Source organism: Stenotrophomonas sp. 05N423, assembly GCF_056397145.1.
In genome coordinates this window covers 1-56064 of the sequence record NZ_JBFTMV010000012.1, presented here as the reverse complement: position 1 = coordinate 56064, position 56064 = coordinate 1, and the positions used below count along the sequence as shown (strand labels likewise).

Annotated in this window: 51 protein-coding genes and 1 pseudogene (1 of these 52 only partly in view); 20 read left to right on the top strand and 32 right to left on the bottom strand. The window is 66.7% G+C overall.

All coding sequences use genetic code 11. The features are described from left to right. The 15 genes from fliD to AC1DGW_RS15800 all read right to left on the bottom strand — a co-directional run. On the bottom strand, nucleotides 1-761 hold the 5' portion of the coding sequence (gene fliD, locus AC1DGW_RS15870; protein WP_478024840.1) for a flagellar filament capping protein FliD. 601 nt of this gene lie to the left of the window's left edge; 761 of the gene's 1362 nt are visible here — the first part of the coding sequence; the start codon lies at nucleotides 759-761; its stop codon lies off the left edge, out of view. A gap of 230 nt (nucleotides 762-991) precedes the next feature. Then, nucleotides 992-2215, bottom strand: a complete 1224-nt coding sequence (locus AC1DGW_RS15865) for a flagellin (protein ID WP_478024838.1) — start codon at nucleotides 2213-2215, stop codon at nucleotides 992-994. Between the two features lie 336 nt (nucleotides 2216-2551). Then, a complete protein-coding gene (locus tag AC1DGW_RS15860; RefSeq protein WP_478024836.1) occupies nucleotides 2552-3769 on the bottom strand; it encodes a flagellin in 1218 nt (405 codons plus the stop codon). Nucleotides 3770-3836: 67 nt separating this feature from the next. Further along, complete coding sequence (gene flgL / locus AC1DGW_RS15855) at nucleotides 3837-5039, bottom strand: flagellar hook-associated protein FlgL (RefSeq protein ID WP_478024834.1); 1203 nt, start codon at nucleotides 5037-5039, stop codon at nucleotides 3837-3839. Beyond that, on the bottom strand, nucleotides 5039-6922 hold the full coding sequence (gene flgK / locus AC1DGW_RS15850; RefSeq protein ID WP_478024832.1) for a flagellar hook-associated protein FlgK: 1884 nt from the start codon (nucleotides 6920-6922) through the stop codon (nucleotides 5039-5041). The genes flgL and flgK overlap by 1 nt, the downstream gene beginning before the upstream one ends. 11 nt (nucleotides 6923-6933) lie before the next feature. Then, nucleotides 6934-8118, bottom strand: coding sequence for a flagellar assembly peptidoglycan hydrolase FlgJ (gene flgJ / locus AC1DGW_RS15845; protein WP_478024830.1), 1185 nt, complete (start codon nucleotides 8116-8118; stop codon nucleotides 6934-6936). A gap of 2 nt (nucleotides 8119-8120) precedes the next feature. Beyond that, nucleotides 8121-9236, bottom strand: coding sequence for a flagellar basal body P-ring protein FlgI (locus AC1DGW_RS15840; RefSeq protein WP_478024828.1), 1116 nt, complete (start codon nucleotides 9234-9236; stop codon nucleotides 8121-8123). A gap of 8 nt (nucleotides 9237-9244) precedes the next feature. Further along, nucleotides 9245-9937: a flagellar basal body L-ring protein FlgH gene (gene flgH / locus AC1DGW_RS15835; protein ID WP_478024826.1), complete on the bottom strand. Its 693-nt coding sequence runs from the start codon at nucleotides 9935-9937 to the stop codon at nucleotides 9245-9247. Nucleotides 9938-9960: 23 nt separating this feature from the next. After that, on the bottom strand, nucleotides 9961-10746 hold the full coding sequence (gene flgG, locus AC1DGW_RS15830; RefSeq protein WP_055769066.1) for a flagellar basal-body rod protein FlgG: 786 nt from the start codon (nucleotides 10744-10746) through the stop codon (nucleotides 9961-9963). A 100-nt stretch (nucleotides 10747-10846) separates the two neighbouring features. After that, nucleotides 10847-11596, bottom strand: a complete 750-nt coding sequence (locus AC1DGW_RS15825; RefSeq protein WP_478024824.1) for a flagellar basal body rod protein FlgF — start codon at nucleotides 11594-11596, stop codon at nucleotides 10847-10849. A 123-nt stretch (nucleotides 11597-11719) separates the two neighbouring features. Then, nucleotides 11720-12997, bottom strand: coding sequence for a flagellar hook protein FlgE (flgE, locus tag AC1DGW_RS15820; RefSeq protein WP_478024822.1), 1278 nt, complete (start codon nucleotides 12995-12997; stop codon nucleotides 11720-11722). A gap of 34 nt (nucleotides 12998-13031) precedes the next feature. After that, nucleotides 13032-13706, bottom strand: a complete 675-nt coding sequence (locus AC1DGW_RS15815; protein WP_478024820.1) for a flagellar hook capping FlgD N-terminal domain-containing protein — start codon at nucleotides 13704-13706, stop codon at nucleotides 13032-13034. A gap of 23 nt (nucleotides 13707-13729) precedes the next feature. Beyond that, entirely contained in the window at nucleotides 13730-14137 is a 408-nt protein-coding gene (flgC, locus tag AC1DGW_RS15810; protein WP_478024818.1) for a flagellar basal body rod protein FlgC, read from the bottom strand. An 11-nt stretch (nucleotides 14138-14148) separates the two neighbouring features. Next, entirely contained in the window at nucleotides 14149-14547 is a 399-nt protein-coding gene (gene flgB, locus AC1DGW_RS15805; RefSeq protein ID WP_478024816.1) for a flagellar basal body rod protein FlgB, read from the bottom strand. A 292-nt stretch (nucleotides 14548-14839) separates the two neighbouring features. After that, entirely contained in the window at nucleotides 14840-15784 is a 945-nt protein-coding gene (locus AC1DGW_RS15800; protein WP_478024814.1) for a chemotaxis protein, read from the bottom strand. 276 nt (nucleotides 15785-16060) lie between these two features. On the opposite strand from AC1DGW_RS15800, the gene flgA reads away from it, so the two are divergent. From flgA to AC1DGW_RS15780, 4 genes are all read left to right on the top strand, one after another. Further along, a complete protein-coding gene (gene flgA, locus AC1DGW_RS15795) occupies nucleotides 16061-16705 on the top strand; it encodes a flagellar basal body P-ring formation chaperone FlgA (protein WP_478024812.1) in 645 nt (214 codons plus the stop codon). 65 nt (nucleotides 16706-16770) lie between these two features. Continuing rightward, entirely contained in the window at nucleotides 16771-17073 is a 303-nt protein-coding gene (gene flgM, locus AC1DGW_RS15790) for a flagellar biosynthesis anti-sigma factor FlgM (RefSeq protein ID WP_478024810.1), read from the top strand. Nucleotides 17074-17075: 2 nt separating this feature from the next. Beyond that, nucleotides 17076-17408, top strand: coding sequence for a flagellar protein FlgN (locus tag AC1DGW_RS15785; RefSeq protein ID WP_478024952.1), 333 nt, complete (start codon nucleotides 17076-17078; stop codon nucleotides 17406-17408). Between the two features lie 132 nt (nucleotides 17409-17540). Beyond that, the gene (locus AC1DGW_RS15780; protein ID WP_478024808.1) at nucleotides 17541-18716 is read left to right on the top strand and encodes an ATP-binding protein; all 1176 of its coding nucleotides are present in this window, start codon (nucleotides 17541-17543) and stop codon (nucleotides 18714-18716) included. 10 nt (nucleotides 18717-18726) lie between these two features. On the opposite strand, the gene AC1DGW_RS15775 is transcribed toward AC1DGW_RS15780, so the two are convergent. Next, on the bottom strand, nucleotides 18727-20454 hold the full coding sequence (locus AC1DGW_RS15775) for an EAL domain-containing protein (RefSeq protein WP_478024950.1): 1728 nt from the start codon (nucleotides 20452-20454) through the stop codon (nucleotides 18727-18729). Between the two features lie 2 nt (nucleotides 20455-20456). Continuing rightward, nucleotides 20457-21188 (bottom strand): annotated as a pseudogene (locus AC1DGW_RS15770) (sensor histidine kinase); the annotation flags it as partial. A 390-nt stretch (nucleotides 21189-21578) separates the two neighbouring features. Between AC1DGW_RS15770 and AC1DGW_RS15765 the strand changes: the two are divergent. Continuing rightward, nucleotides 21579-24377 (top strand): bifunctional diguanylate cyclase/phosphodiesterase, encoded by a 2799-nt coding sequence (locus AC1DGW_RS15765; RefSeq protein WP_478024806.1) that lies wholly within the window; start codon nucleotides 21579-21581, stop codon nucleotides 24375-24377. 881 nt (nucleotides 24378-25258) lie between these two features. On the opposite strand, the gene AC1DGW_RS15760 is transcribed toward AC1DGW_RS15765, so the two are convergent. Genes AC1DGW_RS15760 through AC1DGW_RS15740 form a run of 5 tightly spaced genes read right to left on the bottom strand, consistent with a single transcriptional unit; the run spans nucleotide 25259 to nucleotide 29168 of the window. Beyond that, on the bottom strand, nucleotides 25259-26449 hold the full coding sequence (locus AC1DGW_RS15760) for a methyl-accepting chemotaxis protein (protein WP_478024804.1): 1191 nt from the start codon (nucleotides 26447-26449) through the stop codon (nucleotides 25259-25261). Between the two features lie 52 nt (nucleotides 26450-26501). Continuing rightward, nucleotides 26502-27125, bottom strand: coding sequence for a high frequency lysogenization protein HflD (hflD, locus tag AC1DGW_RS15755; protein ID WP_478024802.1), 624 nt, complete (start codon nucleotides 27123-27125; stop codon nucleotides 26502-26504). Then, complete coding sequence (gene mnmA / locus AC1DGW_RS15750) at nucleotides 27122-28255, bottom strand: tRNA 2-thiouridine(34) synthase MnmA (protein WP_478024800.1); 1134 nt, start codon at nucleotides 28253-28255, stop codon at nucleotides 27122-27124. Before mnmA ends, hflD begins: the two co-directional genes overlap by 4 nt. After that, complete coding sequence (locus tag AC1DGW_RS15745; RefSeq protein ID WP_478024798.1) at nucleotides 28252-28713, bottom strand: NUDIX hydrolase; 462 nt, start codon at nucleotides 28711-28713, stop codon at nucleotides 28252-28254. The genes mnmA and AC1DGW_RS15745 overlap by 4 nt, the downstream gene beginning before the upstream one ends. A 2-nt stretch (nucleotides 28714-28715) precedes the next feature. Next, nucleotides 28716-29168, bottom strand: coding sequence for a hypothetical protein (locus AC1DGW_RS15740; protein WP_478024948.1), 453 nt, complete (start codon nucleotides 29166-29168; stop codon nucleotides 28716-28718). A gap of 129 nt (nucleotides 29169-29297) precedes the next feature. Here AC1DGW_RS15740 and clpS point away from each other — a divergent pair, with 129 nt between their 5' ends. Then, entirely contained in the window at nucleotides 29298-29618 is a 321-nt protein-coding gene (clpS, locus tag AC1DGW_RS15735; RefSeq protein WP_478024796.1) for an ATP-dependent Clp protease adapter ClpS, read from the top strand. A 294-nt stretch (nucleotides 29619-29912) separates the two neighbouring features. After that, a complete protein-coding gene (gene clpA, locus AC1DGW_RS15730) occupies nucleotides 29913-32192 on the top strand; it encodes an ATP-dependent Clp protease ATP-binding subunit ClpA (protein WP_478024794.1) in 2280 nt (759 codons plus the stop codon). Nucleotides 32193-32324: 132 nt separating this feature from the next. On the opposite strand, the gene infA is transcribed toward clpA, so the two are convergent. The 5 genes from infA to trxB all read right to left on the bottom strand — a co-directional run bounded on the left by infA (nucleotide 32325) and on the right by trxB (nucleotide 36485). After that, nucleotides 32325-32543, bottom strand: coding sequence for a translation initiation factor IF-1 (gene infA, locus AC1DGW_RS15725; RefSeq protein WP_005409596.1), 219 nt, complete (start codon nucleotides 32541-32543; stop codon nucleotides 32325-32327). 87 nt (nucleotides 32544-32630) lie between these two features. Beyond that, entirely contained in the window at nucleotides 32631-33383 is a 753-nt protein-coding gene (gene aat, locus AC1DGW_RS15720; protein WP_478024792.1) for a leucyl/phenylalanyl-tRNA--protein transferase, read from the bottom strand. A gap of 82 nt (nucleotides 33384-33465) precedes the next feature. Further along, nucleotides 33466-34593, bottom strand: coding sequence for a GNAT family N-acetyltransferase (locus AC1DGW_RS15715; RefSeq protein ID WP_478024790.1), 1128 nt, complete (start codon nucleotides 34591-34593; stop codon nucleotides 33466-33468). After that, a complete protein-coding gene (locus AC1DGW_RS15710; protein ID WP_478024788.1) occupies nucleotides 34590-35483 on the bottom strand; it encodes a metallophosphoesterase in 894 nt (297 codons plus the stop codon). Before AC1DGW_RS15710 ends, AC1DGW_RS15715 begins: the two co-directional genes overlap by 4 nt. A gap of 24 nt (nucleotides 35484-35507) precedes the next feature. Then, nucleotides 35508-36485 (bottom strand): thioredoxin-disulfide reductase, encoded by a 978-nt coding sequence (gene trxB, locus AC1DGW_RS15705; protein WP_478024785.1) that lies wholly within the window; start codon nucleotides 36483-36485, stop codon nucleotides 35508-35510. A gap of 289 nt (nucleotides 36486-36774) precedes the next feature. Between trxB and AC1DGW_RS15700 the strand changes: the two genes are divergently transcribed. The 7 genes from AC1DGW_RS15700 to AC1DGW_RS15670 all read left to right on the top strand — a co-directional run bounded on the left by AC1DGW_RS15700 (nucleotide 36775) and on the right by AC1DGW_RS15670 (nucleotide 44624). After that, nucleotides 36775-39132: a DNA translocase FtsK gene (locus AC1DGW_RS15700; protein ID WP_478024783.1), complete on the top strand. Its 2358-nt coding sequence runs from the start codon at nucleotides 36775-36777 to the stop codon at nucleotides 39130-39132. A gap of 91 nt (nucleotides 39133-39223) precedes the next feature. Beyond that, nucleotides 39224-39862, top strand: a complete 639-nt coding sequence (lolA, locus tag AC1DGW_RS15695; RefSeq protein WP_478024781.1) for an outer membrane lipoprotein periplasmic chaperone LolA — start codon at nucleotides 39224-39226, stop codon at nucleotides 39860-39862. A gap of 171 nt (nucleotides 39863-40033) precedes the next feature. Next, entirely contained in the window at nucleotides 40034-41338 is a 1305-nt protein-coding gene (locus tag AC1DGW_RS15690; protein ID WP_478024946.1) for a replication-associated recombination protein A, read from the top strand. Nucleotides 41339-41402: 64 nt separating this feature from the next. Next, nucleotides 41403-41789 carry a fluoride efflux transporter CrcB gene (crcB, locus tag AC1DGW_RS15685; protein ID WP_055769149.1) on the top strand — a complete coding sequence of 129 codons (387 nt, stop codon included), beginning with the start codon at nucleotides 41403-41405 and terminating at the stop codon, nucleotides 41787-41789. Nucleotides 41790-41863: 74 nt separating this feature from the next. Beyond that, complete coding sequence (locus AC1DGW_RS15680) at nucleotides 41864-42892, top strand: glucokinase (RefSeq protein ID WP_478024779.1); 1029 nt, start codon at nucleotides 41864-41866, stop codon at nucleotides 42890-42892. After that, nucleotides 42889-43893, top strand: coding sequence for a glycosylasparaginase (locus AC1DGW_RS15675; RefSeq protein WP_478024777.1), 1005 nt, complete (start codon nucleotides 42889-42891; stop codon nucleotides 43891-43893). The genes AC1DGW_RS15680 and AC1DGW_RS15675 overlap by 4 nt, the downstream gene beginning before the upstream one ends. Then, on the top strand, nucleotides 43890-44624 hold the full coding sequence (locus AC1DGW_RS15670) for a copper homeostasis protein CutC (RefSeq protein WP_478024775.1): 735 nt from the start codon (nucleotides 43890-43892) through the stop codon (nucleotides 44622-44624). Before AC1DGW_RS15675 ends, AC1DGW_RS15670 begins: the two co-directional genes overlap by 4 nt. 458 nt (nucleotides 44625-45082) lie before the next feature. Here the strand turns inward: AC1DGW_RS15670 and AC1DGW_RS15665 are convergent, their stop codons facing one another. Together AC1DGW_RS15665 and AC1DGW_RS15660 are read right to left on the bottom strand one after the other, a co-directional pair. Further along, complete coding sequence (locus AC1DGW_RS15665) at nucleotides 45083-45562, bottom strand: DUF4124 domain-containing protein (protein WP_478024773.1); 480 nt, start codon at nucleotides 45560-45562, stop codon at nucleotides 45083-45085. A 38-nt stretch (nucleotides 45563-45600) separates the two neighbouring features. After that, nucleotides 45601-45771 carry a TraX family protein gene (locus tag AC1DGW_RS15660; protein WP_478024771.1) on the bottom strand — a complete coding sequence of 57 codons (171 nt, stop codon included), beginning with the start codon at nucleotides 45769-45771 and terminating at the stop codon, nucleotides 45601-45603. Here AC1DGW_RS15660 and AC1DGW_RS15655 point away from each other — a divergent pair. Together AC1DGW_RS15655 and AC1DGW_RS15650 are read left to right on the top strand one after the other, a co-directional pair. Next, nucleotides 45771-46970: a PQQ-binding-like beta-propeller repeat protein gene (locus AC1DGW_RS15655; RefSeq protein ID WP_478024769.1), complete on the top strand. Its 1200-nt coding sequence runs from the start codon at nucleotides 45771-45773 to the stop codon at nucleotides 46968-46970. The two genes, AC1DGW_RS15660 and AC1DGW_RS15655, sit on opposite strands and share 1 nt — an antisense overlap. Before the next feature lie 106 nt (nucleotides 46971-47076). Beyond that, complete coding sequence (locus AC1DGW_RS15650) at nucleotides 47077-48342, top strand: carbohydrate porin (protein ID WP_478024767.1); 1266 nt, start codon at nucleotides 47077-47079, stop codon at nucleotides 48340-48342. Nucleotides 48343-48897: 555 nt separating this feature from the next. Here AC1DGW_RS15650 and AC1DGW_RS15645 read toward each other — a convergent pair. Then, complete coding sequence (locus AC1DGW_RS15645; protein WP_478024765.1) at nucleotides 48898-49476, bottom strand: hypothetical protein; 579 nt, start codon at nucleotides 49474-49476, stop codon at nucleotides 48898-48900. Between the two features lie 258 nt (nucleotides 49477-49734). Between AC1DGW_RS15645 and AC1DGW_RS15640 the strand changes: the two genes are divergently transcribed. Together AC1DGW_RS15640 and AC1DGW_RS15635 are read left to right on the top strand one after the other, a co-directional pair. Then, nucleotides 49735-50925 (top strand): hypothetical protein, encoded by a 1191-nt coding sequence (locus AC1DGW_RS15640; RefSeq protein ID WP_478024763.1) that lies wholly within the window; start codon nucleotides 49735-49737, stop codon nucleotides 50923-50925. 57 nt (nucleotides 50926-50982) lie between these two features. Then, nucleotides 50983-52041, top strand: coding sequence for a hypothetical protein (locus AC1DGW_RS15635; protein WP_478024761.1), 1059 nt, complete (start codon nucleotides 50983-50985; stop codon nucleotides 52039-52041). Nucleotides 52042-52163: 122 nt separating this feature from the next. Here AC1DGW_RS15635 and AC1DGW_RS15630 read toward each other — a convergent pair whose 3' ends face one another. Then, a complete protein-coding gene (locus AC1DGW_RS15630) occupies nucleotides 52164-52832 on the bottom strand; it encodes a transposase (protein WP_478024759.1) in 669 nt (222 codons plus the stop codon). 109 nt (nucleotides 52833-52941) lie between these two features. On the opposite strand from AC1DGW_RS15630, the gene AC1DGW_RS15625 reads away from it, so the two are divergent. Continuing rightward, a complete protein-coding gene (locus AC1DGW_RS15625; RefSeq protein ID WP_478024757.1) occupies nucleotides 52942-53406 on the top strand; it encodes a hypothetical protein in 465 nt (154 codons plus the stop codon). Beyond that, nucleotides 53406-53828 (top strand): hypothetical protein, encoded by a 423-nt coding sequence (locus AC1DGW_RS15620; RefSeq protein ID WP_478024755.1) that lies wholly within the window; start codon nucleotides 53406-53408, stop codon nucleotides 53826-53828. The genes AC1DGW_RS15625 and AC1DGW_RS15620 overlap by 1 nt, the downstream gene beginning before the upstream one ends. Nucleotides 53829-54163: 335 nt before the next feature. On the opposite strand, the gene AC1DGW_RS15615 is transcribed toward AC1DGW_RS15620, so the two are convergent. Next, complete coding sequence (locus AC1DGW_RS15615) at nucleotides 54164-55219, bottom strand: NAD(P)-dependent alcohol dehydrogenase (RefSeq protein ID WP_478024753.1); 1056 nt, start codon at nucleotides 55217-55219, stop codon at nucleotides 54164-54166. Nucleotides 55220-56064 lie beyond the last annotated feature (845 nt).

The following is a 56064-nucleotide window of genomic DNA, read 5'->3' as shown; positions in this document are numbered from 1 at the left end:
GTCAGGTTGAGGGTGATGCCCGGGATCAGGTCGCTGATGCTGTTGCTGCTGGATTCGCGCTCGAACCCGTCCACACGCACGCGCGCGTTGGTGGCGGCCACGGTCTGGCTCAGGCCGCCGCTGCTGCCGTCCCAGGTCAGCGCGGACAGGCCGCCGTCGCCACCGTTGGCCGAAACGGTCAGGGCGCCCTTGGTGCCGGCGTCGACCGCGTTGAGCACCAGGTGCTGGCCATCGTTGGCGGTGATGACGGTGGCATTGACGCCCTTGCCGTTGGCCGCCTTGTTTATGGCCGCGGCGATATCGGACAGCGTGCTGCCCGGTTTGATCTCGACATCGAGGGACTTGTCGTCCCAGGCGATCTTCAGCGTCCCATCGCCGACCGCGGCATCGGCGGCGAACGCCCCCGAGGTAAGCTTCTGCGGTTGCGCCAGGCTGACCACTTCGACGTTGTAGGTGCCCGCCGCGGCCAGCGTCTGGCCGGTAGCGGGATCGGTCACCACGGTCGCGCCAAACCCGCTGCCTTCCGGCACCGTGGTCTTGTAGGCCAGGGTGCTGGCTCCCTTGATCAGGGCATCGAGCGAGGACTGCAGGCTGCTGAGCGAGCTCTTGATGCTGCCCAGCGCCGAAAGTTTGGCGGTGGCCGCCGATCCCTGGGTATTGATCCGGTCAGCGGCCGGCTTGCGCTCGTTGGCCACCAGCTGCGAAACGAGGGTGGGGATGTCCAGGCCGGAGCCGACGACGGAAAGGGAGGACGTGGCCATTTGGATTCCTTTGCGCAAAGGGACACCCTTGCAGGCATCCGGGATATCGGCACGCATCCCGGCTTCTTTAGCCCAGGGACCGCGCGCATTCCCCCCCGGGGTTGCAAGACCCGTGCCGGCCCCTTATCCGCAAAGCCCCGTTTTCTCCGGGAGCCCCCGGATAGACGAAGCCCCCGCCATCGCTGGCGGGGGCCTCGTTGCGGCTTGCCTTGGCGGCGACGCCGACGGGATCAGCGCAGCAGGCTGAGCACGTTCTGCGTGGCGCTGTTGGCCTGGGCCAGCATGGCGGTACCGGCCTGCTGCAGGATCTGCGTGCGGGTCAGTTCGGCCGTTTCCTTGGCATAGTCGGTGTCACGGATGCGACCGCGCGAAGCCGACAGGTTCTCCGAGGTGGTGGCCAGGTTGGAGATGGTGGAGCTGAAGCGGTTCTGGATCGCACCCATGTCGGCACGCGAGCTGTTCACCGAGGTCAGGGCGCGGTCCACGATTTCCAGAGCCTGCTGCGCACCCTTGAAGGACGAGATGTTCAGCTTGCCGGCGACCTGCGAGTCGTTGACGCTGGCAGCGGTCTGGGCGGTGAAGCCGGCGGCGCTGGTGGTGACGCCGGTGCTGGCGGTCGGGGTGCCGGCGGTGAAGCCGCTGATGAACTGGTCGCCCTTCACCGACTGGAAGGTCAGGGCGCCGGTGGAAGCGTCCACCTTGGCATAGACGCCGGTCTGGTCCATCTTGTCGTTGATCGCCGCGGCGACCTTCTTGTTGATGGCCAGCGCATCGTCGCCGCTGTTGTACTTGACGTCGTCGATGGTGACGGTCTTCGCGGTCGCGCCGGCGGCGGTGCTGGTGACGCTGACGGTCATGCCGGCCACCACACCTGCGGCGGTCGCGCCCGAAGCGGCCGTGGCGACGGCGCCGACGGCGGCATCGGCGGCGAAGTTCATCTTGCCCAGCGTATCGACATTGGCGTCGACGATGCTGTTGATGCCGATGGTCTGGCCGGAGTCGGCGCCGACCTGGAACAGCGCGCCGGAGAAGCTGCCGTCCAGCAGCTTGGTGCCGTTGAAGCTGGTCTGGTTGGCAACGCGGTCGATTTCCTTCAGCAGCTGGTTGACTTCCGAGTTCAGCGCGTCGCGGTCGCTCTGCGAGTTGGTGGCGTTGGACGACTGCACGGCCAGCTCACGGATACGCTGCAGGTTGTTGCCGATCTCGACCATCGCGCCTTCGGCGGTCTGGGCCAGCGAGATGCCGTCGTTGGCGTTGCGGGTGGCAACGTCCAGGCCGCGGATCTGGGTGGTGAAACGCTCGGAGATCGCCAGGCCGGCCGCGTCGTCCTTGGCGCTGTTGATGCGCATGCCCGAGGACAGGCGCTGGATGCTGGTCGCCAGGCTGGCACCGCTGGTATTCAGGTTGCGCTGGGCGTTCAGCGACATGATGTTGGTATTGATGACTTGTGCCATGATTCGGATTCCTGTTTGGCGTTTGATCCGGCAGCTCAACCTGACCGGTACTGAGTGCAGTGGAGGTGGCGTAGGGCGCCGCAGTACCGCTGCTGATACCAATAACGGCAGCATCCCCGGCAGCTTTAGGGCTTGCCCGGAAAAACGGATCGCAGGGTCCCGGGATGCCTCCGGAAGCGGTACGTCATGAGGAAACGGCGCTGGAACCCTTGGTTCCAGCGCCGTTTGTTTTTCCGCCCGTGGAAACTGCAGGCTGCATTCCGCCAGTGCGCATCTCTCAAAGCCGAAGCCCCGGACATGCCGGGGCTTCGATCTCTTCCGCCGCTGGCGCCGCTCTTACTTGAGCAGGTTGAGCACGTTCTGCGGGACCTGGTTGGCCTGGGCCAGCATGGCGGTGCCGGCCTGCTGCAGGATCTGCGTGCGGGTCAACTCGGCCGTTTCCTTGGCGTAATCGGCGTCGCGGATGCGGCTGCGCGAGGCGGACAGGTTTTCCGAGGTGGTGGACAGGTTGGCGATGGTGGAGGTGAAGCGGTTCTGGATGGCGCCCATTTCCGCGCGCGAGCCGCTCACCGCGGTCAATGCCTTGTCCACCACTTCCAGCGCCTGCTGGGAGCCGACGAAGGAGGAGATGTCCAGGGTGCCGGCCACCTTCTGCTGGTTGACGTTGGCGATGGTCTGGTCGGCCAGCGCGGTGCCCTCGATACCGACGCCGGTGGCGGCGGTGGCGGTGCCCTTGACGAAGCCGGTGGTGAACTGGTCGGCCTTGATCGCCTTGAGGGTGATGCCGCCGGTGGCGTTGTCCAGTTCCGCGTAGACGCCGGACTGGTCCATCTTGTCGTTGATGGCGGCGGCGACCTTGCGGTTGATCGTCAGCGCATCGTCGCCGCTGCTGTACTGGACGGGGTCGATGTTGATCGTCCTGGCGGTGGCACCGGCCGCGGTGCTGTTCACGTCGAACTTGATGCCGCTGACCGAGCCGGCGGCGATGGCGGCGCCGGAGGCGATGGTGGTGGGGCCGCTGGCCGCGGCGAAGTTCATCGTGCCGAGCGTATCGATGTTGGTGTCGACGATGCTGTTGATGCCGATGGTCTGGCCGGCATCGGCGCCGACCTGGAACAGCGCGCCGGCGAAGCTGCCGTCCAGCAGCTTGGTGCCGTTGAAGCTGGTCTGGTTGGAGACGCGGTCGATCTCCTTCAGCAGCTGGTTCACTTCCGCGTTCAGCGCCTGGCGGTCGCTCGGGGAGTTGGTGGCGTTGGACGACTGCACGGCCAGTTCGCGGATGCGCTGCAGGTTGTTGCTGATCTCGACCATCGCGCCTTCGGCGGTCTGCGCCAGCGAGATGCCGTCGTTGGCATTGCGCACCGCCACGTCCAGGCCGCGGATCTGGGTGGTGAAGCGCTCGGAGATCGCCAGGCCGGCGGCGTCGTCCTTGGCGCTGTTGATGCGCAGGCCCGAGGACAGACGCTGGATGCTGGTCGCCAGGCTGCTGCCGGTGGTGTTCAGGTTGCGCTGAGCATTCAGCGACATGATGTTGGTGTTGATGACTTGTGCCATGGGACTTCTCCGTTGTGCTCGGGTCTTGCGTGATATGGGAAGGCGATGTTTCTGCGATTCGTCTGGATCAGCGGATCATGTTGAACAGCGACATGGACTGCATTTGCGTGAAGATGGTCTGTGCGGCCTGCAGGGCGGCACCTTCGAGCTTGTACTGGCCGATGGCCTCGGCGTAGTCGAGGTCGCGCAGCTGCGAAAGCGAGTCCTTCAGGGTGATGGCATTGGCCTCGCGCAGCGAGGCGGCGTTGTCGATGGCGCTGAGCTGCGCGCCGCCGGATGCGCGGGAATCGATCATCTTTTCCGAAGCGCGGGCCACATCGCGCAGGCTGGATTGCAGCAGGTTCTGCTGCGCGGTCCGGCCGGCGAGGGTGGAGGTATCCATCTCCAGCGCCTTGGACAGGCGGTCGATGGTGGAGAACACGTCGCGGTTGCCGGCCTGCCCGACGGTGAACTCGTCACCGGCCGCCGGCACGCCGCTCATGCGCAGGCGCAGGCCCTGGAAGACGATGTCGTCGCCTTCGGCGTAGGTGCCGCTGCCGATCGGGTTGCCGCCGCTGTCGAGGATGTCGTAGGCGCCCGGGCCGGTGAACTGCACGGTGTAGCTGTCGCCGGTCCAGGTCGCGGTGCCATCGCGGCTGGCGCCGGTCAGTACCGCCTGGCCGTTGTTGCCGGCGGCGGCGCTGCCGTCGACGGTGCCGTCGCCGGTGCGGATGCGCATGAAGATCTCGCTGCCCGGCAGGGCGTCCTGCACGAAGCTGCCCGGTGCCACCTCGACCTGGCGCTGGGTCTGGTCGCCGTTGTAGGTGACCGTACCGTTGCCCGCCAGGAACGGAGCTACGCCATCGGAGGTGCCGCCGAACAGGAAGCGCCCGTTGCCGTCGGTGCTGTTGGCCAGCGACAGCAGCGATTCGCGGATCGAGCGCAGTTCGGCGGACACGCTCTTGCGGTCCTCGGCCGACAATGCGGCGCTGTTGGCCTGGATGGTCAGTTCGGATACCCGCGTCAGCAGTTCGCCGGCCTGGGCCAACGCGTTTTCCTGCAGGCCGAGGCGGTTCTGCGCGGTCGCGGCGTTCGACCCCAGCTGGTCGAGCTCGGCCAGGATGCGGTCCATGCCCACGGCGGTGCCGGAAGCGACCGGGTCGTCCTTGGCGGTGACCATCTTCTGCCCGGTCGCCAACTGGCGTTCCAGGTGGTTGAGCTTGCTCTGCTTGGAGAGCATGAGGAACACCGACTGGTCGTACATCATGCTGCTGGAGATACGGTTGTTCATCAGCCCACCGCCCGCAGGATCGACTGGAACATGGTGTCGGCCGTGGAAATCAGCTGGGAGGCGGCCTGGTAGGCCTGCTGCAGGCGGAGCATGTCCGCCGCTTCCTCGTCCAGGTTCACGCCGGAGATCGAATCGCGCGTGGCCTGCGCGTTCTCGTTGATGACCTGCTGCGCCTGCAGCGAATAGTCGGCCGCACGCGCGGCCGCGCCGATCTGCGTGGTCAGCCCGCCCAGCGCGCCATTGAGCGTGACGGTGCCGCCATTGAAGGCCTTGGCATCCTCGACCTTGGCCATGCGCGAGGCGTTGCCGTTGTCGCTGGAGCCTGCCGGCGTGCGCGACACGGTGAAGGTGTCGCCCGCGGCGGGCTTGCCGTCCAGCACCAGGCTCCAGCCGTTGGCGCTGATGGTCTGGCCGGGCGTGTAGGGAAGGGGGGCGCCGCCGTTGATGGTGTAGTGGTCGGCGTCGATGAAGTCGATGCTGACCGGATCGAGCAGGGCGCCGTTGCCAGCGTCGGTGACGTCGAGCTTGCCGGCCACGCCGGTGCCGACGTTGCCGAGGTCGGCCTTGGCCCGCACCGGATTGGCGGCGGCGATGCGCGACGGGTCGGTGATCGCCACCGCCAGGCCGCCGGGAGCCGCCGCGGTGGGCTGCACCAGGAAGCGGTCGTTCAGGGCCGGCGTGCCACCGACCACCAGCTCGACGCCGTTGACCACGAACGGATCGGCGGCGGTGCCACTGCCGGTCATCGGCACCGGGGCGCCGGTGTCGGTACGCGTGGCCACCCAGTTGCTGCCGTCGAAGCGCAGCTGCAGGTTCTGGCCGTCGAGCGCGGCGACATCGCCGTAGCTGGCGGTGATGCTGGCCGTGCTGGCGCTGCTGTTGCCGCTGTGCGCGGCGACCTTCGGCGGGGCCAGGGTGAAGAAATCCACGCCCATGTCGCCGTACAGGTCCATGCCTTCGCGATGGCTTTCGTTGAACGCCTGCGCCAGGCCGACCGCGATGCGGCCGAGTTCGGCCTGCGCCGGGGTCAGCACGGTGTCGCGGAATTCCAGCAGGCCGCCGATGCTGCCGCCCAGCGCCTTGCCGTCCAGGACGATGGTCTGGCCCTGGGTCTTGAGCGCCAGTTGCAGGCGCTCGGGCTGGTACGGATCGGCCACGGTGGTGACCTGCGACGCGGTACCGCCGACCACCAATGCCTGGCCGCCGGCCGAGTACACGTTCATGATGCCGCCGTCCTGGATGACGGCATTGCCACCGGTGTAGCCCACCAGCTGCGCGACCAGCTGGTCGCGGCGGTCGAGCAGGTCCGGCGCGGCGCGGGTGATGTCGCCGCCGATGGTGCTGTTGATCTGCGCGATCTCTTTGGCCAGGCGGTTGATCTCGCCGGTGCCGGCGATCAGGCCGTTGTTGACCTCGTGGCCCAGGGAATCCAAGCTGCCGTTCAACTGCTTGAAGCGGTTGACCAGGTCGTTGGCATTGTCGAGCATGCTGCGCCGGTCGGCGGCGCCGGCGGCGTTGGCCGACAGGCCGCTGACCGAATCGAAGAAGTTGGACCAGATGCCGTTGAGGTTGGTCGCGCTGTCGGAGAACAGCGCATCCACGCGGTCGGCCAGCCCGGAGAGCTGTTTCAGGCGGGCCAGTTCGCCACTGCTGTCGAGCAGGCGCGAGATCGCCAGCTGGTCGGCCACGCGGCGGATGTCGGTGATTTTCGTACCGTTGCCGACATCGCCATAGCCCATGTCGGTGGGATTGCGCGTGGCGAAATCGACCTTCTGCCGGCTGTAGCCGTCGGTCTTGATGTTGGCCACGTTGTGGCTGACGGTCGCCAGCGCCCGCTGGAAGGCGATGAGGGCGCTGCTACCGGTGGAGAGGACGCTGGACATCGTGTTCTATCTCAACGGCGGGTGATGCCGGACAGGCCGGCGGCTTGGGCGAAGGTCTGGCCGAGACGGGCGCCGGCCTGGCCGATGGCGGCCACGGCGCGGTCGATGGTCGGACCGGCGGCAATGGCGGCGATCTTTGCGGCGTAGCCCGGATCGGTGGCGTAACCGGCACGTTGCAAGCCCTGTGCAAAACCGCGCACGTCGCTGCCGGCCTTGAGCGCGGCCTGGTAGCGCGGGCTGTTCTTGAGCATGCGCACGTAGTCGCCGAAGCTCTCGGCCGGCGAGCCGTAGGCGCGGAAGCGCGCGGTCTGGCTCTGGCGCTGCCCGTCGACGAATTCATGGGTCGCTGCGGTGGCGCTCTCGCCCTTCCAGCCACTGGCCTTGATGCCGAACAGGTTGTGGCTGCTGGCGCCGTTGTCGCGCTTGATGTGGCGACGCCCCCAGCCGGTCTCCAGCGCCGCCTGCGCGACCAGGGCGCGCGGATCGACGCCGAGTTCGCGCGCGGCCTTCTCGGCATGCGGCCAGATGCTGGCGACGAAGCCTTCCGGCGTGTGCTTGCCGAGCTGGTCGGCGGCGGCATTGGCCGTGGCCACTTCCACGGTGCCGTTGCCGGCGCTGGCCGGACCGACGCCGCTCCAGCGGTCGTTGCCCACGGCCCAGTCGGCCGCCGGCACCGATGCAGGCTCCGGGCGCGCGCCACGGCCGCCGATCGCCGCATGCAGGCTGCCGCTGTCGCGGCCGGCGATCAGGTCCAGCATCTGCTCTTCCGGCATGGCCGGCGCGTCGCCGCTCAAGGACTGCAGCGGATCGGCACTCATCGCCGCCGCCGGCATTGCCGACGGCGCCGGAGCAGGAGCCACCAGCCGATAGGCCTGCGCAGCCTTCGCCGCGGGCTGCAACGAGGTGTCCACCTGTGGCTGGACGGCTTTCTCGCCGCCGCCCAGTTGGCGCGCGATCATCGCCGACAGGCCCAGACCGCGCCCCTTGGTCATCGCCTCGGCGATGCGCTGGTCGTACATCTCGCGGAACATCTGGTTCTCGCCGGGAAACAGCGAGTCGCCGAAGCTGGCCGCACGCATGCTCTTGATCAGCATTTGCGCGAACTGGCCTTCAAGCTGGCGCGAGACCTTGTCGATCTTCGCCGGGTCGTTGGCGACGACCGGGTTCAGCTCCAGCGACGGGGCGGCGATGCGCATGATCAGATCACCTCCAGCTCGGCGCTCAGCGCGCCGGCCTGCTTGAGGGCTTCCAGGATCGCGATCAGGTCGCCGGGCGCGGCGCCGACCTCGTTCACCGCCCGCACGATCTCGTCCAGCGTGGTGCCGCCGTCGAAACGGAACATGCGGCTGCCTTCGTTGGTGGCGGTGATGGTGGACTGCGGCGCGGCCACGGTCTGGCCCCCGCCGAAGGCATTGGGCTGGCTGATCTGGGTCGCCTCGCTGACGGTCACCGTCAGCGAACCATGCGCGATCGCGGCCGGGCTGACCCGCACCTGCGAACCGATCACCACGGTGCCGGTGCGCGAATTGACCACCACCCGCGCCGGCGCGGTGCCGGGCGACAGCTCGATGTTCTCCAGGCGCGCCAGCAGGCCGATGCGCGCGCCCTGGTCGCTCGGCGCCTGCACCGCCACGGTGACGCCGTCGACCGCGCGCGCGGCGCCCTCGCCGAAGGCGTTGTTCACCGCCGCGACCATGCGCGCGACGGTGGTGAAATCGTTCTGGTGCAGGTTCAGGGTGATCTCGCCGCCGGCACCGAACACGTCGGGCAGGGCGCGCTCGACCGTGGCGCCGCCGGGAATGCGGCCGACGCTGGGCACGTTCACCGATACCCGCGAACCGTCCTTGCCCTGCGCGCCGAAACCGCCGACCACCAGGTTGCCCTGGGCGAGGGCGTAGACCTGCCCGTCGGCGCCCTTGAGCGGCGCCATCAGCAGCGAGCCGCCACGCAGCGAGATCGCATTGCCGATGGAGGAGACGGTGATGTCGATGGTCTGGCCGGGCTTGGCGAACGGCGGCAGTTCGGCATGGATCGCCACCGCAGCCACGTTCTTGAGCTGCGGGTTGACGTTCGGCGGAACATTGACCCCCAGTTCGCCGAGCATGTTCTTCAGGCTCTGCACGGTGAACGGCGCCTGGCTGGTGCGGTCGCCGCTGCCGTCCAGGCCGACGACAAGGCCGTAGCCCACCAGGGCGTTGCCGCGCACGCCGCCGACCTGGGCCAGGTCCTTGATGCGCTCGGCATGCGCCGGCAGGGCGCAGGCGGCCACCAGCAGCAGGGCGGCGGAGTGGCGCAGGAATGCGGGAATCGTCATGGCCATGCTCAGAACGGCGCCAGCGCCGAGTTGAAGAAGCGTCCCAGCCAGCCCATCGCGTTGGACTGCGCCACCGCACCGCGGCCGCCGTAGGCGATGCGCGCGTCGGCGACCTTGCTGGAGGGGATGGTGTTGTCGGTGGCGATGTCGGCCGAGCGCACGACGCCCTGGATCTGCACCAGTTCGTCGCCCTGGTTCAGACGCAGGTCCTTCTGGCCCTGCACCACCAGGTTGCCGTTGGGCAGGCGCTGGATCACGGTGACGGTCACGCTGCCCTGCAGGCGGTTGCTCTGCGCGCTGCTGCCCTTGCCATTGAAGTCGCGTTCGCCGCTGGCGCTGGCGGCCAGCACGTCCTTGCCGCCCAGGGTCACCGGCGCGCCGAACAGGCTCGGCGAGCCGATGTTCATGCTCGACTTCTTGCCGATGGCGGTATTGGCGCTGGTGGTGGCCGAGGTGCTTTCGACCAGGGTGATGGTCAGCAGGTCGCCGACATCGCGGGCGCGGCGGTCGCCATAGAGATTCAGGCCCGGGCCGGCGGCGTAGATCGCGCCGGCGGTGGGTTCGGCCGAAGGCGCGACCACCGGCACCACCGGCGCCATGGCCGGATAGGGGCGTACGTCGCCGGCGACCACGCAGCCGGCCAGAAGCACCAGGCTGCCGGCGGCGCAGGAAAGACGGAGGGCGTTGGACAGGCGGGCCATGGCAGGTTCCGTAAGCGACACGATCAGACGTTGTTGTTGAGGTAGCCGAGCATCGAGTCGGTGGTGGAGATCGCCTTGGCGTTCATCTCGTAGGCGCGCTGGGTTTCGATCATCGACACCAGCTCCTCCACCACGTTGACGTTGCTGCCTTCCAGCGCGCCCTGCACGATGCCGCCGAGGCCGTTGAGGCCGGGGGTGCCGTTCTGCGCAGGACCGGAGGCCGTGGTCTCCAGGTACAGGTTCTCGCCCTTGGCCTGCAGGCCGGCGGGATTGATGAAGTCGGTCAGCGTCAGCGAGCCGATCTCGACCGACGCGGCATCGCCGGCCATCTTCACGCTGACCGTGCCGTCCGCGCCGATGGTCAGCGACTGCGCGCCTTCCGGGATCTGGATGCCTGGCTGCACCGGGTAGCCGCTGTTGGTGACCAGTTCGCCCTGCGGGCTCATCTGGAAGCTGCCGTCGCGGGTATAGGCCGAGCTGCCATCGGGCAGCATCACTTCGAAGAAGCCGCGGCCGTTGACCATCACGTCCAGGGCGCGGCCGGTCTGCTGCTGGCCGCCCTGCTGGAAGTTCTTGGACGTCGCCACCACGCGCACGCCGGTGCCCAGCTGCAGGCCGGTCGGCAACTGCGTCTGCGCCGAGGACGAACCGCCGGGCTGGCGCACCTGCTGGTACAGCAGGTCCTCGAAACTGGCGCGATCCTGTTTGAAGCCGGTGGTGTTGGTGTTGGCCAGGTTGTTGGAGACAACGGACATGCGCGTCTGCTGCGCATCCAGGCCGGTCTTGGCGACCCACAGTGCCTGATTCATGAGCGGTTCCTCTGCTGCTGGTGCCGGCCCTCAGGGCCTTTGCAGGATGTAATGCATGGGGTGTGCCAGACCGGCGCGCCAATCGGCCGGCGCGGCGGCATCAGCCGTTCAGGCGCAGCAGCGTGTTGGCGCTGCGCGCGTTCTCGTCGCCGTGCTTGATGACCTTCACCTGCATTTCGAACTGGCGCTGCAGCTGGATCATCTGCACCAGCGCACCGGCGGCGTCGACGTTGCTGGACTCCAGCGTGCCGCTGTCCAGCGCCTTGCCCTGGACCTGGGCGAAGGGCTGCCGCGGGTCGGTGTTGCGCATCAGGCCGTCGAGGCCGCGCTGCAGCCGGTCGTCCGGCGCCTGCACCACGCGAAGCCGCCCGACCATGGCCATAGTCTGCGGGCCTTCGCCCAGCGGAATGACCGACAGCGTGCCGTCATGGCCGATCTCGATGGCCTGGTGCGGCGGCACCGCCACCGGGTTGCCGTTCTCGTCGAGCACGGCATTGCCCTCGGCGGTGACCAGCTGGCCATTGGGCGTGAGCGTCAACGCACCGGCGCGGGTATAGGCCTCGCTGCCGTCGCGCGACTGCACCGCCAGCCAGCTGCCCGGCTGCAGCGACAGGTCCAGCGCGTTGCCGGTGATCTGCTGCGCGCCGACGCGGCGGTTGAAGCCGGCGTCCACGTGCAGGGCGTCGATGCGCGAGGCATACCCCTGGCCCTGGATCGGGAAGGCCTCGGTGTTTGCCAGCGCCTCCTTGAAACCGGGCGTGTCCGAATTGGCCAGGTTGTGGGAAACGGTGGCCTGCGCCTGCAGCGAAGCACGGGCACCGGTCATGGCGACGTAGAGGGCTTTGTCCATCGGGGGCGGGGACCAGGAAAAAAGAAGCGGGGAAAGGCGGGACGCCGGGAGCGGAAGGAGCGGGAGCGGGGCAGGGCGGGGAAGACCCACGCCGTTTCATCCCCCGTTCCCGCCTTCTCCGGCTTAGCGGATGTTGATCACCGTCTGGGTGATCTGGTCCTGGGTCGAAAGCATCTGCGCGTTGGCCTGGAAGTTGCGCTGCGCCGTGATCATGTTGACCAGCTGCTGGGTCAGGTCGACGGTGGACGCTTCCAGCGAACCGGCCTGGATCTGCCCCAGGTCCGCACTGTCGGGCGCACCGGTGCGCGGCGTGCCGGAGGCGTAGGTTTCCGACCACAGGTTGTTGCCCTGGCTCAGCAGGCCCTGCGGATTGTTGAAGTTGGTCAGCGCGACCTGGCCCAGCGCCACGTCCACACCGTTGGAATAGCGCGCGTAGACCACGCCCTTCTCCGAGATGTTGATCTCGTTGAGCTTGCCCGAGGCATAGCCGTCCTGGCCGGTGTTGTGCTGGTTGAACTTCTCGCCGTACTGGGTGGAGCCGGAGATGTCCAGGCTCATGGCCAGCTGCCCGGCGCCGGTGGTCGGGGTGAAGGTACCGAGGGCGATCTTGCCGTCGGTCGGCGAGGTCAGGGCGCCGCTGTCGGAGAACTGCAGCAGGGCCGGATTGCCGATGACCGCCGGGACCGGCGGCGTGGCGTTGGGGTTGCCAGGCGTACTGCCGTTGTTGACCGGCACGCCGTCCACGAAGTTGTAGACCGCCCATTCGTTGGGGTTGGCGGTCTTGACGAAGTACGAGGTCTGGATGTGGCTTACGCCCAGCGAATCGAAGACCGTGATGCCGCCGCTGGAGTGGTTGTAGCTGTTGCTGCTGGCCGGATCGAACGGGGTGATCGTCGGTTCCTTGGCGTTGGCCGGCAGGGTGAAGGCGAGCTCTAGCTGGCTGGTCGGACGCGGTGCGCTGTCGCCGGAGAGCAGGCGCAGGTCGGTCAGAGCGCCATCGAAGCGCGTGCCATCGGTGCTGGGCGCATAGACCTGCAGGCGTGCGCCCTGCGGATTGACGACGTAGCCGTTCTTGTCGGCCTGGAAATTGCCGGCGCGCGAATACACGCGGGTGCCGTTCATGTTGAGGGTGAAGAACCCTTCGCCTTCGACCGCCAGGTCCAGGCTGCGGCCGGTCTGGTCGATATTGCCCTGCGAGAACTGCTGGGCGACGTTGGTCAGGCGCGCACCGGTACCGATCGCATTGCCGAGCAGGCCATAGCCGGTGGCATTGAGCACATTGGCGAATTCGGCGCGCGATTCCTTGAAACCGACGGTGTTGACGTTGGCGATGTTGTTGGCGGTGACGCTCAGGTCCGCGTTGGCGGCGCTGATGCCGGACAGGGAGGCGTTGAAGCCCATGGCGATACTCCTGGGAATCCGTGGAAGAAAGGGCTCAGCTGACGCGGAGCACGTAGTCGAGCGGGGCCGCGCCCAGCCCCTTGAGGTTCAGGTAGAGACCATCCGAACCGACGGTCACGCTTTCCACCTCGGCCTGCACGTAGGTGCTGAGCTTGCTCTGCTTGCCGCTGGTGTCGGTGTAGGTGGCGGCGATGGTGTAGGCGCCGGCCGGCATGCGCTTGCCGTTGGCATCGGTGCCGTCCCACTGGAAGGGCACTTCGCCGGAGGCCTCGGCCGGAACGGTGAGCTGGTCGACCTTGTTGCCGTTGGCATCGGTGATGTCCACGGTGATCGTGCCCGCGCCCGGCGCAGCCAGCGTGCCGCCGGTCTCGCCCTCGTCGCCGAGCATGAACTTGGTCGACGGCACCAGCACGTCGTGGCCGACCATGCCCGCGCCGCGCAGTATCTGGTCGCCGGCCATCGATTCCTGGAAACCGGTGACGCTCTTGTTGAGGTCGTTGATCCCCTGCACCGTGGACAGCTGCGCCATCTGCGCGACCATCTGGCTGTTGTCCATCGGCTTGAGCGGGTCCTGGTGCTGCAGCTGGGTGGTCATCAGCCGCAGGAAATCGGCCTGGTCCAGCGCGTCCTTCTTCTTGGTGTTCTGCGCGGCCGGGGCATTGAGGCCCAGCGCGCCGAACAGGTCGGTATTGGTGTTGATGCTGCTCATGACGGAATCCTGTGGCGGCCGGCTCAGCGGCCCATGGTCAGGGTGGCCAGGGTCAGTTCCTTGGCGGTGTTGAGCATCTCCACGCCGGCCTGGTAATTGCGCGATGTGGAGATGAGATTGACCATCTGCGCCACCGGGTCGATGTCCGGCGAATAGACATAGCCTTCGCCGTCGGCCAGCGGATGGTTGGGCTCGTAGCGCTTGATCGGTGGCGCTTCGCTCTGGGTGATCTGCTTGACCTGCACGCTGGTCAGGCGCGGGTCCTCGCGGCTGGTGACCGCCTGGAAGATCGGCTCCAGCGGCTTGTAGACCGCGTCCGCCGAACCGGCCACGGTATCGGCGTTGGACAGGTTGGAGGCGATGGTGCTCATGCGCACCGACTGGGCCTGCAGGGCCGAGCCGGCGATGTCGAAAATGGGCAGGTTGCTCATGGCGCTCTCCCTTACTGGCCGGTGATCGCGGTGGTCAGGGTGCGCACCTTCGACTCGACGAAGCTCAGCGAGGCGCGGTATTCCAGCGCGGCGCGGCCATAGGCGGCGCGCTCGGCATCCGGGTCCACGGTGTTGCCGTCCAGGCTCGGCTGCACGCCCGGGCGCAGCACCTGGAACGGATTGAGGCCGTCGCCGCCGATGCGGTAGTGCTGTTCGGCGGTGGTGGCCAGCAGGCCGTTGCCGTCCAGCCCCTGGGCATTGCGCAGCGCGGCGTCGAAGTCCAGGTCGCGGGCCTTGTAGCCCGGCGTGTCGGCATTGGCCAGGTTGCCGGCGATCAGCTTCATGCGCTGCTCGCGCAACGGCATGGCCTGGGCATGGATGCCCAGGTAGTTGGAAATCAGATTGGGCATGGCGCGCCTCCCGGGGGAACGATGCCCGGGAGGGTGCAAGCGGTGTGCCAGAACGGCGGGGACGAGGGGGAGGAGCTCAGGAACGGGAGAAGGCGGGGCAAAGGGGCAGGGCCGCCGTTCCCATCACGGGGAGGCTTGGGCCTTCACTCGCTCCTCCCTCTTCGCTCCTTGCGCTCCATGCCCCACATAAGTATTGCCGGGGAGGCCGGCAGGCGAGGCAAGCCCCGCATCTACGACGGGGCGAGCGCCATTCCCTTCAGGGGAAGGCGCCTGCCCTCAGCCGTTGCTGGCTTCAAGCCGCCTCGGCCACCTGGCGCAAGCGGTGCAGCACGAAATCGGCCAGTTCGTGGGCGCTGTACTTGGGCACGAAGGCATTGGCGCCGACGCGCTCGACCATGGCGTTGTTGAACACGCCGGACAGGGAGGTATGCAGCAGCACGAACAGCCCGGCCAGCCCCGGATGGCGGCGGATTTCCGTCGTCAGGGTGTAGCCGTCCATCGCCGGCATCTCGATGTCGGAGATGACCATGGCGTAGCGTTCGGCCGGGTTCTCGCCGGCCGCGTGGATCTGCAGCAGGTGCTCCAGCGCCTGCCTGCCGTCCGACAGCAGGGTGGCGGTGACGCCCAGCTGGTCGAGCACGCTGCGGATCTGCTGGCGGGCCACGCGCGAATCGTCCACCACCAGCACCTGCATTGGCGGCGCGCCGGCGGGCAGGACCATCGACGGGTCCAGCACTGCCTCCTTGCTGATCTGGGCGATGTCGGCCAGCACGCTCTCGACGTCGATGACCTGGATCAATTCCCCCTGGAAGCGGGTGACCGCGGTGAGATAGCTCGCCTCGGCGCCCAGCTCCGGCGGCGGCTGGATGTCTTCCACCGCGATGTTGACGATCCGCTCCACGCCACTGACCAGGAAGCCCTGCACCGAACGGTTGAATTCGGTGACCACCAGGTAGCCGGGCGAGGTGTCCGCGTCGGGTTCGCGCTCGGGGTGGCCGATCGCCAGGCCCAGGTCCAGCACCGGCACCGAACGGCCGCGCACATCGGCCACGCCGGAGAACTGCACCGGCAGGCCCGGAACCTGGAACAGGGGCGGGCGCCGCAGCACTTCCTGCACCTTGAAGACATTGACGCCAAAAAGCTGACGGCCACCAAGGCGGAACAGCAGCAGGGCCAGTCGATTGTGGCCGGCCAGCCGGGTGCGCTGGTCGATGCGGTTGAGCAGGTCATGTGACATGCAGCCGGTATCGGCAGGGCGGGGCCGGTACTTGAGGGCAGGCGCCGGGAATCGGCGAAAAGGCGGAGGACAGCCGGAACGGCAGCGGTGGCTTCAGGACCATCCAATAAGTGCCAGTCCCGGTTTCCGCGCATTCGACCCCACCCCGGGGACCGCATTGCGGGGGACATGGCTCCGGCCTTCGCCGCCGCTTCCGCTCCCTGCCGGCTCCATGCCCCGCCATTCCGGCACGCCTCTTGCAGGAGACCGGGCAATCTTTCCGTGGCGGAGTTCCCCATGCGCCTGTCGGCCCTGTTATGCCTGCTGCTGGCCCTCCCGGCCCAGGCCGGCGACTTCCAGTCGCTGGCCTCGATCCGTGCGGCCGCGCTGTCCACATTGGACCCGGCGACCGAAGGCGAGGCCAGCGTCGATGCCGGCCTGCGCCTGCCAGCGTGCCCGTCGGCACTGCAGGCCCGCGCCACCGGCAACCGTACCGTGGAGGTGGCCTGTCCCCAGGCCGGCGGCTGGAAGCTGTTCGTGCCGGTGACGGTGCGGCGCGAGCAGGATGTGCTGGTGCTGGCCCGCGGCATCGCCGCTGGAGAAGTGCTGGCTGCCGCCGATATCGGCAGTGTGCGCCGTGACACCGCCCGCATCGCCGGTGCGGTATTGTCCGACCCGCAATCGGCCATCGGCCGGGTGGCGCGGCGCGCGATGGGCGCAGGCACGTTGTTGTCGGCCGGCGATCTGGTCGCTCCGCGTATCATTCGCCGCGGAGACAGTGTCGCCCTGGTGTCCCGGCGTGGCGGAGTCGAGGTACGGGTAGCCGGCAAGGCGCTCGCCGACGCGGGCGAGGCCGACCGGGTGCCGGTCGAGAACCTCTCCTCGCGACGGGTGGTGCAGGGCGTGGCCACGGCTGCCGGCGATGTCCTGGTTTCCCGATAGATTCCACTAAAGGTCTGCCCCCCGTTGCCGTTAACCCTTGTGTACCGAATCAGGACTTCCATCACATGAGCCAGAAAATCGACGGCGGGATCACGGCAGGCGCCCAGCTGCGCCCGGTCGCCACGCCCACCAAGGCCGCCCCCGCCGGCGGACCCGAGGCCCGTCCAATCGAGGCCGCCGACAGCGTGCGCCTGACCGGTGAAGCCACCAGCCTGCAGGCCCTGCAGCGCGAACTGTCCGCCGCTCCGGCGGTCGACACCGCCCGCGTGCAGGCCGTCCGCGAAGCGCTGGAGAACGGCAGCTACCGGATCGACCCGGACGCCATCGCCAAGCGCATGCTGGACCTGGACGGACAGCTGCACGCATGAAGCTGGGCGTGGCCGATCCATTGCAGCAGCTGAGCGACGCGCTCGATGGCGAGCGCCAGGCGCTGGTCGAGCACGACGTGCAGGCGCTGGTGGTGGCCACGGGCCTGAAGCTTGAAGCGCTGCGCATCCTCGAGGCGCGGCCGCCGCTGGAACACGCCGAACGCCTGCGCGAACTGGCCGAACGCAACCGCGCCAACGGCGTGCTGCTGGCCCGCCGCCGCCGCGAAGTCAGCTGGGCACTGCGCCAGCTCGGCCGCAGCGAAGCCTCTTCGGCCTACGACGCCAAAGGCCAGGCCCACCTGCTGCATACGCGCAAGCCGCTCGCGGTTGCCTGACGGCGTCGCATGCCCGGCCCGGCGCGGCTGCGCCGGCGCATCCCCGGTTATAGTGGGCGCCCATTCCGCCGCCCCACCGCCGCCGTGGCCGAAAACGCCTCCACTCCGTTCGCGCCGCTTCCGTCGCCCGCCATGCTCCATGCATTGAGCGACCGCATGCGCGACGGCATGCTCCTGTTCAACGACAAGGGCGAAGTAGCCCTGGCCAACGCGGTCGTTCGCGAACTGTTCGGCGCACACCCCGCAGACGTGGCCGAACTGGCCAGGCGCCTGGTCGAGCTGCTGCCGCCGGTGGCGCTGGCGCAGACCCGGGAATCGGGCAGCTGGAGCGGCAGCCTGCCGCTGGGCGCACGCGCGGTGATCGTCCACCTCTATCACCACGACAATGATGGCGAGCAGGCCTGCCTGGCGCTGTTCCGCCACATCGATGGGCAGGAAGACTACGAGAACGAGCTGCAGCGCCGCCATGCCGAGCTGCGCCAGGCCTACCTGCGGCTCAACGGCGCGCAGGAGAAACTGCTGCAGTCGGAGAAGATGGCCTCGATCGGCCAGCTGGCAGCCGGTGTCGCCCACGAGATCAACAACCCGATCGGCTACGTCCACTCCAACCTGGGCAGCCTGCAGGAATACCTGCGCAGCCTGTTCACGGTGATCGAGGCCTATGAGCGCGCCCTGCGTGCGCCGGACCCGAAGGCCCTGATTCCGGAAATCGACGACATCCGCGACCGCCTCGACATCGACTTCATCAGCCGCGACCTGCCGCAGCTGATGGCCGAGTCCCGCGAGGGCATCGAGCGGGTGACGCGCATCGTGCGCGACCTGAAGGACTTCTCCTACTCCGGGCGCGACGAGTCGTGGAAGCTGGCCGACCTGCACTCGGGGCTGGAATCGACCATCAACATCATCTGGAACGAGCTCAAGTACAAGGTCACGCTGGAGCGCCGCTTCGGCGAGCTGCCGATGGTCGAATGCCTGCCGTCGGAGTTGAACCAGGTGTACATGAACATGCTGCTCAACGCCGGCCATGCCATCGCCGAGCGCGGGCACATCGTGGTCAGTACCGGCGTGGACGGCGACGAGGTCTGGATCGAGTTCCAGGACAACGGTTCGGGCATTTCCCCCGAACTGCGCCAGCGCATCTTCGACCCGTTCTTCACCACCAAGCCGGTGGGCAGCGGTACCGGCCTGGGCCTGTCGATCTCCTACGGCATCGTCAACAAGCACCACGGCCGCATCGACCTGGACAGCACGGTGGGCGAGGGCTCGCGCTTCCGCATCGTGCTGCCGATCCGCCAGCCCAAGGGCTAGGATCCCGCTCCTATTCGCCGGTTCCCGGCTTCCGCTTCTCATCGTGGGTGCGGAACGCCTGGCGGATGTGCTCGCGCAGTTCGTCGTCGTTCCACGGCTTGGTCAGGAAGCGGTAGATCGCGCCGCGGTTGATCGCGTCGGTGACGGTGTTGAGGTCGGTATAGCCGGACAGCACCAGCCGGATCGTGTCCGGGTAGAGCATCTTCACCCGACCCAGGAACTCGGTGCCGCTCATGTCGCTCATGCGTTGGTCGGACAGGATCACCTGCACGTCGTTGATCGCCAGCAGGTCGAACGCATCGCGCACGTTGCCGGCGGCGAGGATACGGTAGCCGTCGCGGCGGAACAGGCGCACCAGCGAACGCAGCACGTTCTCCTCGTCGTCCAGCAGCAGCAGGGTGCGGTCCGGGCGGGTCTCGGCGAAGGCTTCCGGGCGCAGGTAGCGGCGGCGCAGGGTCATGCCGGCGGCTTCGGCCGACATCGGCTCGCCGAACAGATAGCCCTGGAACACGTCGCAGTCATTGCGGCGCAGGAAACCCAGCTGCGCCTGCGACTCGACGCCATTGGCGATCACGGTCATGCCCAGCTGGTGGCCCATGGCGATGATCGCGCGCGAGATCGCCGCCTCGCGGTTGGCCGCCGGCGCGCTCTTGATGAAGCTGCGGTCGATCTTGAGCTTGTCCACCGGGTAGCGCACCAGCGCGCTGAGGCTGGAGTCGCCGGTGCCGAAGTTGTCCAGGCTCAGGCTGATGCCTTCGTTGCGCAGGTTGGCCAGGGTTTCGTAGACGAAATTGACGTTGTTGGTCAGCGCGCTTTCGTTGATCTCCAGGGTCAGCATGCGCGCCGGCACGCCGGTGGACTGCAGCAGCGTCATGACCTCGGCGAAGAAACCCGGGCGCAGCAGCTGCAGCGTGGACACGTTGACCGCGACATTGAAGTCGTCGAAGCCCTGGTCGCGCCAGATGCGCGCCTGGCGCAGGGTCATTTCCAGCACCCACGCGCCGATCTGGACAATGATCCCCAGCCGCTCGGCGGTACGCATGAAGCGTTCCGGCACCAGCATGCCCAGCGTCGGCGACTGCCAGCGCAGCAGCGCCTCCATGCCCACGACGTGGCCGTCGCGGGCGCTGACCAGCGGCTGGTAGCGCAGGCGCAGTTCGCCATTCTCGATGGCATCCACCAGCTGCCGGGAAATGATGCTCTCGCTGTGCGCGCTGAGTGGCTTGTGCAGCATGTGCACCTGCACGACGTTGCCGCCTTCGCGGCCGGCCTGGTGCAGTGCGTCCTCGGCCAGGTCGAGCAGGCGGCTCGGGTCGGTGGCGTGTTCCGGGCACAGCGACACGCCGATCTTCGCGGTCAGGAACAGGGTATAGGGCAGCACCGACAGCGGAAGTTCCATCTGCTGCCGCAACTGTTCGGCCATTTCCTCGGGCAACGGCACCGCGCCGGTGCGCGGGATCGCCAGCACGAATTCGTCGCTGCCGTGTCGCCAAAGCCGGCCACGGCCGCGCAGATGCTCATCCAGCCGCTGCGCGATCAGCACCAGCGCCTGGTCGCCGACCTCGGCGCTCATGTTCTCGTTGACCGAGGCGAAATGGTCGATGTCCAGATGCAGCAGCATCAGTGGCGTGCCACCGGCGGCGGCCTCGGCGACCATGGCCGCCAGTTCCGGGTTGCCGGCCCCCAGGCGGGGCGGGGCGGGTATTTCGGCGGCCGCTGGCGGCGTGGGGTTCCACATCATCAAGCTCCCTGGCAGGCGGCCGCCTGCGGCTTGCGGTAGGGCAGGTGCAGCTCGATATGCGTGCCTTCGCCCGGCGCGGTATGGATGCGCAGCCAGCCGCCGACGCTCTGCGCACGCTCGCGCATCACCACCAGCCCCAGGCCGCGCGGGCCGTCGGGATCGAAGCCTTCGCCGTCATCGACCACGCGCAGCCGCAACCGGCCGGCGCCGTCGTCCTCCAGGCACAGTTGGACCTGGCTGGCCAGCGCATGGCGCAGGGCATTGGTCAGGCTTTCCTGGGCGATACGGAAACAGGCCTGCTCGACCTCGTTGTCCGGGCGTTGCGGCAGGTCTTCCACGTCCATCCGCAGTTCCACCGGCGAGGAACGGAACAACTGGCCGGCCTGCCAGCGCAGCGCCGCCTCCAGTCCGAGCGCATCGAGCTGCGGCGGGCGCAGCAGCATCGACAGGTTGCGCAGGCGCACCACGGTGCTGTCGACCAGCTCCACGATCTGGCCCAGATCCTCCCGGCGCCGCTGCGCGTCGTCTTCGTCCATCGCCGCGTGCGCGGCCAGCTTGATCGCGGTGACGGCCTGGCCGATATCGTCGTGCAGGTCGCGGGAAATGGCCCGGCGCTCGTCCTCCTGCACCGAGAACAGGCGCCCGGCCATGGCCTGCAGCTCCCGGTTTCCCGTTTCCAGCGCCTTGCGGTTCGTTTCGAGCTCGGCCAGGTCGCGCGCCGCCAGCACCCGCACCTGGGCCAATCGGGGAAGGAGCAGGAACAGGGCGAGCGCCATGCAGGCGGCCACAAGGATGACGGAGATCACAGTCCAGGCCAGCGGATGGGCCGGAATTACTCCCCAGGCCCACGGCAGCAGGCCGCACAGCAGGATCAGCGCGCCGCCGGCCGTCACCACGCCATAGGTGGTGCGTTGCAGGCAGGCCATGGCCGAGTCCGTGGATGCCGGGTGCCGCGAAGGAGGGGAGCCGTTGTGCATGTTCCGTGGCGGGGTGCCGTGTTCGATCGCCGACATCTTAGCGGGCTGCCGCGAACCGCGATGACGCAGTACTCAATTTCCGTGCCGGGCTGCCGTTATCGGTAAGGTTCCCGGACCTCGGGTAGATGACTGGAGCGGTAGCGCGTGGATCAGGGCGTGATTGCGAGCATGATGAGCCACCCGCTGGAGGGGGCGATCGTGCTGCTCGATCCGGAGGGCCATCCGCTGGCCGCCAATGCCGCGGCCCGCACTCTGGACCTGCCGCGCAGACTGCAGGGTCATCGCCAGGCCCTGCTGGGGCTGCGCGACCGGGTCGCCAGCGAAGGGCTGCTGTCCTGTCCGGTACCTGCCGGCGACCGCCGCCTGGATGGTTTCCTGAGCGCCGCGCGTGCGCAGGATGGAACGGTCTGCGCCTACATCTACAGCGCCGCCCCGACCGCTTCGCTGATGGACGGGCGCTGGTCGAAGCTGCTGCATGACGCCGGGCACGGCGTCTGGGAGTGGGACGTGCCGGCCCACCTGCTGGCCCATCTGGAAGGCCAGGCCGGTACCGGCGTCGTCGTCGGCACCGTGCAGGAATGGCTGGAACAAACCCACCCGGGCGACCGCATCGCGCAGCGGAACGCGCTGCAGGCGCACCTGCAGGACGCCGCCACGCCCTATGCCTGCCGGCTGCGCGTACGGCGCGCCGACGGTAGCTGGCAGCTCGTGCACGACCATGGCCAGGTCGTGGCGCGGACGGCCGATGGCCATCCGCTGCGCATGGCCGGCATCCGCATCGGCATCGGCATCGGCATCGCCCCGCAGGATCGACAGGACGCCGACGCGCAGGAACAGCAGGCGCAGCTGCGCCAGTTGCAGCGCATCGCGGGCCTTGGCACCTGGTCATGGGAGCGCGATGGCGCCGGCTTTTCCTGGTCGGACGAACTGCATGCGGCCGTCGGCCGTTCCCCGGGCAGCCTGCCCACGGACCGCCGCTGGCTGGACCTGCTGGACGGGGATGCCCGCGCCCAGGTGCTGGCGGCGTGGCGGCGGCTGCATCGCGAAGGCCAGCCGCACGCTTTCGAACTCGCGCTGCCCCCCGGGCCGATGGAAACCTCCGGCATCCACCTGCGGGTCTGGATGCATCCCGAACAGGATGCGGCAGGGCGCGTCCACCGCGTGGCCGGGCAGTTGCAGAACGTCACCGAGCAGCGCCAGACCGACGCGCTGATCCGCTGGCGCACCGAGCTGCTCAATCGCGTCTCGGCCTTGGGCCGCATCGGCGGTTGCGAGATCGAGGTGACTACCCGCGGCATGCTCTGGACCGACGAGTGCTACCGCATCCATGGCCTGCGCAAGGAGCCAGTCACGCTGGAGCAGGCGCTGGCGCTCTACACGCCGGACTCGCGCGACAGTTTCGAGGCGGCGCTTGCCCGCATCGCCGAAGGTGGCCTGCCCGAGCAGCTCGACTTGTGCTTCTACCGGCATTCGGGGCAGCGCGTGTGGGTGCAGGTGCAGGTCGAACTGGACCGTCGCGAAGGCCTGCCGGAGCGCTTCGTGGTGCTGTTCCGCGACATCACGCTCGAACGCGAGGCCAATGAGCGCATCGAACTGCTGGCCCACTACGACCTGCTGACCGGGCTGCCCAACCGCGTCCTGCTGCGCGAGCAGACCGAGGAAGCCATCGCCGAATCGCGCCGCAACGGTACGATCCTGGCGATGCTGTTCGTCGACCTGGACGGCTTCAAGTCGATCAACGACACCTTCGGCCACGCCACCGGCGACATGCTGCTCAAGGCCGCCGCCGCCCGGCTGCACCAGAACCTGCGTAATGCCGACCTGTTCGCGCGCTTCAATGGCGATGAGTTCGTCGTCGTGCTGCGCGAGCTGGCCGACCCGGCCGATGCCGGCCATGTCGCGCGCAAGCTGATCGCATCGCTGGCCTCGCCCCTGCATCGCGGCGACACCACGCTGAAGGTCGGCGCCAGCGTCGGCATCGCGCTCGTCGACGACACCCATCGCGATTTCGATACGCTGCTGCGTGCCGCCGATGCCGCCATGCACGCGGCCAAGGAAGCCGGGCGCAACACCTACCAGTACTACAGCCAGGACGTGCTGGCCGGCATCCAGCGGCGCCTGCAGATCGAGCATGCGCTGCATGGCGCGCTCGAGCGCGAGGAATTCCAGCTGGTCTACCAGCCCCTGGTCAACGTCGATTCCACGCGCCCTCCGGCGATCGAGGCGCTGCTGCGCTGGGTCTGCCCGGAACTGGGGCCGTGCAGCCCGGCCGAGTTCATTCCAGTGGCGGAAAAGTGCGGCGAAATCGTCCGCATCGGCGAGTGGGTGCTGAACGAAGCCTGCCGCCAGGCCGCCGCATGGCATGCCGCGGGGCTGGCGTTCGAACGCATCGCGGTCAACGTATCGGCGATGCAGCTGCGCGAACGCGGCTTCGCCGAACAGGTCATCGCCGTCTGCGAGCGCCATCGCTGGCCACCGCAACGCCTGGAACTGGAACTGACCGAATCGGCCCTGATCCGCGACAGCGACGCACTGCGCCAGTGCTTCGACATCTTCGAGCGCAATGGCGTGCTGCTGGCCGTGGACGATTTCGGCACCGGCTTCTCCAACCTGCATTACCTCAACCGTTTCCCGGTGCAGCGTCTGAAGATCGACCGCAGCTTCGTCCAGCGCATGCTGCACGATGCCGGTACGGCCGAGGTGACGCAGGCCATTGTCCACCTCGGCCATGCGCTGGGCATGCAGGTGGTGGCCGAAGGCGTGGAGACGCGCCAGGAAGAAGCGCTGCTGTTGCGGCAGGGCTGCGACGAGATACAGGGCTATCTGTACTCGCGCCCGCTGCCATCGCGGGACATGGCGCAGTGGCTGCGCCAGGACAACAGCGGCGACGGCCCGAAGCCGATGGCGTCCGCGCAGCCGGACCGTCCAGCCGTCGCACTCTGATACTCCGGTCCATCGGCGCGCCCCGTTTCATCCGCGTGTCCGGCAAGGTCCGCGGAATCGCGGCATTGCCGGTCCGGTGATCCACGCCCACTCTCCGCAGCGGGCGTTACGGCTCCATCAGGACCAACGACGTCCGGCAGGGCAGCGGCGCAGCTTCCTGTTGCCGCCCATGGCTGCTGTCAGAAAAGCGCTCCAGGCGGCATTTTCCGGCTCATTCCCTGCCGTTTGCGGGTTCCTTCCCACGCCCCGCAGGCACTACCCGTCAGCGGGCGTCGATGCGTCGCGTTCGTGCAGGCGGGCCTGGGCCATGCCTGGCTCCGCAGGTAGTCGGCGGGGCGGCAGGAAGAAAGTACCTTCATCCCCATCCACGACCGTGGCAGCCACCGGCGTGGTTTCGCCTCAGCTGTGAAGTGGTTCAAGACAGGCATTCATGGCCAGCAGGCAGCGCGTGCCCCCATGCATACTCGGCATGCGTCACCTTGCCGGGCGCTCGGAGGCTTATCGTCGATGCAGCTCTCCAAGGCCCGCGGCCTGGAGTGACGCGGCCATCCGTTCCACTGCGCGATGCCCCGATCCACGAGCGCCGCGAGCGCGCTCAAAGTGCGAGGTCCCAGGCCACCAGGATCGCCAGCAGATCGTCCCGCTCCGGCGCATCCGCCAACCGCATCCGCGGGATACAGGACAGCTCCCGCTGCGCCAGTGCCTCCAATGCCGCCAGACGGGCCCGGGCGGGAACGGTGCCGGGAGCCCGCGTCGAAGGCGCCTCCGCAGGCATGGCGCGTGCGGGGGTTACAGCGGTCTTCGCCGCTGCGGCGGGGAAGGGCGCCCGCAACGACGAAACCCCGGCCTGGGCCGGGGTCCTTGTTTCGCCAAGCAGGGAATCAGAACAGCTCAACCGTTCCCGCGCCCATGCTCTGCTGTGCCACCGGCTTGTGCGGCGGACGTTCCCACTCGCTGCGCATCTCGCGCAGGCGGCTGCCGGTGCGCTGCAGTGCGGCCACCAGTTCGGTGTCGAGCACGCCGCCACTGCGGTGCAGCAGCTCCTGCAGCGCCACCGCTTCGCGGTTGATCGCGGTCAGGCGGTCCAGGTGGGTATGCACGCCGCCCAGCGCCTGGGTGGCGATGTCCTCGAACTGCAGGGCACGCACCGCTTCGGCGACGCTGCTGTCGATGGCGCGGCCGCACTCGGAGATCTCGCGCATGCCGTCGCCCAGCGAGTTGTTGATCGCCGCCACGTTGTCCAGCATGGCCGCGGCCTCATGGCGCGCCTCGCGGGAACGATCCATGTCGCGCGATGCCATGTGCGTGACGGTCTCACGGACCTTGGCGATGGCGTCCTTGGAGCTGTGCGCCAGCTTGCGGATCTGCTCGTTGAAGGTGGTCGAACGCTCGGACAGGTTGCGCACCTCGTCGGCGACCACGGCGAACCCGCGCCCGGCCTCGCCGGCACGCGCGGCCTCGATGGCGGCGTTCAGCGCCAGCAGGTTGGTCTGGTCGGCGATGGACTTCACGTCTTCCAGCAGGGCGAAGATGCCGTCCAGGTGCTGCGCCATCTGGTCGATGTGCTGCACGGTATTGCTGCTCTGGCCACTGACCTGTTCCAGCGCCTCGACCAGCTGTTCCATCTGGTGGCTGGCATGCTGGGCGAAACGGGCCACGTCCACGCCGCCGTGGCCTTCTTCGCCGGCGCGGTCGACGATGCGGGCCAGCGCCTGGCTCTGCTGGCGCGACTTGCGGTTCATCGCGTCGAAGCTGCTGCCCAGGCCGGATACCGCCTGGCGGATCAGCTCGCGGGCACGCTCGATCTCGCCGCGCGAACCGTCGATCTCGTTGCTGACGAAGCTGCGCAGTTCGTTGAGCAGCTGGTCCTGCTCCTTGAGCACGCGGGCATGCTCAGGCGAACGCTGCGACTGGCTGTAGGCGCTCCAGTAGGCGAACACCAGCCAGCTCAGCGCCATCGTGGTCAGGATCGCCCACACCACGGCCGCGGGCCATGCGAACGCCAGCGCCAATGCCAGCAGGAAGGTAAGGGCCAGCGGGGCGGCCAGGCGGATTGCAATGCGTGAATACATGGACGTTCTCGGGAGAGTCACGATTGCAGTATCGGCCGGGGGGGGCCGGTCTTTAGCCGCCGCCGTGCAGGCGCCGCCCGATCGCCTCGAGCATGGCCTTGCGCGAGAACAGGAAGTCCCAGTAGCTGCCGCGGAGCTGGCGCCACAGCACCGCCGAGCGCACCGCGGCCAGCAGCAGGGCGCGGATCTCGGCGACAACGCCGGCCTGCCCCAGGTAGTGCGGGTTGCCCTGCACCATGATCCGCGGCTTGAGCTGGCTGATGGTGTCCGCGTACAGGCCGCCCATGGCCGCCAGCACGTCCGGGTGGGCCGGGTCGCCCAGTTCGCCCGCCTGTACGGCGGCGCGCCCGATGCCGGCCTGGACCTTGTCCACGGTCGCGCCCTCGCGCACGAAGCGGCGCTCCAGCTGCATCACCGACAAGGCCAGGCGCGGCAGCAGTTCGTCCTTGCCCTGGTTGCCGAAGTAGTCGCGCAGCAGGCGCAGCCCGGGCTCGAGCTGGCGACCGTCGCCATACACTGCGGCGGGCGAGGGGGCGTCGATGCGCATCACGCTGTCCATGGCAGTGCGCACCACCGCCGCGTCGGAATGGCCGGTTTCGGCGATGCGCCGCACCTGCTGCAGGGCCTGGGCGATGCCGGCCAGCGCCAGGATACGGTCGTCGAAGGAAGAACTCATGCTTGCCTCTCAAGGGAAACGGGCCGGGACGCACGCTGCTCCAGCGGCGCATCGGTGGCGGCGATGACCGCGCCACCCAGGCATTCGGGGCCGTCATACAGCACCAGCGACTGTCCGGGCGTGACCGCCCGCTGCGGCCGGTCGAACTCCACCTGCAGGGTACCGTCATCGCGCACGGTCACCCGGCAGGGTTCGTCCGGTTGCCGGTAGCGGGTCTGCGCGGTACAGCGGAAGCCGGCGGCGGGTGCGCTGCCTGCGATCCAGTGCATGGATTCGGTATGCAGGCAGCTGGACTGCAGCCAGGGGCTGTCATGGCCCTGGTCCACGTACAGGATGTTGGCCGCCACGTCCTTGCCGACCACGTACCAGGGCGCTGCCGGCCGCCCGCGCACGCCGCCGATGTTCAGGCCTTCGCGCTGGCCCAGGGTGAAATAGAACACGCCCGGATGGCGGCCGATGGACTGCCCGTCCGGGTCGCGGATCTCGCCCTCGCGGGCGGGCAGGTACTGGCCCAGGAACTGGCGGAAATCACGCTCGCCGATGAAGCAGATGCCGGTCGAATCCTTCTTGGCATGCGTCGGCAGCCCGGCTTCCTGGGCGATGCGGCGCAGCTGGCTCTTCTCCAGGTGCCCGATCGGGAACAGGGTGGCGGCCAGCTGCTCCTGCCCCAGCTGGTGCAGGAAATAGCTCTGGTCCTTGCCACGGTCGGCCCCGCGCAGCAGGCGCCAGCGGCCGCCGGACTGCTCCACTCTGGCGTAATGCCCGGTGGCGATGCGCCCGGCGCCCAGTTCGCGGGCGGCATCGAGGAAGTGCTTGAACTTGACCTCTCGGTTGCACAGCACATCCGGGTTCGGCGTGCGCCCGGCCGCGTACTCGGCCAGGAAGTGCTCGAACACGCCCTGCCAGTACTCGGCGGAGAAATCGCGGAAATGGAAGGGGATGCCCAGCCGCCCGCAGACCGCCACCGCGTCGCGGCGGTCGTCCTCGGCACGGCAGTGTCCGCTGCCATCGTCGGCCCAGTTCTGCATGAACAGGCCGGCGACATCCAGCCCCTGCTGGACCAAGACCAGGGCGGCGACGGAGGAGTCCACGCCGCCGGACACACCCACGACCACACCCGGGCTGCTCACGGCACCCGCCTCAGCACCGACAGCGGGAAACGCTGCCCGGCCAGCCAGTCCGACACGGCCTGCCAGACCAGCGGGCTGCGCAGCCGCGCCATGTCGGCCTGCAGTGCGGCCGGGGTCAGCCACAGTGCCTGCACGATGCCGGTATCCAGCGGTTGATCCGGGTAATGCCGTACCGGCTCGGCGGCGAAGGCGAAGCGCAGGAACGACTTGCCGTCCGGCGCATCCCACTGGTAAGCGCCGATGAAAGCGGTCGGCCGTACCTCCCAGCCGGTTTCCTCGCGCGTCTCGCGCACTGCGGCTTCAACCAGGCTTTCGCCCGGTTCCAGGTGGCCGGCCGGCTGGTTCAACACGCGCTGGCCATGCTTCTCCTCTTCCACCAGCAGCAACTGCCCGGCGCGGGACACCACGGTGGCCACGGTGACGCGTGGCGCCCAGCGCTGGGAGTTCAAGGCGTTCACTCTCAGTACTCGTCCTTGGCCGTCAGCTCCAGTTCGATGGCATCGGCGCTCTTGATCGCCGCATCGATGGCGTCGCTGAGGACATCGGCCTTCGCGTTCGCGTCGATCTTGACCACGAACATGGCCAGGTCGCCCTGCTTGACCCAGCTGCCGAGCTTGGAGTCGTTGGAGTCCTCGAGCAGGCGGTTGGCCACCAGGGCCGGCAGCTGCGGACCGGCGGACTTGTAGCCCGGCGACCAGATCTCGCGGATGCGATGGGCGCCATAGGTCTCGACCGAGGAGCGCACGAACACCAGTTGGGTGCGGTCGCCTTCCATGTCGAACACCATGCGGTAGTCGCCGTCGTCGTCGACCTCGTACTTGTATTCCAGCGAGTCGAGCAGTCGCCCGACCGCGGCATCGGGTTCGCCGGCGGACGCCGCTCCGGCCATGCCGCACAACACGGTCGCCATCATCATTCCGGTCACGTACTTCTTCATGCTTTCCCTGCGGGATTGGTTGATCAGGCGCAAATTGTGCGTTGGCCGGGGCGTTCGCGTCCAATTCGGCGCAGCTTCGCGGGGCCAGCCGGTATAATTCCGCGCATGCCCCGCAAGCTCCAACACGAAAATGACCATGGCCTGCTGGTGGAACCCGGCAAACCCGAGGTCGCGCCACCGCCGCTGTACCAGGTGATGCTGCTGAACGACGACTACACCCCGATGGATTTCGTGGTCGCCGTGCTGCAGAACTTCTTCGCCATGGACCTGGACAAGGCCACCCAGGTGATGCTGCACGTCCATACCCGCGGCCGCGGCATCTGCGGCGTCTACAGCCGCGAGGTCGCCGAGACCAAGGTCGCGCAGGTCAACGAGTACTCGCGCATGAACCAGCACCCGCTGCTGTGCACGATGGAAAAGGCCTGACCGGCCTGTCCGCCGGCGCCACCCTCCACGGCGCCAGTCCCGTCACCGGCGGTCCGCACTGTTCCGGGCATGGCGACGGCGACCGTATTGGCCGTGGCCCTGATCGCACCCATTGTCAGACGGGGCGGATGCCGCTTCGCAGGGTAGGAATCCGCCGCCACCGGCAGACCCGCCGCAACAGAATCCCGCTCCACCGGCATACTGCTAACGCCGTCTGAACACCGGCATCCGGTAGGGTGATGGAAAACGTGCAGTCAGGCCGCATATTGTCTCCAACCGCAGTCGGAGTCCCCCATGTTCAGCAAAGACCTCGAACAGACGATTGGCCAGTGCTACAAGCGCGCCCGCGAGGCACGTCATGAATTCATGACGGTCGAACACCTGCTGCTCGCCCTGTTGGAGAATCCCTCCGCACAGGCCGTGCTCAAGGCCTGCGGCGCCGACCTGGACCGCCTGCGCCAGGATCTGGAACAGGCCGTGGAGACGTCGGTCTCGCGCCTGGCCGACGACGACGGACGCGACACCCAGCCCACGCTTGGTTTCCAGCGCGTGCTGCAGCGCGCCGTCTACCACGTGCAGTCCTCGGGCAAGAAAGAGGTCACCGGCGCCAACGTGCTGGTGGCGATCTTCGGCGAGAAGGATTCGCACGCGGTCTATTACCTCAACCAGCAGGACGTGACCCGGCTGGACATCGTCAATTACCTGTCCCACGGCATCGCCAAGTCCGGCGACGAGGGCGATGCCTCGCCGTCCATCGACGGCGAGGGCCGCACCGAGGCCGGGGAGGGCGAACCCAAGGGCGATGCGCTGACCGAATTCGCCAGCAACCTCAACGAGCAGGCCCGCGCCGGCCGCATCGACCCGCTGGTCGGCCGCCGCGACGAGATCGAGCGCACCATCCAGGTGCTGTGCCGCCGCCGCAAGAACAACCCGCTGTACGTGGGCGAGGCCGGCGTCGGCAAGACCGCCATCGCCGAGGGCCTGGCCAAGCGCATCGTCGACGGCGAGGTACCGGAAGTGCTGACCGACGCGGTGATCTATTCGCTCGACCTGGGCGCGCTGGTCGCCGGTACCAAGTACCGCGGCGACTTCGAGAAACGCCTGAAAGGCGTGATCGGCGCGCTGAAGAAGGTTCCCAACGCGGTGCTGTTCATCGATGAGATCCACACCATCATCGGTGCGGGCTCCGCCTCCGGCGGCACCATGGACGCCAGCAACCTGATCAAGCCGGCACTGGCCTCGGGCGAGCTGCGCTGCATCGGCTCGACCACGTTCCAGGAATACCGCGGCATCTTCGAGAAGGACCGCGCGCTGGCGCGCCGCTTCCAGAAGATCGACATCGTCGAGCCCACCGTGGGCGAGGCCTACGAGATCCTCAAGGGACTGCGCCCGAAGTACGAGACCCATCACGGCGTGACCTATGCCGATGATGCGCTGCAGGCGGCGGTAGACCTGTCGGTCAAGCACATCGGCGACCGCCTGCTGCCGGACAAGGCCATCGACGTCATCGACGAGGCCGGCGCCCGCCAGCGCCTGCTGCCGGAGGGCGAGCGCAAGGCGACCATCGACGTCGAGGAAGTGGAGACCATCGTCGCCAAGATGGCGCGCATCCCGACCAAGCAGGTCACCGCCACCGACAAGGACGTGCTGCAGCACCTGGAGCGCAACCTGAAGATGGTGATCTTCGGCCAGGACCCGGCGATCGAATCGCTGGCCTCGGCGATCAAGCTGTCGCGTTCGGGGCTGGGCAATCCGGAGAAGCCGATCGGCAACTTCCTGTTCGCCGGCCCGACCGGCGTCGGCAAGACCGAGGTCACCCGCCAGCTCGCGCTGCAGCTGGGCATCGAGCTGGTGCGCTTTGACATGAGCGAGTACATGGAGCCGCACTCGGTCAGCCGCCTGATCGGCGCGCCCCCGGGCTATGTCGGCTTCGACCAGGGCGGCCTGCTGACCGAGAAGATCGTCAAGACACCGCACTGCGTGCTGCTGCTGGACGAGGTGGAGAAGGCCCATCCGGACATCTTCAACGTCCTGCTGCAGGTCATGGACCGCGGCATCCTCACCGATACCAACGGCCGCGAGGCCAACTTCAAGAACGTGATCCTGGTGATGACGACCAATGCCGGCGCGGCGCAGGCGGCGCGGCGTTCGATCGGCTTCACCAAGCAGGATCATGCCACCGACGCGATGGAAGTGATCCGCAAGGGCTTCACCCCGGAATTCCGCAACCGCCTGGATGCGGTGGTGCAGTTCCAGGCGCTGGGCTTCGACCACATCCTGCGGGTGGTGGACAAGTTCCTGATCGAGCTGGAGATGCTGCTGCAGGACAAGCATGTCTCGCTGTCGGCCACCCCGGCCGCTCGCGACTGGCTGGCCCACCACGGCTTCGACCCGCAGATGGGCGCACGGCCGATGGCCCGTGTCATCCAGGACCAGATCAAGCGCCCACTGGCCGACGAACTGCTGTTCGGAAAGCTGGTGGGCGGTGGCAAGGTCAGCATCGACGTGCGCGACGGCGGACTGGTGGTGGAAACCGAGGCCGAACCGGAGCACCTGTTGCCAGCGACGGTCTGAAGCAGGCGGGGCTTTACCCGTACGACGGCGGCTGCGGCCGCCGTCGTCGTTCCCGGTATCGGGAAACCCCGATCGCAACCACGCAAAAAAGCCAGCCCAAGGCTGGCTTTCGGGGTGCCCGGCTACCGCCGCTTACTTCATGCGGTAGGTGATGCGGCCCTTGGTCAGATCGTACGGCGTCATTTCAACCTTGACGCGGTCGCCGGTAAGGATGCGGATGTAGTTCTTGCGCATGCGGCCGGAAATGTGGGCGATGATCTCGTGCCCGTTTTCCAGTCGAACGCGGAAAGTGGTGTTCGGCAGCGTCTCGCTGACGGTGCCCTCGAACTCGATGGAGTCGTCTTTCGACATGTAATCCTGTGCGGTTCTGCGGATGGCCTTTCCAGGCCCGGAAGCCGAGCATTTTACCCCGCGCCGCGGAATCATGCAAAGTTTGCGTTAAACCGTGGTTGAGGCCGCCAATACCGAGGCCGGCCAATGGCCGAAACGCCGCGTCCAGCTGCCAACCGGCTCCGTTTCCGCGTCCTGGACCAGCGCCCGCACCCGGACCAGGAAGGCATCGCGCGGCAGGTGCGTGGCCCCCATGCGCAGCAGGTGCGGGTTCTCGACCTGGGCGTCGATCAGCGGCCAGCCCCAACCGCACAGGGTGCGTGCCAACGCGGTCAGCGCCACCTTGGAGCCGCCGCTGCGCCCGCTGAACATGCTTTCGCCGAAGAACATCCGGCCGATGGCCACGCCATAGATGCCGCCGACCAGCTGCGTGCCGTCGAACACCTCCACCGAATGCGCGTAGCCGAGCCGATGCAGTTCCCCATAGGCGCGATGCATGCCGGTGGTGATCCAGGTGCCGTCCTGGCCCGGACGCGGTGCGTTGGCGCAGGCCTGCATCACCGCGGCGAACGCGGTGTCGGCGGTGACCGTCCAGGCGCTCGAACGCAATGCGCGGCGGAAGCGCGAGGACAGGCGCACGCCATCGGTGCGGAACACCATGCGCGGATCCGGCGACCACCACAGGAGCGGCTGCCCTTCGGAGAACCACGGGAAGATGCCGCCGGCATAGGCGTTGAGCAGCCGCACCGGGGACAGGTCGCCGCCGACGGCCAGCAGGCCGTCGGGCTCGCCCAGCGCCAGTTCCGCAGGCGGGAAGGGCGCATCGGCGTCGGGCGGCAACAGGAAGGGCGGGCGACTCATCTGCCGCATTGTAGGCGCGGGGCCTGTACCTGCACCCATATCCGGGACAGCAGGAACGCTCCATGCGCGGCAAGCCCGGTATCTACTGCTTGAAGGGCGAGTGCGCCGCCAGCTGTCTTGCATAGCGCGCCACATCCCGCTGCTCCCGATCGCACCACTCATCCAGCGCACGGCGGAACTGCGGATCGGCGATCCAGTGTCGACTGCGTACCTGCACCGGCAGGAACCCGCGCGCCAGCTTGTGCTCGCCCTGCGCGCCCGGCTCGAAACGCTGCAGTCCCTCGCGCAGGCAGTAATCGATGCCCTGGTAGTAGCAGGTCTCGAAGTGCAGGCCGGGCAGGGCGGCACCGCCCCAGTAGCGGCCGAACAGCGTGTCGCCACCACGCAGGCACAGCGCGCCCGCGATCGGCACGTCATCGCGCCAGGCAAGGAAAAGCACCAGCTGCCGCGGCAGGGCATTGGCCAGATGGCGCAGGAACGGCAGGGTCAGGGCCGGCGCGTTGCCATATCCGGCGAAGGTCTGCAGGTAGAAATCGTGCATGGCGCGCAGGTCATCATCGCTGGCCTCATCACCATGGACGACGCGGAAGCCGATGCCGGCGCGGCTGATCTTCGCGCGTTCCTGGCGGATGTTCTTGCGGCGCTTGTGATCCATCGCGCCGAGGAAATCCTCGAAATCCCCCCAGCCAGGCTGGCGGTGCCACTGGAACTGCACGTCCACGCGCCGCAGCCAGTCCGCGTCGAACGCCTCATCCTCGGCTTCGGAATGGAAGTTGACGTGGGCCGAGGACAGCCCCGCGTCCCGCGCATGTCCGACGATGGCCTGCAGCAGCAGGCGCCGGTCCGCGTCGTCGCGTGCCAGCAGGCGCGGACCGGTGACCGGCGAATAGGGAACGGCGCCCAGCCACTTCGGGAAGTAGTCCAGTCCATGCCGCGCATACGCGTTCGCCCAGGCATGATCGAACACGAACTCGCCGTGTGAATTCTCCTTCAGGTATCCGGGCACCGCGCCGACCAGCGCATCGCCACGCCACAGGGCCAGGTGCTGCGGTCGCCAGCCCCATTCCGGGCGCAGGCAGCCATGCTGTTCCAGCCCAGCGAGGAAGGCGTGGCTGACGAAGGGATTGCCGCCATCATGCAGGGCGTCCCATTGCGCAGCCGGAACCTCGTCCAGGCACTGCAGGACGCGCAGTTCCGGGCGTCGGCTCATGGGTGCAACCCAAGCACGTCGATGGCAGGCGGGTTGAACAGCCGCAGGGGCAGCCCGGTTTCGCCGACACCGGCGGTGGTGAAAACGCGTACCGGGCCACAATCGCCCTGCATCACCTGTTCGCCACGATCGAAGCCGTGGACGGTGGGGATGACCTTGCGGTAGAGCCATGGAATGCGGATCTGCCCCCCATGCGTATGTCCGGCAAGCACCAGCGTGACGTCGCCAAGGCAGCCCTGCATGGCACTGTCGGGATTGTGGGCGACAAGGATGGTTGGTTTGCGGGGCACAAGCCCGGGACGCAGGAACGCGGCGTCATCCTTGTGCGCCCAGCGATCTCCCAGGCCGGCCCAGTGCGTGCCGTACATGTCGACGATGCGCCGCCCTTCGATCACCTGCACGCCGTGCATGGCGAGCGCGTTACGCAGTCGCCTGTCGATATCAGGGCCAGGCTGTTGCTGGTCGTGGTTGCCCAACACCGCGTACGCCGGCGCGCGCAGGCCAGCCAGCGGCGCGAACAATTCCAGCAGCGAGGCATCCCGTGGTTCGTAGGCCAGGTCGCCCGCGATCACCACCGCATGGACATCCTGCGCGTTGATGCGCTCCACCAGCCGCTCGAGAAAGCGCCGGTCCTTGTAGACCCCCAGATGAAGGTCGCTGACCAAGGCGACTCGGGTGGCGGTGCCTGTACCCTCGAGCTCGGTATATTTCACGAGGATCAACTGCGGCTCGATGAACCGCGCCCAGATGAACACGCCACAGCCCAGCAGGAACAGGGCCAGCAGCCAACGCTGGCGGCCGGCGCGCCAGCGCCACAGCAGCCAGATCATGGCCGGGAAGACCAGCCAGCTGCCATGGAAGAGCAACTGCTTGATCAGCACCTTGTCCATGTCCGGCTGCCGGGCGGAGCGGGATCAGGCGCTCTTTTCGTCCAGGAAACGCTCGGCGTCCAGCGCGGCCATGCAGCCGAAACCGGCCGAGGTGATCGCCTGGCGGTAGTGCTGGTCGGCGACGTCGCCGGCGGCGAACACCCCCTCGACCGAGGTCATGGTGGCGTTGCCGCCCAGGCCCGAGCGGATCTCCAGGTAGCCGTTGTTCATCGCCAGCTGGCCCTTGAACAGGTCGGTATTGGGCTGGTGGCCGATGGCGACGAAGAAGCCGTGCGCGGCGATGTCGCGGGTGCTGCCGTCCTGGGTGGACTTCACCCGCACGCCGGTCACGCCCATCTCGTTGCCCAGCACTTCGTCGACCTGGTGATGCCACACGGTCTCGATCTTGCCGGCGGCGACCTTGGCGAACAGCTTGTCCTGCATGATCTTTTCCGCCTTGAGCGTGTCGCGGCGGTGCACCAGGTAGACCTTGCGGGCGATGTTGGACAGGTACAGCGCCTCTTCCACGGCAGTGTTGCCGCCGCCGACCACGACCACGTCCTGGTCCTTGTAGAAGAAGCCGTCGCAGGTGGCGCAGGCCGACACGCCGCGGCCCTTGAAGGTTTCCTCGGAGGGAATGCCCAGGTACTTGGCGGTGGCGCCGGTGGCGACGATCAGCGCGTCGCAGGTGTACTCGGCGCCATCGCCGATGAGCTTGAACGGGCGCTGCGACAGGTCGGCAGTATGGATGTGGTCGAATACCACTTCGGTGTCGAAGCGCTCGGCATGGGCCTGCATGCGCACCATCAGGTCCGGCCCCATCAGGCCATGGGCGTCGCCCGGCCAGTTGTCCACTTCGGTGGTGGTCATCAGCTGGCCACCCTGCTGCAGGCCGGTGATCACGACCGGCTTGAGATTGGCGCGCGCGGCGTACACCGCGGCGGTCCAGCCGGCGGGGCCGGAGCCGAGGATGACGAGCTTCTGGTGGCGGGTGGGCAGGGACGGGGCGCTGGAAGTGCTCATGTATACTCGCGGAAAGTCGGGGTTGGCGGCGCGATCGCGGTACATGGCGACCGTCCGGGCAGGTCATAGAGTGGAGACCGGGCTCCGGTGAATCAAGGCGCAGGAATGGAACTGCGCGACCCGCAGGACCGCTCCCGCCCCGGCCGCAGAGCGGCCCGGGCTTTCCGCATGGCTCTCCGATGTCTTTGTGCTCCCGCTGTCGCCGTGCCCCCGGAACAGGCGGATGAAACGGCGCCGCCTGTCGTTTAATATCAATCACTAACCGTGCATTTCTAAGGTCTGGTCCAAGGTGGCGAAACAGGTCCCGGAACGTGACAAAGGCGCTGGCGCCAGCGGCAACGCGCGCAGGCAGGCGGCCGCCTCGGACAATCCGCGCCGCAACAAGCTGTGGCGCGATCTGGCGCTGATCGCGATCGCGCCGGCGCTGCTCTACCTGCTGGCGAGTCTGTTCACCTATTCGCCGGCCGACCCCGGCTGGTCGCAGGCCGGTTCGGTGGTCGCGCCCATCCACAACATGGGCGGCCGGGTAGGGGCGTGGATCGCCGACGTGCTGCGCCAGCTGTTCGGCTACGTGGCCTATCTGATTCCGCTGATGCTGGCGGCCGTCGCCTGGATCGCCATGTTCGGGCTCAACCGCGAGGACCGCGGCCAGGATGATCTCGGCCCGGCACTGCGGCTGGTCGGCATCGTCGGCTTCCTGATCGGCGCCACTGGCTTCCTCTACCTGCGCCTGCCGCCGGGCGACGTCGCCCGCGCCGGCGGCGGTCTGGGCGTGCTGGTCGGCAAATCGCTGCAGAGCGGCTTCGGCCCGGTCGGCAGCAACCTGTTCCTGCTGGTGCTGCTGCTGACCTCGATCACCCTGGCCACGGGGCTGTCGTGGTTCCTGGTGATGGAAAAGATCGGCAAGTGGGTGCTGGCGCTGGGCCCGCTGCTGGACAAGAAGAAGGAACAGGCCAGCGAGTGGCAGCAGACCCGTGTGCTGCGCGAGGAACGCGAGGAAGTGCGCAAGGTCGACGCCGAGGTACGCGCCAGACGCGAGCCGGTGAAGATCGAGCCGCGCCCGGCACCGGTGATCGAGAAGAGCGAACGCGCCAAGCGCGAGACGCAGATCCCGATGTTTCAGGGCGTCAACGGCGATGGCTCGGACCTGCCGCCGCTGGCGTTGCTGGATGACCCCAAACCGCAGCCCAAGGGCTACGACGAACAGACGCTGGAAACACTGTCCCGGCAGATCGAATTCAAGCTCAAGGATTTCCGCATCGACGCGCAGGTGGTCGGCGCCTATCCCGGCCCGGTCATCACCCGCTTCGAGATCGAGCCGGCGCCGGGCATCAAGGTCAGCCAGATCAGTTCGCTGGACAAGGACATCGCCCGCGGCCTGTCGGTGAAGTCGGTGCGCGTCGTCGACGTGATCCCGGGCAAGTCGGTGGTCGGGCTGGAGATCCCCAACGTCACCCGCGAGATGATCTTCCTGTCCGAGCTGCTGCGCTCGAAGGAATACGACAAATCGGCCAGCGTGCTGACCCTGGCGCTGGGCAAGGACATCGCCGGCCGCCCGACCGTGGCCGACCTGGCGCGCATGCCGCACCTGCTGGTGGCGGGCACCACCGGCTCAGGCAAGTCGGTGGCGGTCAACGCCATGGTGCTGAGCCTGCTGTACAAGGCCAGCCCGAAAGACCTGCGCATGCTGATGATCGACCCGAAGATGCTGGAACTCAGTGTCTACCAGGGCATCCCGCACCTGCTGGCGCCGGTGGTCACCGACATGAAGGAGGCCGCCAACGGCCTGCGCTGGTGCGTGGCCGAAATGGAGCGCCGCTACAAGCTGATGAGCGCGGTGGGCGTGCGCAACCTGGCCGGCTTCAACAAGAAGATCAAGGACGCCATCGACGCCGGCCAGCCGCTGATGGACCCGCTGTTCAAACCGAACCCGGAAATGGGCGAGGCGCCGCGCCCGCTGGAGCCGCTGCCGTTCATCGTCATCTTCATCGACGAATTCGCCGACATGATGATGATCGTCGGCAAAAAGGTCGAAGAGCTGATCGCGCGCCTGGCGCAGAAGGCGCGGGCGGCCGGCATCCACCTGATCCTGGCTACGCAGCGTCCTTCGGTGGACGTGATCACCGGCCTGATCAAGGCCAACATCCCGACCCGCATCGCCTTCCAGGTGTCGAGCAAGATCGACTCGCGCACCATCCTCGACCAGTCCGGCGCCGAAGCGCTGCTGGGCAACGGCGACATGCTGTACCTGCCGCCGGGTACGGCGATGCCCGACCGCGTGCACGGCGCCTTCGTCTCCGACGAGGAAGTGCACCGCGTGGTCGAGCACCTCAAGGCCAGCGGCCCGGCGGACTACATCGAAGGCGTTCTGGACGAAGTGCAGACCATGGGCGACGGCGTGGTGGTCGGCGCCACCGGCCTGCCCGAATCCAGCGGCGGTGGCGACGAGTCCGACCCGCTGTACGACGAGGCGCTGCGCATCGTCACCGAGACCCGCCGCGCCTCGATCTCCGGCGTGCAGCGCCGGTTGAAGATCGGCTACAACCGCGCCGCGCGCCTGATCGAGGCCATGGAAGCGGCCGGCGTGGTCAGTGCGCCGGAGCACAACGGCGACCGCAGCGTGCTGGCACCGCCACCGCCCAAGTGAGGGCAGGGGCGGCCGTCGAGAACGATTGCCGCCCATTCAGTTCCATCCGGGCAGACTCTGCCCATTCCTCCGTCCACCGATGACTATCGCCATGAACGCCTTCCTGCGCCCCACGTTGATCGCCGTGACCCTGGCCGCCGCCGGCTTCGCCGCCACCGCGCATGCGGGCGCGCGCGACGACCTGAAGACCTTCACCAACGGCCTGCGCGGCCTGGATGGTCAGTTCAGCCAGCAGGTGTTCGATGCCAAAGGCAAGCTCAAGGAGTCGTCCAGCGGCCGCGTGGCACTGTCGGCGCCGCGCCTGTTCCGCTGGGAATACACCCGCCCGCATCCGCAGCTGATCGTGGCCGACGGCAGCAAGGTCTGGGTCTACGAGCCCGATCTGGAACAGGCCACGGTGCGCGGCCAGGGCGAGGAAGAACAGAACAGCCCGCTGACGGCGCTGATCAACCCGGCGCAATTGGAGCGCCAGTACGATGTCAGCGAAGAAGCGGCACCGCGCGATGGCATGCAGTGGCTGTCGCTGAGCCCCAAGCGCGAGACCGACGCCAGCTTCCAGTACGCCGCGCTCGGCTTCGGCCAGGGCGGACTGGGACGCATGGAAGTCGTCGATGCGGTGGGGCAGCGCACCGTGATCGAGTTCAGCGGCTGGAAGAAGAACCCGTCCTTCGCCGCCGGTACCTTCCGTTTCACGCCGCCGAAAGACGTGGACGTCATCGGCGAGCGCTGACACTCCGCGCAGTACCGGCTGCCGGCCAACATTTCGTATATCCCAACATCCCGGGGTAGCGCTTGTCAGCGCTACCGGATGGAAGAGCCACGCTAGAATGCAGGCGTGGCCAGATCCAGAAACACGTTCTCCGATCCTCCTGCCGACCTGCTGAGCGCAGACCGGGAAGGCATGCGTCCGCTCGCCGAACGCATGCGCCCACGCACGCTCGATGAGATGGTCGGGCAGAAGCGCCTGCTGGCGCCCAATACCGCACTGCGCCGCGCCATCGAATCCGGTCGCGTCCACTCCATGGTGCTGTGGGGGCCGCCCGGTTGCGGCAAGACCACCCTGGCGCTGTTGCTGGCGCGCTATGCCGATGCCGAGTTCCGCGCGATCTCGGCGGTGCTGTCGGGCCTGCCGGAAGTGCGGCAGGTGCTGGCCGAGGCCGCGCAGCGCTTCGCCGAAGGCCGGCGCACCGTGCTGTTCGTCGACGAGGTGCACCGCTTCAACAAGTCGCAGCAGGATGCATTCCTGCCGCACATCGAACGCGGCACCATCATCTTCGTCGGCGCCACCACCGAGAACCCGTCCTTCGAGCTGAACTCGGCGCTGCTGTCGCGCTGCCGCGTGCACGTGCTTGAAGCGGTATCGCCCGAAGACGTGGCCGAAGCCCTGCAGCGTGCGCTGGACGACAAGGAGCGCGGTCTCGGCGACGAAGCCATCCGTGTCTCGCACGAATCGCTGCTGGAAATCGCCCGCGCCGCCGATGGCGATGTGCGCCGCGCCCTGACCCTGCTGGAGATCGCCGCGGAACTGGCGATGGGCGAGGGCGGGCAGATCACGCCGGAAACCCTGCTGCAGGTGCTGGCCGACCGCACGCGACGCTTCGACAAGGGCGGCGAGCAGTTCTACGACCAGATATCGGCGCTGCACAAATCGGTACGCAGCTCCAACCCGGACGGCGCGATCTACTGGCTGGCGCGCATGCTCGACGGCGGCTGCGACCCGTCCTATCTCCTGCGCCGGCTGACCATCATGGCGGTGGAGGACGTGGGCCTGGCCGACCCGCGCGCCCTGGAAATGGCGATCAACGTCTGGAACGCCTACGACCGCATCGGCGCGCCGGAAGGCAACATCGCCCTGTCCAACCTGGTCGTCTATCTGGCCAGCACTGCCAAGTCGAATGCCGCCTATTCCGCGCTGAACGCCGCCCGCGCCGATGTCACCGGGCTCGGTTCGCTGCCGGTGCCGATGCACCTGCGCAACGCGCCGACACGGCTGATGAAAACCCTCGGCTATGGCAAGGGCTACCAGTACGACCACGATGCCGAAGGCGGCATCGCCCTCGACCAGACAGCGTTCCCCGACGAAATGGGCGAACGCGTGTACTACCGGCCGGTCGAACGCGGACTGGAAATCAAGCTCAAGGAAAAACTCGACCGCCTGCGCGTGGCGCGCGAACAGGCGAGGGCGGGCGGCAAGCCGCAGGACTGAACAATCGTGTCCCGGACCACGACCTTCCGCGATATTCCATGACAGCAACAGGAGACATCCGCCGATGTGGCTTTCCTTTGTGGCGATAGGCGTCGGAGCAGCGATCGGGGCATGGCTGCGGTTCGGCCTGAGCGTCTGGTTGAACCCGATCCATCCCACCGTTCCGCTGGGCACGCTGGCGGCCAATCTGCTCGGTGGCTACGTCATCGGCCTGGCGCTGGCCTGGTTCGCGGTGCGGCCGGACATCGCGCCGCAGTGGCGTCTTTTCATCGTGACCGGCCTGCTCGGTGGTCTGACCACGTTCTCCACCTTCTCGGCCGAAGTGGTGCAGTTGTTCCTGCGCCAGCAACTGGGCTGGGCTTTGGCGACGATCGGCCTGCATCTGGCCGGTTCGCTGTCGATGACGGCGCTGGGCTGGACCACCTGGCGGATGCTGCGCCCCTTGGCGTGAGCCGGCTTTCCAACGCATGATCCGCTTTCCATTTGGAACGATTGAAAGACGACATGCCGGTAGAGCAGGGCGGAGTGAACGAGCCAACAGCAGCAATAGCGGCAACGACCATCATCGGCGCTGACGTCGGCGGGACCTACGCCCGACTGGGCTGGACCACACTGCGAGCGGGCGAACCGATCCGGGTTAACGATTTCCGCCGCTATGCCTGCGCCGACCACCCGAGCCTGGCGGCGATCCTGCGCGACTACGCCGCGCACCTGAGCGACAACCCGGCCATTCCGCCGGTCGACCGCGCGGTGGTGGCCATCGCCGGGCTGCTGGACGGCGACCGCCTGCTCAACACCAACCTGGCCTGGCAGGTTTCGCTGGCCGGGACCCGCCGCGAAGCCGGGCTGGGCGAACTGGAACTGATCAACGACTTCGTGGCCGTGGCCCAGGCCATTCCCCATGTCGAACGGGAAGCCCTGCACCTGCTCTCGGGCGATGCCGATCATCGCCCTCACGGCCCGGCACTGGTACTGGGGCCGGGTACCGGACTGGGTGTGGCGGTGCGCCTGGAGAGCAGCCGGCCGCCGGTGCTGGCCAGCGAGGGCGGTCACGCTTCGCTGACCGCCGGCAACGCGCTGGAACTGGACGTGCTGCGCCTGCTGCTGCAGCGCCATGGGCATGTCGACAGCGAACGCATCCTGTCCGGCCCCGGGCTGATGACGCTCTACGCCTGCCTGTGCGAGCGCGAAGGCGCGACGCCGCGCTGGGAAACGCCCGCCGCGCTGGTGGATGCGGCACGCAATGGAAACGACCCGCTCGCGCTGACCAGCACCCGCGCATTCTGCGCCTGGCTGGGCAGCGTCGCCGGCGACCTGGCGCTCACTTTCGGCGCCAGGTCTGTCTACCTCACCGGCGGCATCACCGGGCATCTCGCCGACTGGCTGCACGAAGGCGATTTCCAGCAGCGCTTCCTTGCCAAGGGCGTGCTGTCGTCCGCCCTGCAGCAGGTGCCCGTATGGCGCATCGACGATGGCGAACTTGGCGTACTCGGTGCCCTTGCCTGGCATGCAGACGATGCCTGCCGCCCCACCACAACCGGAGAAACCCGATGAGCACACGCAGGCAGTTCCTGCAGACGTCCCTGCTGCTGGCTGCGGCCGGCGCCGCGCCGCGCATGCTGGCATCGCCGCCTGCCGCCAACGGCGCACGGGTGATGTCGACCTGGGATTTCGGCGTCGGCGCCAACCAGGCGGCATGGAAGGTGCTGGCCGCCGGCGGCAGTGCCCTGGACGCGGTGGAGGCGGGTGCCCGCTGGGCGGAAAGCGACCTGTGCAACCCCACCGTGGGCCACTGCGGCAACCCGGACCGCGATGGCGTGCTCACCCTGGACTCCAGCATCATGGATGGCGACGGCCGCTGCGGATCGGTCGCGGCCCTGAGCGACATCCTGCATCCGGTGTCGGTCGCGCGCCGGGTGATGGAACAGACGCCGCACGTGATGCTGGTGGGCGAGGGCGCCCAGCAGTTCGCCGTGCAGCAGGGTTTCGAGCGCCGCAGGCTGTTGACGCCGGAAGCCGAAAACGCATGGCGCGAATGGCTCAAGACCGAGCACTACGCACCGCAGATCAATGCCGAGCGGCGCGGTCGCCCCGGCGACAAGGACAACCACGACACCCTGGGCATCCTCGCCATCGACGCGAAGGGGCACATGGCCGGCGCATGCACCACCAGCGGCATGGCCTTCAAGATGCATGGCCGCGTCGGCGACAGCCCGATCATCGGCGCCGGCCTGTATGTCGACAACGAAGTCGGCGCGGCCACGGCCTCGGGCATGGGCGAGGAAATGATCCGCAACGCCGCATCCTTCCTGGTGGTGGAACTGATGCGCCAGGGACGCTCGCCCGCAGATGCCTGTCGCGAAGCCATCGAGCGGGTAGTGCACAAGCGCCCCGAAGCCAGCCGCACCCTGCAGGTGTGCTTCCTCGCGATGAACAGGAACGGCGAGGTCGGCGCCTACGCGCTGCATCGCGGCTTCGTCTATGCGGTATGCGATTCCCGCAAACAGGACGCGCTGCTGGATTCCACCTCCATTTATACCAGCGAGCAGACATGAGCCGCCGCCTGCTGGAGATCGCCAGCAATTCCGTCGCATCGGCGCTGGCCGCGCAGGCTGGCGGCGCCGACCGGATCGAATTGTTCGACAACCTGGCGCAGGGCGGCACCACGCCATCGCGCGGCAACGTCGCCGTGGCCCGCGACCGCCTGCGGATTCCACTGTTCGTCTTGATCCGCCCGCGCCCGGGCGACTTCCATTACGACGCGCAGGAAACCGAGATCATGCTGCGCGACATCGAAAGCTGCCGGCAACTGGGATGCGACGGCGTGGTGATCGGCGCGCTGACCGAGGACGGAGACGTGGACAGCACGCTATGCCGCGAACTCGTCGCGGCCGCCGGACCGCTCGGCATCACCTTCCATCGCGCCTTCGACGCAGCACGCGATCTGCCGGCAGCCATGGAGCAGGTCATCGATCTGGGCTGCCATCGCATCCTCAGCTCCGGCGGGGCCGCCAGCGCGATAGCCGGCAGTCACACATTGCGGCAACTGGCTGCGCAGGCAGGCGACCGCATCCGTCTGATGGCCGGCGCCGGTCTGGATGCAGGCAACATCGCCGATGTCGCCATCCAGAGCGGCTGCAGCGAACTGCACGCCTCGGCCAAGGCATCCCGCACATCATCCATGCGTCACCACAACCCGGCGCTTATCGGCCTGGAAAACGATTGGGTGCAGTCCGATGCGGGGCTGGTGAGCGCGCTGCGGCGAGCGCTGGATCAGGCTGGGTGATCAACCAATGTGCCCGAGTGGCGTGTGACGCCCATCTTGGAATTTTACATAATATACATTATGCGAAAAAGCCAAGGCATCGCTACTGCGCCCGCAGGCCACCATGCTGGCCTGCCGGCAAACCCTGCCCGAACAGCTGCGCCCGCGACCACGCGCGGCATGTACTGGACAACCACGTAGATCTACACGGGCCATGGGCCGGCTGGCGGCTCGCCGGCCGTGACCTTGTGGCTCCCAGCGGCGAACGCATCCCCGAACGCCGCTTGCGCGGCCTGATGTGGCGTGCGGACGCCACTGACCTACGGGACGCCACCCGCGCCCGGAACGCTGCCAGAAAAGCCCGTCAGCAGTCGATGGTCAAGGTTGTCGTCGTGGACCTGGGCGACTGGCGCGAACGCCACTTCGGAACGCGCGCCGGGTAACGGCGCCACCGCAGGGGCACAGCCCCTGCACCCCGATCACTTGCAGGCGCTGTATACGGCGTTATCCATCGCGCGCGAAACCGCGAACGAGCGACGGTGGCCGGCCGCGTTGTAGACCGCATCGCGCGAACGCTTAGCACTCTCACAGCCATAACTCGACGTGGTTGAGATAGAACCAGAGCGTGCCGGAACAAACGCGCCTACGCCGCGACCACCACCCCGGATGCCAGCCATATATGGCCCTCGCGCAGCGTCAGCCGCTCGGCGCGCATCGACCTCGCGCTGCATCTGCGCCAGGCGCGCCCGGAGGTACGGGTTGTCCTGATCCGGCACTGCATCCCATGCCTTGACCGCCGGGGCGTTCGCACACGGATGCGATTGGTACGAATCCGGCTTGCCCTTTTCCACGCACTTGAAAACCTGCTGTGCAAGGCAATTTTGGGAAATTGTGAATGAAACCAAAACGAACCATGAACGCCAGATAAATGGCACGATTCTTGCCTTATCGTATTTCATCCTGAAATCTGCTAGGCGAGCAGCTCCTATGCTGCAAGTCAGGGTAGCAGAACCGTGGCGATCGACGCCAGCAGGGTCAGATGCCCCACGTAATAGCCATAGAACGCCCAGCGCGTGCGCGGGACGTTGACGCTGGCCAACGCAAGGCCCAGCACAGGAAGGGCCAACAGCGCCCAGCCATTGCCGTTCCATGCGCAGAGTGCAGCCATTGCCAAGGCGATCAGCGCGCCCCGCTCTACAGTCGGCCGCAGCAAGAACCACCAGCCGGCAAGCACTGATCTACCTGCCCACCGGCAATGCCACCCCGGACTTCTGGGCTGGCTCGCGCACCGAACTTGACGACAAATACAGCGCGGCGGTCGTGGCCGTGGAAGCCACGACCGGGCGGGTGCGCTGGCTTTACCAGATGACCCACCACGACCTCTGGGATTTCGACATTCCCGCCCAGCCGGCCCTGCAGGATCTACCGGATGGCAAGGGCGGGATAGTTCCGGCGCTGGTGCAGGTGACCAAGCAGGGCATGATCTTCGTGCTCAACCGCCAGACCGGCAAGCCGCTGTTCGAGGTTGAAGAGCGGCCGGTTCCACAGGGCAACGTGCCCGGTGAGCGTTATTCGGCGACCCAGCCCTTTTCGACCGGCCTGCCCAACATCGGCAACCAGACCCTGGTCGAGTCGGACATGTGGGGTGCGACCCTGCTGGACCAACTGCTGTGCAGAATCGAGTTCAGCAAGATGCGGCACCAGGGCATCTACACCCCGCCGGGCACCGACCGCGCGTTGCAATACCCCGGCTCGCTGGGTGGCATGAACTGGGGAGGTGTGTCGATAGATCCGACCACCCACTACCTGTTCGTCAACGACATGCGCATCGGTCTGGCCAACTACATGATCCCGCGCAAGGAGATGCCAGCCGACGCAAGTGGCATCGAAATGGGCGCCGTTCCACAGGAGGGAACGCCGTTCGGGGCCATGCGCGAGCGCTTCATGTCGCCGCTGGGTGTGCCCTGCCAGAAGCCGCCGTTCGGCACGATGAGCGCCATCGACCTGATCAGCGGCGAACTCAAGTGGCAGGTCCCGGTCGGCACGGTCCGCGACACAGGGCCGCTGGGCATCAAGATGCTGCTGCCGATGCCGGTCGGCATGCCGACGCTCGGCGGGTCGCTGGCGACACAGTCGGGTCTGCTGTTCTTCTCCGGTAGCCAGGACTATTACCTGCGTGCCTATGACAGCGGCAGCGGTCGTGAGCTGTGGAAGGCCAGGCTGCCGGTGGGCAGCCAATCGGGTCCGATGACTTTCGTCTCGCCCAAGACCGGGCGTCAGTACGTCGTCGTCACCGCCGGCGGCGCCCGTGTCTCTCCCGACCGCGGCGACTACGTCATCGCCTATGCGCTGCCCGACGCGCCGTAGACGCGCCTTGGACAGAGGATTACTCATGCGAAGCGACGGGCATGCATCGGCAAGGCGACGGGCTTCGACCGGTTGCCAAATGCCTGCGGCGGTCGTCGCATGCTCGATGGCGCTGGCACTGCCAGGCATTGCCCTGGCAGAGTCGCTCGCCGATGACTGGCTCCAGCGCGACACCCTGAGCGGAGACTGGCACGGGCTGAGAAGCCGCGCGGGCGTAGCTGGCGTGACCCTCAACGCCAGCTACGTGGGCGAGGCCGCCGGCAGCCTTTCCGGCAGCGATCGGCGCACTGCCCGTTATACGCAGCAGGTCGAGGCCGAGGCACTGCTGGACATGGAGCGACTGGCCGGCATCCGTGATGCCCGTGTCCAGGTCACGCTCAACTATCGGTACGGCCGGAGCCTGAGCGGCGAGGTCCTGCACAACCAGTTTGCGGTGCAGGAACTGTATTCCACTGCCCAGATCGTCCGCCTAAGCCAACTCAACTGGCTGCAGGATTTTGCCGACGGCCGTGTCACCGTCCAACTGGGCTGGTCGCCGTTGGGGAACGATCTGGCTCGGCTGCCAGCCTTCTGCAAGTTCCAGAACGTGGTGATCTGTGGCCACGCCAACGCCATGACCGTGAACAGCGGCGCGATCAACGGCCCGGTCAGCCAATGGGGCGCGCGTTTCAAGGTCTGGCCGACGCCGCAGTTCTATATCAACGCCGGCATCTACCGGAACAATCCCGATGGCGGCACCGACGACGGGTTCGACCTCTCGCTGGACCATGACGGGAGCTTCTATCCCGTCGAACTCGGCTGGGAGCGCCGGGAAGGTGCGCCGCGCGGTTCGATCGCCTTCGGCGCTTACTACAACACCGCCGACACGCCGGATCTTTATTACGACGTCAACCGCGATCCCGCCGGCCTCACCGGCCTGCCGATGCTGCAGCACGGTGGCCGACATGGTGGCTACGTCATGGGCCGGCAGGTGATTTACCAGCCCGAACCCGGCAACGCGGCGCGCGCGCTCTCGGTGGGTGGCATCGCCGGTGTCGGCGACAGCGCCACCGCGCGCTTCCGTCGCTTTGCGATCCTAGGCGCTCTCTACCAAGGTCCACTGGCCTCGCGGCCGGACGATTTTGCCTCCTTCATGGTGGCGTGGTCGCCCACCAATCCCCGCCTCAGCCAGTTCCAGAGCGACCGCAACCTGGCCTTGCCCGGGACGGTCCCCGTGCAGCGCTGGGAGACCGTGCTCGAGCTCGATTACGGGATCCAGGCCACGCCGTGGCTGATCCTGCAGCCGAACCTGCAATACATCGTGCAGCCTGGTGGCAACGACACTAGGAAGAATGCTTTCGCGCTGGGTCTGCACGTCGCCGTCAAGCTTTAGCCAAAACGAACCAAAGGAGACGACGCAGTTAAACCGCGTAACTGCGTCGTCTCCTTTCTTCGGCGCGACGCTGATAGGCCAGATCGAAGTCTGATCCCCGGTACGCACGATCCTGGAACCGCGGAGCACGAGGCGTGCCGATCTCATCATCGTCGGCACCAGCCAAACGTAAGGGGTCTGCACGCCTTCTCGTCGGTAGCATTGCCGGCGACGTCATCCGCGACACGCAACACGACATCCCGATTGTGCCGTGGCCTGATCGCGGCTCAATCCATCTTGCGACGTCCACCGTTGATTAACGGAGTGTGGAGCGTTGGTGGCAAAAAAACGCATGGGATGTGGAGACGCACGAACTACACACGCTCGCGTGGTGGCACCGTCAACATTCGGACGATGAAAGCACGGAACATTCCAGCCTGTATTGACGCAGAAAAGCCGCCGTGGACTCGTCACTGACCTGCCCGCCATTGCCGATCAGCTCACTCCAGATCAGCAATGCAAATATACGGAATGACATGCGAATCGTCATCCACCCCATCTAGAATTGGAAACGCTCTAAGGTACGCTTTGGGTCGCAAGCCGTCTCTTAAGCGCGACTGTGTTCGGCCCGAGGCGGACCTTGATCAGTCCAGAACCGCCCACTCCTTCCGTCCACACGATGGTTCCAGCTACGGGCCTTGATGGGTTGTTTTGATTGTCGTGCGCTTGCGGAACACGTCCCGCAAACCGGACGCCGTGCTCGGTGGCCGAAATCGAGTCGATCATCTGCGGGAACGCTTCCGAGGTGAGCTTTGGCAAGGAGTAATCCGGATGGATGAACAGCGTGGCATTTGCCCCTTGCCGCACCGCTAGGATTATTGATCTCCAACTTCTAGAACCACCGGAGCAGCCTTCATCGAGCGTAACCAAGGCGATGTAACGTACTTCGGGATCTCTCTTCCAGCGTGCAATGTTGTTTGGATTGAACGAGACGTTGCAGCCGATCGAGCTCGCATACGAACTCACAATGTCAGGCAGGCGCTCGACCACTCTCGCCTCGATGACCTCCCACTCACTAAGTTCGTGAGCTGTCTGTGCCCATCCAAGCAGCGGGCTGCAAAGTGGAGACATGAGAACGATGTGGCGAATTCGCATTTCCGCTCCCGATATCTCAAAAGCCAAGCATGTTCTCGGCGGCCCCAAAGGCCACTATGAGTTTGGCCTCCGTGATCGTGTTTACGTCTACTCACGGCCAAAAGCTGCCCTTCCCTACCCCCCGATAAATCTTCCTAATCCCCTACCCCGCCGATGCTCGCTACAGGCCAGGAACAGTCATGGCTCGCTTTCTGATTGAACGCTCGCCTACTAAATTGTAAAAAGTAGGCTCTTCGCAACTTCACTGATGGTGGCACCGTGATCCAAGACCGGATCGAGAAACTGAGGTTCATCGCCGAAGAGATGCAGATCGCCTTTCATCTGGCGGCGAATCTCGCCGATCCGTTTTTTGCGCGTACCATCGCGCGACATATCCTGGTCAGGGCCGAGAATTTCATCGCACATGCGCGGGGTCTTCGTCGTCCACTTCGCGACTCGGGCTTTGACACAAACGCGTTCCACACGACCAAAGAGGCCTACGCCACCGAGTTTGAAGAATATTTATTTGAAGAATATTTAAAGGTCGCGCGGCACAAGATTGGCGCCCATGTACAAGACTTCGATTTTGGCAAACGCATCGAGCTCTGGAACGACATCGAGATTGTTAAGCTCACCTACTTTGTCGACGGCGCGCAGGAAATCTATGAGTGTCTCGCGGCGCTCACGGTGCCCGGTTACGTTCCTTATGCCGTCCCGGCTGAGCTTTCTGATCCGAAGATTGTCGAGATCCTTCATCAAATCCAGCGCTCGCTCGATGCCCGCACCTGGATCGAAATGGGGATGGACTCGCTTGCGATGGCGCGCGACAACACTTCCGCCGTCCTTAACGCGACACCCGTTCATGCTCGCGCCGGTCAATTGGCCCTGATCCGCCGTTGGATCGCGCTACAGCTGGAACTTCGCGGCAAACTCGCCGCGTATCCCGCGATCGCGCGCCTTTTCAAAGAACGCATCGTTACCGACATCGTCAGCTTCTGCGACTGCCTCGTCACGCGCCCGGTCGCAGCCGACGCCTTGCAGGCCATGGACGGGCTGAACAAACTTGTGCAGGCAGAAAACCAGTCATCAGCAGCGATTGATGATTTTGTCTCCGCATCGCATTTTGAAACCGATCTCGCAGCCACCCGCAGGGTTCGCGATAAGATCGGCGCTCATCTTGAAATCGATGAGGCGGAAACGCTTCCCATGCTTCTCGCCGAACTCAACGCCTTCGATCTCGACAAGGCGCTCGCGTTTTACGCTCGGGTCGCCGTAGCCTTCAACAAACAGTGCGTCGCTGTTTTCTTTCTGCGTATGTACGCCGCCGACGGCGCCCGGCTCTACGGCGTGACCATGGGTCATTCGGCAGTGAAGCCCTTTGCGGGAGTCGCCGAGCCAGCCCTCTCTGCACCGCCCGCGGTACCACTCATCGACGACGAGCAGGAATACGCCAAGAATCTGACGCGCTGACTCGACGGCGATGAAAACCAGAAGGGAACTGCACGCGATTTCTTCTGTAAAGCGTTCATGGGCTCCGAAAGCGTCGAAGACATCAAGGAGACGGAGCACTTCGGCAGCAGCACACGCTATCACTCACACCAGTTCCGCAAGGCGCATCAATTCCTTCTCGACGCCTTGAATGATGGCCTGTCCGATTTTGACCTCAAGGGTGTTCTCGATCTTGTTATGTCATGCCGAGGAGGCGCGCCATATCAATTGGCGGAGGTGCTCGTCCGCTACGCGCCACACGCAACCGTCTTTCGGCAATACCTGATCTGCCACGTCCTCGGCGAAATTGGTAGCGGACCGCACGAGAGCGTCTCCGACTTCCTCGACGCGCAAGCCCACTCGCCAAACTGGGTGGTTCGCTTCGAAGCGATGGTGGCGCACTATAAATCGTTCATCAAGAACGAAGGGGTCTTTCGTACCAGCCACAAAGGCCAGACAAAGGCCGAGCACGATGCGCTCGTCGCATCCATGACCCAAGCCATGTCACCGGATAAGCGGCTTATTTGCTTTCTCGGCTTCGCCAGCGTTCACACTGGGCCTCTCGCGGGTGTGTTCACGACCCCGTTTCGCAGTAACTACACGGCCCTCCAGACCAAGCTTGAGATGCTCATCCTGCCGCTTTTGAACGACGACGCCGCCAATTCCAAAGCGGCCATACTCAAACAACTCATTCAGATCCACGACTACATGGGGGTGAGCGTTCATATCGCGATCAATCTCAATGGCGGCGAAAGCCATCCGCTCTACGCGGAATTGGTCGATGCCTGCTGTCGAGGAACCATTATTGCGGCCTCCAACAATCAAGCGAGCCGTCATCTCGCCATGAGCTATGTTCTGAAGAAGGATCATCTCCTCGCTTTCGAGATCGCCGGGCCGCTTGCCGACCGCAATCCAGATTGGATCGAGGTGCAAATCCTTGTCGCCCAAATTCTCGGTGAAATAGTTGGAGCAGAAGCTGAGGCCCGCGAGCGTGTGAGCAGCATCCGAAGCGCTTACAAGCTCTCAGCGATGCAGGAGGCTGCGCTTACGACGGTGGAGACGGAAGTTCAGAGCCGTCGGACAAGTCAGGAGGAATAGTTTCGTTCCAATATGACGACCAACCTTCAAATACTGGCAGCCTCGGCAGCTGCTCGGAGACTGACGTCGCCGATGACCAATACTTGTGCAGCGTCAGACCGTTATCTTCGCTGGTAAAAGCGCTACGTGGCCTGCTCGCCGGCTGGGCAACGATAGGCATCCCGCGCCGGCTCGTAGATGAAGTCCCGCTTGTCGAAGCGACCCTCGGCCTTGCTGTTCGAGGTCAGTGGCTTGAGCACGAGCGGGATGATGCCGTTCTGCTCGCAAGCCAGGATCTGATGAGCGTTGTAGTAGCCGCGATCGGCCAGCGCGGTCAGGTGGTCGGCGCCTAGCGCGGCTTTGGCCTTGAGCGCCATAGGCGCAAGCTGCGTCCGATCGTGTCCGATGTTGGTGACTTCGTGGGCCACGATCAGGTGATGCTCGGCATCGACTGCGGCCTGCAGGTTGTAGCCCACCGTTCCCGTGGCACGACCTGTCCAGGTCATGGAACGCGCATCCGGATCGGTCAGCGAGATCTGGCTGTCGGGTGCTTCCTGCAGCCCCCGTTCGATACAGTCCAGCGCCACCATCTGCTCGCGCAGCTTGGCCGGCTTGTCGAGCAGCTGCGGCGTACGTGCCTCGGGCAGCAGCACCGGATCGCAATCGGCAGGGTCCAGCTCGGCCAGATAACGGGCCATGCTCTCGTCGAGCTGGCTACGCCGCGCCTTGATCTTGCCGACAGTGAAGTTGCGATCGCGGCTGTTGACCACCTTGAAATTGCTGCCATCGATGCTTCGGTCGGGAGCTGCCATGCCCTACCCCCGATAAACACCCCTAATCCGCTACTTCGCTCTGCCCTCCCGATACACGACAGGCGGATGGCAATACACCCTTGCAAGCGATCCCCTGCCCGGCCACGTCATGACTTCCATCCGTAATCTCCTCGCGTTGTTGGCATTCCTTCCCGCCGCATTCCTGTCTGCCCAGGCATGGTGCGCAACGCCGGCGACACGCATCGAAGATCGTGCCGCCGAGATCGCATATCTCAATATCGCCATGCAGCGCGACCTGCTCATCCATTTCCAGAGATCAGGCCTGCCCGGCGCGCGGCAGGTCGAAACCTTACTGCTGCGGGACGTCCCCACGCAGTCTGGCATGGCCTATCCCAAGTACTACGCATGGGCCCGTGTGTCTGGCCATGGCGGCGCACCTCTGCTGCAACAAGGCGTGGTGCGACTGGCTGAAGTCGATCACAGGCGCTTCGAGATCACTCATTTCATCACGGCGCAGCGGATCCGCTCCGAGGGGAGCGCAGTGATCGCCCCCATCATTCCGGAGCCACTCCACGAACGGGTCCGGGCGCTGGCGAACGAGGTATTACCTTGATGCCCTTCCCCGCCATTCTGCTCGCGGCAGTGATCGCGCCACCGCAGGGTTCATGCACGAGCGGCCAGCCAACCCTGGTCGATGAGTTCGCCCAGACCATTGTGGTGGTGGCGCGCGTGCTTTCCGTGCGTGATGTACAGGACGATCCGGAAGACCCAATCGGCATCAGCGCCACGCTCTATACGGTCGATGTGTCCGAGAGGCTGCACGGCCGGGCGGCTCCTACCCTGGTTCTGCGCTCGGAGAACACCTCCAGCCGCTTTCCGATGGAACGCCACCGGCACTACCTACTGTTCATCCGCCGGGCCCGCGATGGAGCGCTGTACGTCGACCCCTGCGGCCATTCGGATGAACTGCCACAGGCACGCGCCACATTGGCAGCACTCCGCCAGATACCGGCGAGTCCAGCAAGGCAGCCATGACGGCGCCGCTGGAAAGCACTGAATGCCTCCTGCACATCCATGCGCAATCCGTACCACTCAAGACCATATCCCTGAAATCCGTCCGGCCAGGCAGCGACCGCCTGGTCGCGCGCACTCCCACCGTTTCAGGTAGTTGCAGCGCATGGGTTGATCACCATGGCCACATGGGTTGTTCGATGCTTCCCATGGTCAGGCCTGTCGAAGGCACCCTTCCCGCAGACGAAGCGATCTTGCCGGTAGAAATCTTAGATTGCCCCGGATCGCGATGCCCTCCCGATGACGGCAGGACATTGCGACCCGAGCCAGCCATGGCAGTCCCTGCGCCAGCCTTCTCCTCAGCCGGACAAGGTCGCGTTGTCGATGACGAAGCGGTACTTCACGTCGCCAGCCAACATGCGCTCGTAGGCGGCATTGATGCCGTCGGCAGCGATCAGCTCGATGTCGGCCACGATGCCGTGCTGGGCGCAGAAGTCGAGCATTTCCTGGGTCTCGGGAATTCCGCCGATCATCGAGCCGGCCAGGGTGCGTCGCTGGGTGATCAGGTTGAATACGTTCGGCGAGGGGTGCGGCGTGGCCGGAGCGCCGACCAGCACCATGGCGCCATCGCGGCGCAGCAGCGCGAGGAAAGCATCCAGGTCGTGCGGTGCGGCCACGGTATTGACGATCAGGTCGAAGCTGCCAACGTGCGCTGCCATCGCCTCATGGTCGCGCGAGACCACCACCTCGTCGGCGCCCAACGCCAGCGCGGCTTCGCGCTTGGATTCGGAAGTGGTGAAGGCGACCACGCGCGCGCCCAGCGCATGGGCAAGCTTGATGCCCATGTGACCGAGCCCGCCGATGCCGACCACGCCGACCTTGCGACCGGGCCCCGCTTGCCAATGGCGCAGTGGCGACCAGGTGGTGATGCCGGCGCACAGCAGTGGCGCTACAGCCGCCAGCTGCCCTTCGGGATGACGGATACGCAGCACGTAGCGCTGGTGGACGACGATGCGCTGCGAATAGCCGCCCAGCGTCCAGCCCGGGGCATCGGCCGTCGGTCCGTTGTAGGTGCCGACCATGCCATGGCAATAGTTCTCCAGGCCGCTGTCGCAGTCCCCGCAGTGCCGGCAGCTGTCGACGATGCAGCCCACGCCGACCAGGTCCCCCGTGGAGAAGCCGGTCACCTCACCACCTACGGCAGAGACACGCCCGACGATTTCGTGGCCGGGTACGCAAGGGAAATGAGTGCCCTGCCATTCTGCGCGCACCTGGTGCAGATCCGAGTGGCAGATGCCGCAATAGGCAATGTCGATCTGGACGTCATATGGCCCCGCCGCACGCCGGGTGATGTCCAGCTGCTCCAGAGGGCGGTCGCCGGCATGGGCGCCATAGGCTTTGACGAACTGGGTCATGTCTGCAGCATCCAAGTGGAAGATGGGGGCATTCTGCGCTCCCTGCGTCACGATTGTCAGTCGATGAATTCTTTCCGGTTGACCCTGCTTCCCTGAAGCGATCGGCGAGCCCGGAATTTCAAATTTCTTCTGGCCGGCACCCAGCTCCTGCCACCGCCACCCGCTTGTTGACCGTGTCCCGGATGGTGCGCTCGACCGCCTCCTATCGCCCTTGCTCGCGCCAGACTTCCTGGATGCATGCGGCCTGCCGCGCCTGCTTTGCCATGCAGGTAGATGTCTCTTCAAGAGGCACTGCTTCGATTCCTGCAAGCCGGACAGACATATGCTGCGGCCCTCGCGACGTGACATCGAAGTCGCCGGTGCGCGACGGCTGGATCAACCGATGTCACGACGAGGGGGGATGTCCGTTCGCCGCGCGCGTCACGCATCGACCGTCCGCTTTCCCCACTACCTCGACAGCGACAAACATATAGGTCGCATGCAATGCGCCCCCCAGACGACTCCACCTGGATCTCCATCGCCGCGCCCATCTACTGGATGGTCCTCAATGGGAGGAGAGCGCCCTTCACTGATGGCACGGGCTGCATGGCACTGGGTGCGTTCGCTGCATCGTTGGTCCAGACGCTCCAGCGATCCATCGCCATATTCCTGTCCAGGTGCAAACATCCGCGATCATCGGCATGCGTCGTGGACCCGGTTGTCCCAGTAGCTGGACAGCGCGAATCCCCGCTTCAGCCCCGCCCTGCGATAGGCCGCATCCCTGCCCTCCTTGGCCTTGGTACAGGCATCAGCCCTGGTGCGGCGGCCATTCCGGCCGGAACCCACCCCCGGATGGCCGCCCCGCC

Bases quoted from the DNA above. Each gene is read 5' to 3' on its own strand.
- AC1DGW_RS15865 (WP_478024838.1), bottom strand. From the start codon at position 2,215: ATGGCACAAGTCATCAATACCAACATCATGTCGCTGAACGCCCAGCGC.
- AC1DGW_RS15860 (WP_478024836.1), bottom strand. From the start codon at position 3,769: ATGGCACAAGTCATCAACACCAACATCATGTCGCTGAATGCTCAGCGC.
- flgL (WP_478024834.1), bottom strand. From the start codon at position 5,039: ATGAACAACCGTATCTCCAGCAGCATGATGTACGACCAGTCGGTGTTC.
- flgK (WP_478024832.1), bottom strand. From the start codon at position 6,922: ATGTCCAGCGTCCTCTCCACCGGTAGCAGCGCCCTCATCGCCTTCCAG.
- flgJ (WP_478024830.1), bottom strand. From the start codon at position 8,118: ATGCGCATCGCCGCCCCGTCGCTGGAGCTGAACCCGGTCGTCGCCAAC.
- AC1DGW_RS15840 (WP_478024828.1), bottom strand. From the start codon at position 9,236: ATGACGATTCCCGCATTCCTGCGCCACTCCGCCGCCCTGCTGCTGGTG.
- flgH (WP_478024826.1), bottom strand. From the start codon at position 9,937: ATGGCCCGCCTGTCCAACGCCCTCCGTCTTTCCTGCGCCGCCGGCAGC.
- flgG (WP_055769066.1), bottom strand. From the start codon at position 10,746: ATGAATCAGGCACTGTGGGTCGCCAAGACCGGCCTGGATGCGCAGCAG.
- AC1DGW_RS15825 (WP_478024824.1), bottom strand. From the start codon at position 11,596: ATGGACAAAGCCCTCTACGTCGCCATGACCGGTGCCCGTGCTTCGCTG.
- flgE (WP_478024822.1), bottom strand. From the start codon at position 12,997: ATGGGCTTCAACGCCTCCCTGTCCGGCATCAGCGCCGCCAACGCGGAC.
- AC1DGW_RS15815 (WP_478024820.1), bottom strand. From the start codon at position 13,706: ATGAGCAGCATCAACACCAATACCGACCTGTTCGGCGCGCTGGGCCTC.
- flgC (WP_478024818.1), bottom strand. From the start codon at position 14,137: ATGAGCAACCTGCCCATTTTCGACATCGCCGGCTCGGCCCTGCAGGCC.
- flgB (WP_478024816.1), bottom strand. From the start codon at position 14,547: ATGCCCAATCTGATTTCCAACTACCTGGGCATCCATGCCCAGGCCATG.
- AC1DGW_RS15800 (WP_478024814.1), bottom strand. From the start codon at position 15,784: ATGTCACATGACCTGCTCAACCGCATCGACCAGCGCACCCGGCTGGCC.
- flgA (WP_478024812.1), top strand. From the start codon at position 16,061: ATGCGCCTGTCGGCCCTGTTATGCCTGCTGCTGGCCCTCCCGGCCCAG.
- flgM (WP_478024810.1), top strand. From the start codon at position 16,771: ATGAGCCAGAAAATCGACGGCGGGATCACGGCAGGCGCCCAGCTGCGC.
- AC1DGW_RS15780 (WP_478024808.1), top strand. From the start codon at position 17,541: ATGCTCCATGCATTGAGCGACCGCATGCGCGACGGCATGCTCCTGTTC.
- AC1DGW_RS15775 (WP_478024950.1), bottom strand. From the start codon at position 20,454: ATGTGGAACCCCACGCCGCCAGCGGCCGCCGAAATACCCGCCCCGCCC.
- AC1DGW_RS15760 (WP_478024804.1), bottom strand. From the start codon at position 26,449: ATGTATTCACGCATTGCAATCCGCCTGGCCGCCCCGCTGGCCCTTACC.
- hflD (WP_478024802.1), bottom strand. From the start codon at position 27,125: ATGAGTTCTTCCTTCGACGACCGTATCCTGGCGCTGGCCGGCATCGCC.
- AC1DGW_RS15740 (WP_478024948.1), bottom strand. From the start codon at position 29,168: ATGATGGCGACCGTGTTGTGCGGCATGGCCGGAGCGGCGTCCGCCGGC.
- clpS (WP_478024796.1), top strand. From the start codon at position 29,298: ATGCCCCGCAAGCTCCAACACGAAAATGACCATGGCCTGCTGGTGGAA.
- clpA (WP_478024794.1), top strand. From the start codon at position 29,913: ATGTTCAGCAAAGACCTCGAACAGACGATTGGCCAGTGCTACAAGCGC.
- infA (WP_005409596.1), bottom strand. From the start codon at position 32,543: ATGTCGAAAGACGACTCCATCGAGTTCGAGGGCACCGTCAGCGAGACG.
- aat (WP_478024792.1), bottom strand. From the start codon at position 33,383: ATGAGTCGCCCGCCCTTCCTGTTGCCGCCCGACGCCGATGCGCCCTTC.
- AC1DGW_RS15715 (WP_478024790.1), bottom strand. From the start codon at position 34,593: ATGAGCCGACGCCCGGAACTGCGCGTCCTGCAGTGCCTGGACGAGGTT.
- AC1DGW_RS15710 (WP_478024788.1), bottom strand. From the start codon at position 35,483: ATGGACAAGGTGCTGATCAAGCAGTTGCTCTTCCATGGCAGCTGGCTG.
- trxB (WP_478024785.1), bottom strand. From the start codon at position 36,485: ATGAGCACTTCCAGCGCCCCGTCCCTGCCCACCCGCCACCAGAAGCTC.
- lolA (WP_478024781.1), top strand. From the start codon at position 39,224: ATGAACGCCTTCCTGCGCCCCACGTTGATCGCCGTGACCCTGGCCGCC.
- AC1DGW_RS15690 (WP_478024946.1), top strand. From the start codon at position 40,034: ATGCGTCCGCTCGCCGAACGCATGCGCCCACGCACGCTCGATGAGATG.
- crcB (WP_055769149.1), top strand. From the start codon at position 41,403: ATGTGGCTTTCCTTTGTGGCGATAGGCGTCGGAGCAGCGATCGGGGCA.
- AC1DGW_RS15675 (WP_478024777.1), top strand. From the start codon at position 42,889: ATGAGCACACGCAGGCAGTTCCTGCAGACGTCCCTGCTGCTGGCTGCG.
- AC1DGW_RS15670 (WP_478024775.1), top strand. From the start codon at position 43,890: ATGAGCCGCCGCCTGCTGGAGATCGCCAGCAATTCCGTCGCATCGGCG.
- AC1DGW_RS15665 (WP_478024773.1), bottom strand. From the start codon at position 45,562: ATGAAATACGATAAGGCAAGAATCGTGCCATTTATCTGGCGTTCATGG.
- AC1DGW_RS15660 (WP_478024771.1), bottom strand. From the start codon at position 45,771: ATGGCTGCACTCTGCGCATGGAACGGCAATGGCTGGGCGCTGTTGGCC.
- AC1DGW_RS15650 (WP_478024767.1), top strand. From the start codon at position 47,077: ATGGCGCTGGCACTGCCAGGCATTGCCCTGGCAGAGTCGCTCGCCGAT.
- AC1DGW_RS15645 (WP_478024765.1), bottom strand. From the start codon at position 49,476: ATGCGAATTCGCCACATCGTTCTCATGTCTCCACTTTGCAGCCCGCTG.
- AC1DGW_RS15635 (WP_478024761.1), top strand. From the start codon at position 50,983: ATGGGCTCCGAAAGCGTCGAAGACATCAAGGAGACGGAGCACTTCGGC.
- AC1DGW_RS15630 (WP_478024759.1), bottom strand. From the start codon at position 52,832: ATGGCAGCTCCCGACCGAAGCATCGATGGCAGCAATTTCAAGGTGGTC.
- AC1DGW_RS15625 (WP_478024757.1), top strand. From the start codon at position 52,942: ATGACTTCCATCCGTAATCTCCTCGCGTTGTTGGCATTCCTTCCCGCC.
- AC1DGW_RS15620 (WP_478024755.1), top strand. From the start codon at position 53,406: ATGCCCTTCCCCGCCATTCTGCTCGCGGCAGTGATCGCGCCACCGCAG.
- AC1DGW_RS15615 (WP_478024753.1), bottom strand. From the start codon at position 55,219: ATGACCCAGTTCGTCAAAGCCTATGGCGCCCATGCCGGCGACCGCCCT.